Source organism: Acinetobacter sp. ACNIH3, from assembly GCF_002918965.1.
GTDB classification, from domain to species: domain Bacteria; phylum Pseudomonadota; class Gammaproteobacteria; order Pseudomonadales; family Moraxellaceae; genus Acinetobacter; species Acinetobacter schindleri.
Genome location: NZ_PQLP01000027.1, coordinates 1 through 40,539, shown reverse-complemented (window position 1 = coordinate 40,539; position 40,539 = coordinate 1). Strand labels below are relative to the sequence as shown.

Annotated in this window: 34 protein-coding genes and 1 riboswitch; of the genes, 16 read left to right on the top strand and 18 right to left on the bottom strand. The window is 43.1% G+C overall.

What is annotated here, in order from left to right; translation table 11 throughout:
* Window positions 1–142: 142 nt before the first annotated feature.
* The 5 genes from C3420_RS11270 to C3420_RS11250 all read right to left on the bottom strand — a co-directional run bounded on the left by C3420_RS11270 (window position 143) and on the right by C3420_RS11250 (window position 5,458).
* On the bottom strand, window positions 143–817 hold the full coding sequence (locus tag C3420_RS11270; protein ID WP_103801015.1) for a 3-oxoacid CoA-transferase subunit B: 675 nt from the start codon (window positions 815–817) through the stop codon (window positions 143–145).
* Complete coding sequence (locus C3420_RS11265) at window positions 817–1,485, bottom strand: 3-oxoacid CoA-transferase subunit A (protein WP_005222181.1); 669 nt, start codon at window positions 1,483–1,485, stop codon at window positions 817–819. The genes C3420_RS11270 and C3420_RS11265 overlap by 1 nt, the downstream gene beginning before the upstream one ends.
* Window positions 1,486–1,536: 51 nt before the next feature.
* Window positions 1,537–2,817: an MFS transporter gene (locus tag C3420_RS11260; protein WP_103801014.1), complete on the bottom strand. Its 1,281-nt coding sequence runs from the start codon at window positions 2,815–2,817 to the stop codon at window positions 1,537–1,539.
* A 255-nt stretch (window positions 2,818–3,072) separates the two neighbouring features.
* Window positions 3,073–4,272, bottom strand: coding sequence for an acyl-CoA dehydrogenase (locus C3420_RS11255; RefSeq protein WP_005096909.1), 1,200 nt, complete (start codon window positions 4,270–4,272; stop codon window positions 3,073–3,075).
* Window positions 4,273–4,303: 31 nt separating this feature from the next.
* Entirely contained in the window at window positions 4,304–5,458 is a 1,155-nt protein-coding gene (locus C3420_RS11250) for an acyl-CoA dehydrogenase family protein (protein ID WP_004280318.1), read from the bottom strand.
* A 503-nt stretch (window positions 5,459–5,961) separates the two neighbouring features.
* Between C3420_RS11250 and C3420_RS11245 the strand changes: the two genes are divergently transcribed.
* Both C3420_RS11245 and C3420_RS11240 read left to right on the top strand, forming a co-directional pair.
* Window positions 5,962–6,798, top strand: a complete 837-nt coding sequence (locus C3420_RS11245) for an IclR family transcriptional regulator (protein WP_103801013.1) — start codon at window positions 5,962–5,964, stop codon at window positions 6,796–6,798.
* A 226-nt stretch (window positions 6,799–7,024) separates the two neighbouring features.
* Window positions 7,025–8,737, top strand: coding sequence for an electron transfer flavoprotein-ubiquinone oxidoreductase (locus C3420_RS11240; protein WP_103857233.1), 1,713 nt, complete (start codon window positions 7,025–7,027; stop codon window positions 8,735–8,737).
* 348 nt (window positions 8,738–9,085) lie between these two features.
* Here C3420_RS11240 and uca read toward each other — a convergent pair whose 3' ends face one another.
* The 4 genes from uca to C3420_RS11220 all read right to left on the bottom strand — a co-directional run bounded on the left by uca (window position 9,086) and on the right by C3420_RS11220 (window position 15,349).
* On the bottom strand, window positions 9,086–12,691 hold the full coding sequence (uca, locus tag C3420_RS11235) for an urea carboxylase (RefSeq protein ID WP_103800663.1): 3,606 nt from the start codon (window positions 12,689–12,691) through the stop codon (window positions 9,086–9,088).
* Between the two features lie 3 nt (window positions 12,692–12,694).
* Window positions 12,695–13,357 carry an urea amidolyase associated protein UAAP2 gene (locus tag C3420_RS11230; protein ID WP_103800662.1) on the bottom strand — a complete coding sequence of 221 codons (663 nt, stop codon included), beginning with the start codon at window positions 13,355–13,357 and terminating at the stop codon, window positions 12,695–12,697.
* Window positions 13,358–13,372: 15 nt separating this feature from the next.
* On the bottom strand, window positions 13,373–14,110 hold the full coding sequence (locus C3420_RS11225; RefSeq protein WP_103800661.1) for an urea amidolyase associated protein UAAP1: 738 nt from the start codon (window positions 14,108–14,110) through the stop codon (window positions 13,373–13,375).
* A 30-nt stretch (window positions 14,111–14,140) separates the two neighbouring features.
* Window positions 14,141–14,252, bottom strand: a riboswitch (guanidine-I (ykkC/yxkD leader).
* A gap of 203 nt (window positions 14,253–14,455) precedes the next feature.
* The gene (locus tag C3420_RS11220; RefSeq protein WP_004894919.1) at window positions 14,456–15,349 is read right to left on the bottom strand and encodes a LysR family transcriptional regulator; all 894 of its coding nucleotides are present in this window, start codon (window positions 15,347–15,349) and stop codon (window positions 14,456–14,458) included.
* A gap of 281 nt (window positions 15,350–15,630) precedes the next feature.
* On the opposite strand from C3420_RS11220, the gene C3420_RS11215 reads away from it, so the two are divergent.
* Window positions 15,631–16,341, top strand: a complete 711-nt coding sequence (locus tag C3420_RS11215) for an HAD family hydrolase (protein ID WP_103800660.1) — start codon at window positions 15,631–15,633, stop codon at window positions 16,339–16,341.
* A gap of 81 nt (window positions 16,342–16,422) precedes the next feature.
* Here C3420_RS11215 and C3420_RS11210 read toward each other — a convergent pair whose 3' ends face one another.
* From C3420_RS11210 to C3420_RS17400, 5 genes are all read right to left on the bottom strand, one after another.
* Complete coding sequence (locus tag C3420_RS11210; protein ID WP_048881061.1) at window positions 16,423–16,773, bottom strand: hypothetical protein; 351 nt, start codon at window positions 16,771–16,773, stop codon at window positions 16,423–16,425.
* Window positions 16,774–17,162: 389 nt separating this feature from the next.
* Complete coding sequence (locus C3420_RS11205; protein ID WP_103800659.1) at window positions 17,163–18,326, bottom strand: fatty acid desaturase family protein; 1,164 nt, start codon at window positions 18,324–18,326, stop codon at window positions 17,163–17,165.
* 27 nt (window positions 18,327–18,353) lie between these two features.
* The gene (locus C3420_RS11200; protein WP_103800658.1) at window positions 18,354–19,376 is read right to left on the bottom strand and encodes a flavin reductase family protein; all 1,023 of its coding nucleotides are present in this window, start codon (window positions 19,374–19,376) and stop codon (window positions 18,354–18,356) included.
* 317 nt (window positions 19,377–19,693) lie between these two features.
* Window positions 19,694–21,349: a long-chain-fatty-acid--CoA ligase gene (locus C3420_RS11195; RefSeq protein ID WP_103800657.1), complete on the bottom strand. Its 1,656-nt coding sequence runs from the start codon at window positions 21,347–21,349 to the stop codon at window positions 19,694–19,696.
* A gap of 258 nt (window positions 21,350–21,607) precedes the next feature.
* Window positions 21,608–21,775 carry a hypothetical protein gene (locus C3420_RS17400; RefSeq protein WP_004894933.1) on the bottom strand — a complete coding sequence of 56 codons (168 nt, stop codon included), beginning with the start codon at window positions 21,773–21,775 and terminating at the stop codon, window positions 21,608–21,610.
* 186 nt (window positions 21,776–21,961) lie between these two features.
* Here C3420_RS17400 and C3420_RS11190 point away from each other — a divergent pair, with 186 nt between their 5' ends.
* A complete protein-coding gene (locus tag C3420_RS11190) occupies window positions 21,962–23,374 on the top strand; it encodes a PLP-dependent aminotransferase family protein (protein WP_103800656.1) in 1,413 nt (470 codons plus the stop codon).
* A gap of 38 nt (window positions 23,375–23,412) precedes the next feature.
* Here the strand turns inward: C3420_RS11190 and C3420_RS11185 are convergent, their stop codons facing one another.
* The 3 genes from C3420_RS11185 to C3420_RS11175 form a co-directional block, all read right to left on the bottom strand.
* On the bottom strand, window positions 23,413–24,747 hold the full coding sequence (locus C3420_RS11185; protein ID WP_171294471.1) for a DcaP family trimeric outer membrane transporter: 1,335 nt from the start codon (window positions 24,745–24,747) through the stop codon (window positions 23,413–23,415).
* Between the two features lie 111 nt (window positions 24,748–24,858).
* The gene (locus C3420_RS11180; protein ID WP_103800654.1) at window positions 24,859–26,229 is read right to left on the bottom strand and encodes an MFS transporter; all 1,371 of its coding nucleotides are present in this window, start codon (window positions 26,227–26,229) and stop codon (window positions 24,859–24,861) included.
* A gap of 415 nt (window positions 26,230–26,644) precedes the next feature.
* The gene (locus tag C3420_RS11175; protein WP_103800653.1) at window positions 26,645–27,559 is read right to left on the bottom strand and encodes a LysR family transcriptional regulator; all 915 of its coding nucleotides are present in this window, start codon (window positions 27,557–27,559) and stop codon (window positions 26,645–26,647) included.
* A 114-nt stretch (window positions 27,560–27,673) separates the two neighbouring features.
* Here C3420_RS11175 and C3420_RS11170 point away from each other — a divergent pair, with 114 nt between their 5' ends.
* The 12 genes from C3420_RS11170 (at window position 27,674) to pcaD (ending at window position 38,928) form a co-directional block, all read left to right on the top strand.
* Window positions 27,674–28,783, top strand: coding sequence for a muconate/chloromuconate family cycloisomerase (locus C3420_RS11170; protein WP_103800652.1), 1,110 nt, complete (start codon window positions 27,674–27,676; stop codon window positions 28,781–28,783).
* Window positions 28,784–28,806: 23 nt separating this feature from the next.
* Entirely contained in the window at window positions 28,807–29,097 is a 291-nt protein-coding gene (gene catC / locus C3420_RS11165) for a muconolactone Delta-isomerase (protein WP_103800651.1), read from the top strand.
* A gap of 162 nt (window positions 29,098–29,259) precedes the next feature.
* Complete coding sequence (catA, locus tag C3420_RS11160) at window positions 29,260–30,180, top strand: catechol 1,2-dioxygenase (protein WP_103800650.1); 921 nt, start codon at window positions 29,260–29,262, stop codon at window positions 30,178–30,180.
* Window positions 30,181–30,251: 71 nt separating this feature from the next.
* A complete protein-coding gene (benA, locus tag C3420_RS11155; protein ID WP_103800649.1) occupies window positions 30,252–31,640 on the top strand; it encodes a benzoate 1,2-dioxygenase large subunit in 1,389 nt (462 codons plus the stop codon).
* Window positions 31,637–32,128, top strand: coding sequence for a benzoate 1,2-dioxygenase small subunit (benB, locus tag C3420_RS11150; RefSeq protein ID WP_092819601.1), 492 nt, complete (start codon window positions 31,637–31,639; stop codon window positions 32,126–32,128). The genes benA and benB overlap by 4 nt, the downstream gene beginning before the upstream one ends.
* Before the next feature lie 89 nt (window positions 32,129–32,217).
* Window positions 32,218–33,234: a benzoate 1,2-dioxygenase electron transfer component BenC gene (gene benC, locus C3420_RS11145; protein ID WP_103800648.1), complete on the top strand. Its 1,017-nt coding sequence runs from the start codon at window positions 32,218–32,220 to the stop codon at window positions 33,232–33,234.
* Window positions 33,235–33,251: 17 nt separating this feature from the next.
* Entirely contained in the window at window positions 33,252–34,037 is a 786-nt protein-coding gene (gene benD / locus C3420_RS11140) for a benzoate diol dehydrogenase BenD (protein WP_103800647.1), read from the top strand.
* Window positions 34,038–34,095: 58 nt separating this feature from the next.
* A complete protein-coding gene (gene benE, locus C3420_RS11135) occupies window positions 34,096–35,316 on the top strand; it encodes a benzoate/H(+) symporter BenE (protein WP_004894958.1) in 1,221 nt (406 codons plus the stop codon).
* 37 nt (window positions 35,317–35,353) lie between these two features.
* A complete protein-coding gene (locus C3420_RS11130; protein WP_004731110.1) occupies window positions 35,354–36,025 on the top strand; it encodes a 3-oxoacid CoA-transferase subunit A in 672 nt (223 codons plus the stop codon).
* Window positions 36,026–36,044: 19 nt separating this feature from the next.
* Complete coding sequence (locus C3420_RS11125; RefSeq protein ID WP_103800646.1) at window positions 36,045–36,698, top strand: 3-oxoacid CoA-transferase subunit B; 654 nt, start codon at window positions 36,045–36,047, stop codon at window positions 36,696–36,698.
* Between the two features lie 171 nt (window positions 36,699–36,869).
* Window positions 36,870–38,075, top strand: a complete 1,206-nt coding sequence (gene pcaF, locus C3420_RS11120; RefSeq protein WP_103800645.1) for a 3-oxoadipyl-CoA thiolase — start codon at window positions 36,870–36,872, stop codon at window positions 38,073–38,075.
* A gap of 73 nt (window positions 38,076–38,148) precedes the next feature.
* Window positions 38,149–38,928: a 3-oxoadipate enol-lactonase gene (gene pcaD / locus C3420_RS11115; RefSeq protein ID WP_103800644.1), complete on the top strand. Its 780-nt coding sequence runs from the start codon at window positions 38,149–38,151 to the stop codon at window positions 38,926–38,928.
* A gap of 69 nt (window positions 38,929–38,997) precedes the next feature.
* On the opposite strand, the gene C3420_RS11110 is transcribed toward pcaD, so the two are convergent.
* Complete coding sequence (locus tag C3420_RS11110) at window positions 38,998–39,885, bottom strand: DMT family transporter (RefSeq protein WP_071320736.1); 888 nt, start codon at window positions 39,883–39,885, stop codon at window positions 38,998–39,000.
* Window positions 39,886–40,539 lie beyond the last annotated feature (654 nt).

The following is a 40,539-nucleotide window of genomic DNA, read 5'->3' as shown; positions in this document are numbered from 1 at the left end:
TTTGTGCCATTTTTCTTTATACTGTCACTTAGGCAGGCTGGACACTTGATTTCTAGAGTTATTCGCATTTCTCTATTTTATCAAAATCCAACCTGCTTTTTTTCAGCATACTTTTTGAAACACCACCCATTTCTTTAAATTATTAAACTGATAATTTTAAGCTCTCTGTAGCGCGACCATCAAGTAACTTACAACCGGTGTTTTGCTGTAGCTCTTCAAAACTTAGGCCATCGACCATTTCCACTACCCAAGCCTGATTATCTTTTAGCTCAATGATACATAAGTCAGTATAAATTCGGTCTACACAGTTTTTACCAGTAATTGGATAAGTCAGTGCTTCTACAATTCTAGGCTCACCATTTTTAGTGACATGTTCCATACAGACATAGACACAACGTGCGCCCACTGCTAGATCCATCGCCCCGCCAACCGCAGGTACTGCATCTAGTGACCCGGTGTGCCAGTTAGCCAGATCACCATTCACTGCGACCTGAAATGCACCCATAATACAAAAATCCAAATGGCCACCACGCATAATATCGAAAGAATCCGCAGAGTTCATAAAACTGCCGCCATCTAGCATACTCACCAGTTCTTTACCGGCATTAATCAGATCATCATCTGCCAGCTCAGGATCTGTTAAAGCGGTAAAACCCAGAACACCATTTTCAGAATGCAGAATAATATTTTGTTCAGGCTTTAAATAACCGGCAACGCGTGTCGGCAAACCAATACCAAGATTCACATAAGAACTGGTGGGAATATCCTGTGCAACTTTTTCTACAATCTGCTCACGTGTACGTTTTTGAATAGCCATTATTTAATATCTCCTACCTTCACCACATGCTGCACAAAAATACCCGGTGTCACGATAATCTCAGGATCTAGATCGCCAAGTTCAACAATTTCGTGTACTTGGGCAATGGTGGTTTTAGCTGCTTTTGCCATTAAAGGACCAAAGTTTCGCGCTGCTTTACGGTAGGTCAAGTTGCCCCATTGGTCCGCCTGATTGCCATAAATCAAGGCATAATCCGCATAAATTGGATATTCCAGCACATAGTCCTTGCCATTAATATGACGGGTCTCTTTGCCTTCAGCAATTTTGGTTCCAAAACCTGTAGGCGTAAAAATAGCGCCCAGACCTGCACCCGCTGCCTGAATTCGACAAGCTAAATTCCCTTGCGGAACCAGTTCTAGCTCTACTTTTCCAGCTTTATACAGCTCTTCAAATACTTTGGAATTATTGGCACGCGGGAATGAACAGATCATTTTCTTGACCAGCCCAGATAACAACAGATTGGTTAGGCCTCTGTCACCAGAAGCAGCATTATTATTAATGATGGTTAAGTCTTTCGGACCAATATCAATCAGCGCTTCAATCAGCTCGATTGGCTGTCCTGCCAGACCGAAGCCGCTGGTCATAATATGTGCGCCGTCTGGAATCTGCTTGAGTATAGTTTCGATGTCCTGTGTAATTTTATTCATGCAATTGCTTCCTAGCATCTTCCTGTCTTTATAAAATGTTGGATCTATCAATTAATCGGCTTTTTGTGGGTCAAATAAACGGTCTTTAATAAAAAACGCGGGAATCAGACCACAAAGAAAATAGGCAATCCCCATAATCAATAAACCGGTACCAATGGAACCACCTTGAGCAAAATAGCCAATGGTCAAGGGAGCGAAAACAGCACCTAAACGACCAACGTTATAGGCACCGCCCACGGCTGTTCCGCGGATTTTGGTCGAGAAACTTTCTGTCATATAAGTGGCATTAATACCGTAGGGGATGCCATATAGGAAGCCGAAGAACAGCATCAACCAAAGAATGTTATCTGGCGTATTTCCAAAAACAATCACTGGAATGAAAATCGCCGTACCCATGGTGCCGAAAGCAAATACCGCACGACGGCCAATCCGGTCAGCGATAAAACCAGCAATGACTTTCGTACACATCATGATCAGAAAAGTCCCGATCATATACATGGTCATTTCTTTAAACTTGATTCCCAGATCAGTCTCTAAATACGCCGGTAGCCAGTTGCTGACTCCATAATAGCCAAACTGTAAAAATGCGGTACTGAAGGACCAGAGGATAAACATGCGACGGCTAAGTGCATCTTCAAAAATCATTTTAAAAGTATTTTTTGGTTTTTCCTGCAGAATACCACTGGCTTTTGCATCCAGGCGTGCTTTACGCGCATCTAACCAGGCTTTCGGTTCAGGCACCAAGAAGTACATCGCGAAGGCCAGTACAATTGGAATAATGGCAATATAATAGAGGTATCGCCAGCCAAATTCAGGCAATAGCCATCCAGCCAGAACAGTTGCGACCACCGAGCCTAAAGTCCAGCCAGTCATAAGCGTTGCCAATACTGTAGAGCGATATTTGGTGGGTAAATACTCTGCCATGAGTGTGTTACAGGCAATATATAGAGCACCTAGTCCAATTGCAGACGTAAAGCGCAGCCATTTGAACTGATCATAACTTTCCACGAATCCTAACCAGAAAGTTAATGAAGAAAACAATGCGATTGCAATGACGATCACACGAACCCGGCCAAAACGGTCACAAGCCCAGCCACCAAAAAAACCGCCGATAGCCATCCCTGCAAGTGTCCAGCTTCCTAAAGCACCGGCCTGCATATTACTTAATGAAAACTCTTGTTTCAGACTGGTCAGACTGTAGGCTAATAATGCAATATCAGCACCATCAACCAGTAATGCCAAAAATGAGAAGATAAAGGCCAGAATCCAGACTCTTTGCTTGGGTTCGTTTCCACCTTCCACTGGGTGTTGTTGTGAACTGATCGTATCCATAATGCTCTTTCTACTTTTCGGCACTCCTGTGCCTTTTTAAAATGCATATTTCACTTAATTATTTAGGTGAAATATAGAATATTTGCTGATCATTACCACGCTTGAACCAGGTGGTATAAAAATGATTTTCAAAGTTTTTGATAAAGTTGCTCTATAGAAATCACATAGCAATACATTGAAAGATGTGATTAAGCCGCGATTCTTAACCCCGAAAACAATCTAGCCAGCAATGCTGGCTAGAGGTAGATCTCAGGTTTAGTTGCAAAAGGCTGCAATTCCGGTTTGTGCACGACCTAAAATCAGGGCATGTACATCATGGGTACCTTCATAGGTATTTACCACTTCCAGATTAACCAGATGACGGGCTACACCGAATTCATCGCTAATGCCATTTCCACCCATCATGTCACGGGCCAAACGGGCAATATCCAGTGCCTTGCCGCAGTTGTTGCGCTTGATCAGTGATGTACCTTCAACTGAAGCAATGCCTTCATCCTTCATGCGGCCAAAACGTAAAGCCACCTGCAAACCGAGTGCAATTTCAGTTTGCATATCTGCCAGTTTCTTCTGGATCAGCTGATTCGCAGCGAGTGGTCGACCAAACTGTTTACGGTCCATGGTGTATTGATGTGCGGTATGCCAGCAGAACTCTGCAGCTCCCATGGCACCCCAGGCAATCCCGTAACGTGCACTATTCAAGCAGGTAAAAGGCCCTTTTAAACCGCGAACTTCCGGAAATGCATTTTCTTCTGGAACAAAGACGTTATCCATTACAATTTCACCGGTGATCGAGGCACGTAGACCCACTTTACCGTGAATCGCTGGAGCAGAAAGCCCTTCCCAGCCTTTTTCTAGGATAAAGCCACGAATGTCACCGACATTACCTTCGGCAGAAACTTCTTTAGCCCAAACTACAAATACATCAGCAATCGGGCTGTTGGTAATCCACATTTTTGCGCCAGTTAAACGGTAACCACCCTCGACTTTTTTGGCACGGGTAATCATGCTGCCCGGATCCGAACCATGATCCGGCTCGGTCAGGCCGAAGCAACCAATATACTCACCGGTTGCTAATTTTGGTAAATACTTCTGCTTTTGCTCTTCAGAACCAAATTCATTAATTGGCACCATCACCAGAGAGCTTTGTACGCTGGCCATTGAGCGATAACCTGAATCGACACGTTCAACTTCACGGGCAATCAGACCATAACTGACATAATTTAAACCTGCACCACCGTACTGTTCAGGAATAGTTGGGCCTAGCAGACCAAGTTCACCCATCTCACGGAAAATAGCCGGATCGGTTTTTTCATGGCGGAACTGTTCCAGTACACGCGGCATCAGTTTGTCTTGACAGTACGCTGCCGCTGCATCGCGGATCATACGCTCTTCTGACGTCAGTTGCTGTTCGATTAAAAACGGGTCTTGCCAATCAAATCTAATTTTTGTCGTCATTTTAATATTTCCTTATTTTAAAATTATGAGATTAGGCGGTTGCTTGTTTAATCATTTCACGCGCAATAATAATTTGCTGGATTTGTGTGGTTCCTTCATATAAACGGAACAGACGCACATCACGGTAGAAACGTTCAATTGAATATTCACTGATATAACCCGCTCCACCATGAATCTGCAAACAGCGATCAGCTACTCGACCACACATTTCAGTTGCAAACATTTTGGCACAAGAGGCTTCAGTCGTAACATTTTGGCCAGCATCACGCAGACGTGCAGCATCCAGCACCATACATTTGGCTGCATAAATCTCGGCTTTGGAGTCTGCCAACATACCTTGGATCAGCTGGAAATTCGCAATGGGCTGACCAAACTGTTTGCGTTCCACTGCATAGTTAAGTGCGTCTTCCAGCATACGCTCTGCCATGCCCACGCTATAACCGGCAATGTGCAGACGGCCCTTATCCAGAACGCGCATAGCTGTTTTAAAGCCAATTCCTTCTACACCGCCAATCAGCTGATCTTTATGCACTTTACAGTTATCAAAAATCACATCACAGGTATAGGAACCATGCTGGCCCATTTTCTTGTCAATTTTACCTAGGCTTAAACCAGGCGTGCCTGCTTCAACTAAAAATGCTGAAATACCGCTAGCACCTTTAATCTCTTGATTGGTACGTGCCATCACGGTAAATGTCGTGGCACGTGGTGCATTGGTGATGAAGCGTTTAGTTCCGTTTAAAATATAATAATCGCCGTCTTTGACTGCACTGGTTTTTAAAGCAGCAGCGTCTGAGCCGGAATCCGGTTCGGTCAAACAGAATGAACCAATAATTTCGCCCGTTGCATAACGCGGTAAATATTTCTGTTTTTGTTCTTCTGTACCGTCGATAATGATGCCGCTTGAGCCAATGCCGTTGTTAGTACCAATTAAAGAGCGGAATGCAGCTGATGTATGACCTAACTCCATCGCGACCAGAATTTCTTCTTCCATGGTAATGCCTAAACCACCATATTCTTCTGGAATCGTCAGGCCAAACAAGCCCAGCTCTTTCATCTGTTCCACAATATGTTCAGGAATGGCGTTGTTCTCTTCTACTTCATGCTCAAGAGGCACCAGTTCATTTTTTACAAAATCGCGAATCGTTGACAGAAGTTGGTCGAGCATTTCCGGATCACGAATCATATGAATCTCCATGGATATAATTTAGGTAAATTCCTTTACCCTTATTTTTGTTTCGTATTACGAAATAAATAATCATATAAAATCATTTTGAGCAAGTGAAATTATTAAAAATTTTATATTTTAACTAAAAAATGAAATTTTTCTGGTGTTCCAGTTGATTTGTGTTTAATATTTAATTTCACGATACGAAATATTTTGATGAGTGATTATTCTATTTATCAGTTTTTTTGAATAGATAATTAAACCTTTTTTCTTGCTGTAATATTTATCGATCACTGACTCTTTCGGAGAAATCGAAACTTTTTAAATATATTGGCTACGTGTTAAACCTAAAAAACTAGATGATTTTATATTGTCTTCAAAGTTGGGTAACAGGATTCTTTTCGACCACAAATAATTTCGGCACTTTTTCCTATATTTTATCTTTTGTAGAAGTGTTTTATTTTGTATCGTGAAATTATGTTGCTATCATATTCATTAATTTAACTTTAATTGCCCTGACCATGACAAAAAATAAAACTGGTGAAATTCCCAACTTTGATGAAATCCGTTTAGATCCGATTTCACATATTCATAGAGAAAATAATCCTCAATTTATTGCGTCTATTGCGCGTGGATTGGAAATCTTGCGTTGCTTTTCAGCGACTAATCAATTACTTGGCAATCAGGAAATTGCACAATTAACCAACTTACCCAAGCCAACTGTGGCCCGTATTACCAGCACCCTGGTTTCTTTAGGTTATTTAAAACAACTACCGAATACCACGAAATATCTGTTGGATGTTGGCGTATTGGCTTTGGGTTATGCAGCTTTGAGTAATATTTCTGCGCGGACTCAGGCTTATCCGTTTATGGAAGAAATGTCACGCTATTCCCAAGCCCCTGTGGCAATGGCTACCCGTGACCGTTTGAGCATGATTTATCTGGAAGTGGTACATACAGAATCGACGCTAACCATGCGCCGCCCTGTCGGTTCGACTTTACCGATTCATAGCAGTGCCATGGGACGGGCCTGTCTGGCAGCGATGGATGTGAAGGAACGCGAATATTTATTTGATGCCATCAAAAAAAGAAACGAAGATCAGTGGCCAACCATCAAGCGTAATCTGGAACGTGCAATCCGTGATTATCAGGATTATGGCTACTGTCTGTCTTTAGGTGACTGGGCAAAAGATGTAAATTCCGTGGCAGTTCCACTGATTCATCCCAAACATGGAATTTTAACATTTAACTGCGGTGCACCAAGTTATCTGCTCAATCAGGAAAAACTGGAAAATGAAATTGGACCGCGTCTGATTCACATGGTGAATAATATTGCGATGAATCTCAATAACATATAAAAAAATAATTATTAGAGCGACATTAAGTCGCTCTTTTTATTGAATACTCAGTCTACACATCTTCCTACTTTAACTAGAATTTGCAGCAAACCTTTTTAATGCTATGAAATAGATAAGATTTAAAAAATAGATGAAGTCCTATTTCAAATAAAAAGATCAAAAATAAGCTTCATAACCGATTTAGATAATGCTATAAATATCGCATAGCGAAATTGGATTTTATATTATGGAAGATATTACAAGAGAATCGATGGAGTTTGACGTAGTCATCGTAGGCGCAGGCCCTGCGGGTCTTTCTGCTGCGATCAAAATCCGTCAGCTTGCAATTGAAAACAACCTGAATGATCTGTCCGTTTGTGTCGTGGAAAAAGGCTCCGAAGTCGGTGCTCATATTCTTTCTGGTGCTGTACTTGAACCGCGTGCCATGAACGAGCTGTTCCCGAACTGGAAAGAACAAGGTGCACCTTTAAACGTCCCAGTGACTGAAGACAAAACCTTCTTCCTACTCTCTGATGAAAAATCACAAGAAGCTCCGCACTGGATGGTGCCTAAAACCATGCATAACGATGGCAACTATGTCATCTCACTGGGCAACGTGGTGCGCTGGTTAGGCCAGAAAGCAGAAGAACTGGAAGTCTCGATCTTCCCAGGCTTTGCTGCCTCTGAAATCCTTTACCATGAAGATGGTTCAGTCAAAGGTATCCAGACGGGTGACATGGGCATTGGTAAAGATGGCGAACCAACGCATAACTTTACCCCAGGTTATGAACTGCATGCCAAATATACGATTTTTGCAGAAGGTTGCCGTGGTCATTTAGGTAAACGCCTGATCCAGAAATTCAACCTGGATAAAGATGCAGATCCACAGCATTACGGTATCGGCATTAAAGAACTATGGGAAATCGATCCTGCCAAGCACAAACCGGGTCTGGTGATGCACGGTGCTGGCTGGCCATTGAATGAAACCAGCTCGAGTGGTGGCTGGTGGCTCTACCATGCTGAAAACAACCAGGTGACCCTGGGCATGATCGTAGATCTTTCTTATGAAAACCCCCACATGTATCCATTTATGGAAATGCAGCGTTGGAAAACCCATCCGCTAATCAAGCAGTATCTGGAAGGTGGCAAGCGTATTTCCTATGGTGCCCGTGCCGTGACCAAAGGTGGATTTAACTCGCTGCCGAAATTTACTTTCCCGGGCGGTTCTTTAATTGGTGATGACGCAGGCTTCCTGAACTTCGCCAAAATCAAGGGCTCACATACGGCGATGAAATCCGGCATGCTCTGCGGTGAAGCGGTATTTGAAGCGATTGCTCTCGGTGTAGAAAAAGGTGGTGATCTTGCGGTTGCGCGTGTAACTGAAGGCGAAGACTTCTTCGTAAAAGAATTGACTGCTTATACCGACAAGTTCAACCATAGCTGGCTGAAAGAAGAGCTGTACAGCTCGCGTAACTTTGGTCCGGCGATGCACAAGTTCGGTCAATGGATGGGAGGTGCATTCAACTTCATCGACCAGAATGTGTTTAAAGTGCCATTTACCCTGCACGACCTGCTACCCGACTTCAAGGCATTAAAAACTGTCGATGCAGTGAACTTCAAGCCGAACTATCCAAAACCGGATGGCAAGCTGACTTTTGACCGCCTGTCTTCTGTATTTGTATCGAACACGGTCCATGAAGAAAACCAGCCTTCGCATTTGAAACTGACTGACCCGTCCATCCCGGTTGAAGTGAACCTGCCGAAATGGGATGAGCCAGCTCAGCGCTACTGTCCGGCGGGTGTATATGAAATCATGGAAAATAATGACGGTTCCAAGCGCTTCCAGATCAATGCAGCCAACTGTGTGCACTGCAAGACCTGTGACATCAAGGATCCGTCCCAGAACATCACCTGGGTAACACCGGAAGGTGGTGGTGGTCCGAATTATCCTAATATGTAATATTAAGATAATTCTTGCGAAGCCGTGCCTTTCTCCTATCCCAATATGTAATCTGGATAGTTGTGTGAGGCATTGGCTCGCATACCCAAACATGTAGACGTTAGTAATAACTCTTCATTTATTTTTTTAGGTAATCCCAGCTCCCTAGGGAGCTGGGATTAAAAATGAATATTTATTTAAAGCTATTATTTTTAATTGATCATATATTTAACCTGAATACTAATATTCAAAGTATAAAAAACCACCCTTATGGACGGTCTTAATCTTCCCTAACCCTGAGCTATATATAGCGCAAGAATAAAAAGAGGAAATTCCCTCCTTTGAAAAAGGAGGGTTAGGGAGGATTCTTTAAGCTACTGGCGCCAACGTAAATAACACCTGTCCTGTTTTTACCGTTTGCCCTTTTTCAATGGTAATCGCATCCACTCGCATACGCTCAGGTGCGATAATCGGAATCTCAATCTTCATTGCTTCAATCACCGCAAGCGTTGCCCCTTCTTCCACAATATCCCCTGACTGACATTCAATTTTCCAAATTGAACCTGGCATATGCGATTCCACCGCACACCCCCCCTCAGGCACTTCTACACCTTCGCCATCATCTACCGCATCTAGGCTTTCAGACACATATTCTGCAAGTCCTGCTTCATGCCAACGACGGCGCTCTGCATCAAAGTTGGCTTGTTGCACTGCTTTAAAGGCAGTAATCGACTCTTGGTTTTCCGTTAAGAAGTCGTTGTATTCTTTTAAGTTCAATACACCGTCTTCAATACGCAGTTTTAAACGACCTGCTTTAAAGTCCTCACGCATGTGCATGAGTTCAGCTTCAGATACTTCATAAAACTTAATTTGATCAAAGAAGCGTAATAACCACGGCATACCTTGTTCAAAGTCTGGGTTTTTACGGTAACGTGACCACATTTGCGAAGTACGACCGACAAACTGATAGCCACCCGGACCTTCCATCCCGTATACACACATATACGCCCCGCCGATCCCCACGGCATTTTCAGGTGTCCATGTCCGTGCAGGGTTGTATTTGGTCGTGACTAAACGCTGACGCGGATCAAGTGGTGTTGCCACAGGTGCACCTAAATACACATCACCCAAACCCATGACCAAATAATTGGTGCTATACACAATGTCTTTCACGGCTTGTTTAGAGTCTAAACCATTAATACGGCGAATAAACTCCACGTTATCAGGACACCACGGTGCATCATGTCTTACCGTTTGCATATAGCGTTCAGTAGCCAATTGCGTTTGTGAATCTTCCCAAGCCAGTGGTAAATACACGGTACGTGATGGCACTTGCATCTCGGTCACATCAGGCAATTGCTCTTCTGCAACTTGAAGCATCCGCAATAAATCAATCTGATCAAGCTGGGTCGAGTCAACGTGAATTTGCAGGGAACGAATACCCGGTGTTAGATCAATAATGCCTTGAATATTTTGATCTTTGACCCATTGCATCAGTGCATGAATACGGAAACGCAGGTTTAAATCAAGTACCAACTCGCCATATTCCACCAACATATAGTTATTGCCGGCAGGACGATACACCACATCAGGCGCACCATTTTCAGCTTTTAAAGTATCTAAGATGGGTGTTTCTAAAGTATTTTTCTCTGCATAAAAGGCTTCATCAAAGTTTACCAATGCCGTGTTTTCAGCATTCAGCATGGCATGATATTTTTCATTTAAAATGCTGGCTTGATGGTAGCTGACAGGCACAAATTTGACTTTGTCGCCTGCTTTCAACTGACCCACTTTCCACAGTTCTGAGCTGACAATCACCGCCGGACAAACAAATCCACCTAAACTTGGACCATCTGGCCCCAAAATAATTGGCATATCGCCTGTAAAGTCGATGGCACCAATGGCATAAGCATTGTCATGAATATTCGATGGATGTAAACCTGCTTCACCGCCATCGGTACGCGCCCATTCAGGTTTTTCACCAATTAAACGCACACCTGTACGGCTTGAGTTAAAGTGAATTTCAAACTCTTGCGCAAAGAACGAATCAATATCACGTTTGGTAAAGAAGTCAGGTGCGCCATGTGGACCATACATCACCGCAATTTCCCATGTATTTGAGAATGCAGGGATTTGTTCAGGTGCTAATGCTCTAGTTTCAGTCGATGTAAATGCCGTAATTGGAAGCATATCGCCAATGAGTAAATTACGCCCGGCATGACCGCCAAACTGACCTAGGGTAAAGGTTGCTTGTGAGCCTAAATATTCAGGCACATTCAGACCACCTTTAATCCCGATATAGGTACGGCAACCTGTGGCGATCTTGCCACATTTTAGCACCTGACCTTTACGCACATTCACGGTTTGCCACATTGGAACTTGAACGCCATCCAAAGTCGATGGCATATCGCCACCTGCGAGTACAATTTGGCTATCGCAATGGAATTTTAAGCTTGGGCCTTGTAGCGTACATTCCAAACCTGCGGTATTTGGTGCATTGCCTAATAGTTGGTTCGCGACATTTAAAGACAGTGGATCAATCGCACCTGATGGCGGTACACCGACATCCCAATAACCCAAACGTCCTGTGACATCTTGCACGGCGGTTTGAATACCGGCTTGTAGCACTTCAATCTTTTGGGTTTTCCACTCAAAGGTATTCAAAAAGCGTGTGGTTTGCATACCGGCTTTAAATACATCACAGTCGATAATGTTTTGTAGATATTCAAGGTTGGTTTCAATGCCTGCCACTTGGGTTTTAGCGAGTGTGTCGGTCATCGCTTGGATTGCAGATTCACGAGTCTCACTTGTCACAATGATTTTCGCAATCATCGGGTCATAGAAAGACGATACGTTTGAACCTGTTTCTACCCACGTTTCATTACGGGCATTGGTATCAAATTCGACATGCGTTAGAAGCCCTGCACTTGGCTGGAAGTTTTTGATTGGGTCTTCGGCATAGAGACGTACTTGAATTGAATGACCTTTAGATTCCAATTTTTCAGTCGGTGCAACCCAATCGCGACTGCCTAAAGTCACCATCCATTCCACAAGATCGACACCAAAGACTTGTTCAGTCACGCCATGTTCGACTTGTAGACGGGTATTCACTTCCAAGAAATAGAATTCTTGTGTGTCAGTATCCATCACAAATTCAACGGTTCCTGCCGAGCGGTAATTCACCGACTGCATCAGTTGAATCGCGACATTTTGGATATAGGCACGTTGTTCATCATTTAGATGTGGCGCAGGCGTTTCCTCAATCACTTTCTGGTTACGACGTTGCACCGAACAATCACGTTCACCAAGTGCTAACACCAAGCCATTACCATCACCAAAGATTTGCACTTCGATATGACGGGCATTTTGCACGAATTTCTCTAAGTACAAACCTGCATCTTTAAAGTTGGCTTGGGCTAAATAGGAGACGGTTGCATAAGCATCTTTCAGCTCTTCTTCATTCCACACCAAACGCATCCCGATCCCGCCACCGCCTGCGGTACTTTTCAGCATCACTGGATAACCAATACGATTGGCTTCCAATAACGCTTCAGCTTCATCTGCTAAGAGTTGACTACCCGGAAGTAGCGGTACATTGGCTTGAATCGCGAGTTCACGTGCAGTGTGTTTTAAACCAAATGATTTCATTTGCGCTGAATTTGGTCCTAAAAACACAATGCCTTGCGCTTCACATAAGTCACAAAACTCAGCATTTTCAGATAAAAAGCCATAACCTGGGTGAATCGCTTGAGCACCGGTTTGTTTAGCAACTTCTAAAATTTTATCGACATTGAGATAGCTTTGGCTTGCAGGTGCATCGCCAATAAATACGGCTTCATCGGCCAAAGTCACATGCAATGAATCACGGTCGGCTTCTGAATACGCTGCAACCGATTGAATGCCTAATTTTTTTAGGGTACGAATCACACGACAAGCAATTGCACCACGGTTGGCGATAAGAACTTTATTAAACATGGCTTATTCCTCGCCTTCGCGGACAATCAGTTGAATTTTAGTTGGGTTATAGGCATTACATGGGTTATTGAGCTGTGGGCAATTCGAGATCAGCACAATTAAATCCATCTCCGCTTTAATTTCCACATATTTTCCCGGTGCAGAAATCCCATCATCAAATTTCAAGTGACCCTCTGAAGTCACAGGTACATTCATAAAGAAGTTAATGTTTGGACCAATGTGGCGCACGTTTAAGCCATGTTTTTTGGCAATTGGATGTTGTGACAACGCAATCATGAAATTATTACGGCAACTGTGCATTGGGTATTTGTCATGGGTATAACGAACCGTGTTACTTTCACATGAACATGCACCACCTAAAGTGTCGTGGCGACCGCAGTTATCATCGTTGATGGTGGCGATTTTATTGCCAAAGTTTGTGTATAATGTTGTGCCTTTCTCTAAATATATTTGACGATTCATCGCCAAAGTATCGGTCGCGCTATAACGCTCTTCTGGGTTTGATGCGGAAATAAATAAGGTATCTACCGCCTGGTTGCCTTCTAGATCTACAATACGGAAATACTGTCCTTTTTTGACTTCGCACATCCATGCTTCACCAGCAGGACAGACTTCGCTTAACACTGATTTTTCTAAGCTATTTTGTAAATTGGTTAAAGCTGTCATGTTGTATTCCCCCAATTAAGCGATGAGTGCGTAGTAACGATTGTTATTTTGGAATGCTCGCTGATTTTGCGGGCAAGAATCACGACATACGTCTGTTTCACCTAAAGAAAGTGCTTTAAAAAGATTTAATTCAATATCGGCAGGTGCATACACGGCGCTATTGTCTAATGCATGTGGTGCACTAGATAAAAACACCAAACAATCCATTTCAAAGCGTAGTTCAATCACGTGATCCGTATTGTCAGATGCCACATAGCTTAAGTTGCCGTTATCATCAGGTTGAACTTTAGAAAAGAGATTTAAAGTACTGCTGAGGTCGGTTGCAGATAATCCAAATTTGGTCATCTCAAGCAGTAAAGAATCTTTGCCACTGCGGTACATCTCATTACGGGCATCTTGGAAAGTTTGAGTGCCGAATTGTTGTTCAATTTGTCGTGCAGTGCTTGGCGCACAAAAAGTATCATTCCAACCGTGATCATCTTTCACAATCGAGATCATCGCTCGCCCTAAATCAGAAGCTAAAATGTGCCCTGTACTTAAAAATGCCGTGTGTTGCCCTTTTAAGCTGTCTGGCATGTTATAGCGTTCAAGTTTATCTTCGCTATTCACGCAGTACAGCGCGACATTGGCATTTTTGCCTAAAGATTTAAGTTGTAATACTGCGCCACGCTGAATGCGCGCAGACCAGTGATGGCCACCCGGTAAAAGTTCAGTCCACAGTGCGGAATCTTCGTGATAAGTAGTTGTGCTCATAACAGCCTCTGCATCTAACTTGTACGGTTTACCTCCCGGGCTTTTATCCCTCCGTGTAGCGATCAGTGTTTCCTTTCGCCGTGAACTCTCGGTCTCAGACATACATGAATGTTCATGTATCGGAACCCTAGATCACTTTATGATGAGTTTGATAGATGCAAAGGCTATGCCAATTTAGTAATACTGTTTTTCCATTTAGTAATACTTTTTGGGGTTTTAACTGATCAATTCAGGTGCAAGAATCTGTTATAGGCATCAAGATGCACCAAAACACAAAAATCCCAGCATAGGCCGGGATTTTAAAATTTATAGATGAGGACTAAGTCCGGATCTATAGCTATAAGATTATTTACTTAAAATCTCATGCAATATATTGCGTAACCACTGATGACTGGTTTTATGATGACAGGACATGTGCCAATACTGTTTCACAGAATAGGTCGGGAATGCAATCGGCGCATTAAAAATCTTGAGATTGCCACGCGATAGTAATACTTCACTCAAATAATAAGGCACAGTCGCAATTGCATCGGTTTCCTGCACCACCAGTCCTACGCCTAAATAGCTTGGCAAGCGCATCAGAATGTCTCGCTTGAGTTCTAGATTCAGCAATTCGTTTTCAATATGGTAATGTCCCATCCCGGCATCAATATCAATATGCGTTTCACGCAAATACTCTTCAATAGTCAGGCTGTCGCCAACCAGCCGTGGATGGTCTTTGGCTGCAATCACCACATAATACTGTTCAAACAATTTCTGCTGATAGAAACCATTTTCCAGATTCGGCAAAAAACCTAAAGCCAGATCAATTTCTCCATTGGCCATTTGATAGCTGGTTTCTGAAGTAATTGGACGCACATTCAGACGAATATGCGAAGCGTGCTGTTTTAGATATTGTGAAATTTTTGGCAACAGGACCAGATGCGATACATCGGTCATTGCCAAGGTAAAGCGTTGCTGAGAGGTGGTCTGATCGAAATCAATAGTAAAATTATTGATGGTTTCGACTTTACTCAGCGCTTCACTGACCAAAGGAAATAGCTGCTTTGACAGATCCGTCGGCAGCATTTCATTGCCAATACGCAAAAATAAAGGATCATTATAATGCTGACGGATTTTATTGAGCAGATTACTCACCGTCGGTTGGCTCATATCCAGATAATCGGCTGCATGGGAGACGTTCTTAAATTTGTAGACATAATAAAAGATGCTGAGCAATTTACAGTCAAGTTCAAACACAGAAACACATTTCCTTCAATTTTTTAATCATTTTGGCGGATCTATCATCCGCGCAATTTGATCTAGTGCCAATGTCCAAATATAACACTTTGTGACTATCTGTATGATCATTCAGGATGTGTTTTGCAATAAAAATACTGTTTACCCGATCTGTAACTCTGTCAAATACCACTTCATGTAAAATGGATAACCCTTATCTTTTATTTCAGCTGAAACACTTAAGTCGCATGTTATATACTCAGCCGCACAGAATAGATTGTGGAAATTAAGGGAAAAGTGTCATGTTTCAGAACAAAAAATTGGTATGTTTTGACCTAGATGGCACCCTGATTGATTCAGTCGGTATCTGGAACCAAGTTGATGCAGCCCTGATTCATGAACTTTCCGGTATAAAAGCCAATTTAAAATTGATCCAGCAGCAGCGGGATCTACAGTTGACAGCCTTTCGACATTTGCCTGATCCTTATCTGGAATATTGTGGTTATTTAAAAGAACTATACGGTTTTGAACTAAACAAAGAAGACGTTAAAAACCGCCGTTACAGTATTTCACGACATTTTCTGGATCATGTGGTCGAATTAAAACCTCAGGCGGAACTTATAATCCAGGCCCTGAAAAAACAAGAGATTCCACTGGCCTTAACCACAACCACCAGTTTATTCAATGTGCAGCGTTATCAGGACAATAATCAAAATATTAACGCTAAAATCAGCTTTGATGATGATTTTGCCTTAATCCTTACCCGCGAAAATGTCCAGAACATCAAGCCACATCCAGAAATTTATCTGAATGTTCTTGAGCATTTCAAAATTGAAGCCAAAGATTGCCTGATTATTGAAGATTCTTTAATTGGTGTAGAAGCTGCGAATAATGCAGGAATAGAGGTAGTGGCAATTTATGATCAGTATTCTGCTCATGAAATCGAGCTGATTAAAGCCAGAGCAAATTATTTTGTGCAGGGTTTTACCGAATTATTAAGGCATATTGCTTAAATATCTATATAAATAAATGTCATGAATAATTCCATTTCATGACATCTATGTTGTTATTTCTAAACGGATTAGATTAGAGTATTATTTGGCTTTTTGGTAGACTGAACCTGACCCTACAAGGTTGCCAGTTTTCTCATCAATTACAAAATCAACCATTCCCGCCCCTGCATTCAGCTGAAGCATGCCATTTTCATTTACAGCCGCGGGCATCGGGTTCTTTTTCTCTGTTTTACCGGTTTCCTTATCTTTGATGGTATTAGTAATCAGATAATTTTCACCATTTTTAGCAATTACCAGGATATTTTCAAGTTTTGGATTTTCCAGAGTATTCTTCCAGTTGCCCTGATAATCTGGAGCTGGCGCTTCAGTGGTGTTACAAGCAGTTAACAGCAATAATAAGGAGATTCCTGAAAAATATTTAAGATATTTCAAAACTAAAACCTTGAATGTTACGACGTCGCCATTATAAAAATAACTTTCCTAAAGTTTAGCAAGTTGTTGTAGGCAAAGCGTTTCAGCCGTACCAAGTCTGTTTTGCATGAGTGTTTTTTTGAAAAGAATTCTTCACATTTTATCCATAAAATATGATGTATTACTTAATTATTCTAATGAATCAAATATTTTAAAATACTTCAATTTGATAAGGTATTAGTATTTTTTAAGCTTATTGGAACTAATATTACTAGATCCAAGACAATCTACAACCAAGTTGATATGTATAAGAAGCTCAGATAAAAAAATCCTCAATAACCCATCCAAAGTTATTGAGGAGTACCAAACTGGTTAAGAAACATCAATATGATGCTGTTAAAGAAAAGTGATTAAAAGAACTTGGCTTTTACAGCATTCAATATAAATTTTGCGCTTTGCACTTTTTCTGCAATTTGTGCATGCCATTCGTTTGGTACAGAGCATTTTGCAACGCGAACCCAAACGGTCGAAAACTGCTTCATAAAACTGGCTTCGTTATAGTGGATACCATATTCAGCACATAATGCTTTGATTTTTGGTGCCACTTCTGAATAACGGTTCGCTGGCATGTCCGGGAATAAATGGTGCTCAATCTGATGGCTCAAGTTACCACTTAGAATATGCAGCCATTCGGTACCACTGAAATTACTCGAGCCACGGATCTGACGCAGATACCATTCCGCACGGGATTCATTTTCCGTATTGTCCATTTCAAAAGTTTCAGCATCTTCCGTGAAATGACCGTTAAAGATCACAGCGGAAGCCCACAGACTACGAATCACATTGGCCACTGCATTGCCAGTAAATACTGGAATGGCATTTGGACCGGCAATAATCGGGAAGAATACATAATCTTTCAGTACCTGACGGCGCATCTTTTTACGTAGTGGCGCTGCTTCATCCCAAACCTGTTTCCAGGTTTTGGTTTTATAGGCAATTACATCTTCTAGATGCAGGCGCTGTAGACCCACGTACCATTCGAAGAACACCATCAACTGAATTGTTAGTGGAATATTAAATAGAAAACGGGGTTCCCATTTTTGCGATTCACTCACACGAATCAGGCCATAACCCACATCGTGGTCCATGCCGACAATATTGGTATAAGTATGATGAATATAGTTATGGGTATATTTCCAGTCATCACCGGTGGCAATGGTATCCCAGTCATAAGTCGAACCATTCAGACTTGGATCATTCATCCAGTCAAACTGGCCATGCATCACGTTATGACCAAGTTCCATATTTTCTACGATTTTGGAAATACCCAATAAGCCTGTACCGAGTAGCCAGACTGGTGGCAACCAACCGGCCACCATCAGCATGCCCCGGGAAGCAATTTCGCTATAACGGACAAAATTACGGATTTTATAGATGTATTCAGCATCTTTTTCACCTAAATCATCCATCATCTCACGGCGGATCGCATCCACCTTGGCACCAAATTCCTGAATCTGTTCAGGGCTTAAAAATTGGCTCTTACTGTGCCGCTTAAAATCAATTTGCATATTCATGGGAGTACCTTCTTATTTTTCTAGGGATTAAAGATTAATCACCACAGGACTAACGGCCTGGGAGATACACAATTTGATCGGGGTATTGCTCTCGTGATCGATTTCACCAGTCAAGATATTTTTTACTGAGCCACTGACTTTGGTGCAGGAACAGGTATTACAAATTCCCATTCGGCAACCATATGTAGGACGCAAACCTGCCTGTTCAGCACTTTCCAGAATAGTAGAACTGGCCTGAAACTCCTGATGCGATCGCTGGAATTGCACAGGTTGTGCTTTAACTTTTTCATCCACCACGATCTGGAAGTATTCAGAATGGAAACTGGATTTCACGGAAAGCTTTTCAGCAATACGGTGTGCTGTTTTCATCATGGCCGCTGAACCACAGGCATAAATTTCACGTTGTTCAAAATCAGACACCAGCTTGTTGAGTAACCGTAGGCTGAGATGCTGCTTATGCTCCACAGTATTAAAATGATGATATTTCAGATGTGGATGCATCAGTGCCAAGGTTTTAATTTCAGCATGAAACGCATCATCACGGGTGAAGTAGATCAGATCAATCGGATGCTGAAACTGCACTACGGCTTTTTGCAGCAAGGAGTAAATTGCAGTGATGCCGCTGCCTGAGGCCAGCATTAAAATGGGTTTAGGGGAATTCAGCAGGGTGAATTCACCTTGTGGCTGTGAAAGCTCTACCACAGCAGCCAGCTGTGAGGAGCTCAAGGCACGGGATACTTTGCCCTGCTGTTTAACAGCGATAATTACATCACCATTTTTTAGCATTGTAACGACAGAATAATGACGCTGATGCAAAATACCATCCAGCCTTAAAGTCACAGCCACATTCTGTCCTGGTTGAAATTTTTTAGCCTGAAAGTTGAAATTTGGACGTAACTGGATCTTATAAAAATCATTGCCAATAAGCTGGATGCTGATCACTTCTGCCTTCACTTTTTTCAATGCCAAAGTTGGATGAACTTTTTCAGCAATGAAATCAATGAAGTCTTCTCGGATCCAGTGAGGCTTGTAGCTTTGCATACTTGTCATTTTTATTACCTCATACAGAAACAGAATTAATGTACATCTGTCTATTTATTATGCATTCAGAATATAGGCTTTTATGATTCGTTCCATGTCAATTCGGGTCAAATCATGTTTCTGTCAGTAGAATTCCTGTTTTTTGTCGGACAAAATGATGTGCTTTTGATTAAGGTTGGTTTTCGGCATGTAAATCCGAAAGGCATTTCATGCCAGTTCGACTATTTGGATCGAATATTTTTCTATGAGCTTTATGGCTATAAATATGCAAAAGGCTGACCACATTTCTGTAATCAGCCTTGTTATTTTGGAAGAGTTTATAGGTATTATTCTACAGCTGGGCTGAGCTCTGTTTGCTGATCCAGCAATACTGTTCCAAACTTTTCACGCAAGTCTTTTTTCAGCATCTTGCCAGTACCACTCAGTGGAATTGCATCGACAAAAATTACTTTGTCTGGCACCTGCCATTTAGCCACTTTGTCAGCAAAATAATCCAGCAATTCTGGCTCGGTGAGCTGACTGTCAGGTTTTTTAATCGCAATCAGGATTGGACGCTCATCCCATTTCGGATGCTGTGCAGCAATGACAGCTGCCATGGCTATTTGCGGATGACCCATAGCCAGATTTTCCAGTTCCACTGAGGAGATCCATTCTCCGCCCGATTTGATCAGATCCTTGGCACGGTCGCTGATTTTCATAAAGCCATCTTCATTTAAGGTGGCAATATCCCCCGTATCAAACCAGCCATCAGCAGTTAAAGAAGATTCTTCCTTACCAAAATAGTTATTGATGATCCAGTGACCACGAATCTGCAAATTGCCTGTGGTTTCACCATCGCGAGTAATTTCATTCGATCCATTTTCTTCATCAGTCAAACGCAAGTCGACGCCAAATGGTGGACGACCTTGAGAAAGACGAATTTCTAAACGCTCTTCCTCACTCAAATCCAGATGCTTGGCTTTAATCTGATTGGCAGCACCAAGTGGACTGGTTTCCGTCATACCCCAGGCATGGATGGTTTCACAATCAAACTGTTCTTTAAATACTTTTAGCATTGAAGGCGGACATGCCGAACCGCCGACAACATTGCGTTTTAAGCTTTCTAACTTGGAACCCGACTGTTGCGCTGCTGCAATCAAACCTTGCCAGATCGTTGGTACACCTAAGGCAACTGATACTTTATAGCTGTCAATTAAATTGACCAGACTAGCGCCATCCAGCCCTGGGCCTGGCAATATCAAAGTACAGCCGACCATCGCTGCTGCATACGGTGTCCCCCAGGCATTGACATGGAACATCGGTACTACAGGCAGCATGATATCTCGTGCAGATACATTCAGTGAATCCGGCAAACTGATCGCAAAACTATGTAATGTCGTTGAACGGTGACTATATAAAACACCTTTTGGATGACCTGTAGTTCCAGAGGTATAACACAGTGAGCTTGCTGCATTTTCATTGAGAACAGGCCAATCAAAATCATCAGATTGATCGGCAATCAGCTCATCATAGAATTTCACATCTGGAAGAGCTTCAAGGATAGCCTCCTCTTTTGCATCCAGACAGATAAAGTGCTCTACCTTGCTTAGCATCGGTTTGACGGCTTTAATTAAGGGTACAAAGGTTTTATCAAACAGGATTACACGGTCTGATGCATCATTAATAATAAATACCAACTGTTCAGGGAATAAACGCGGGTTAATCGTGTGGCAAACAAATCCACTTCCAGAAATGGCATACCAGGATTCCAGATGACGATGGTTATTCCATGCAATGGTCGCGACACGGTCGCCATGTCGCAGTCCCAGCTGATTCAGCACATTGGCGAAACGTTTGGCATTGCTACGAATTTCGCCCCAGGTCGTATGGGTCATGCTGAGATCAGTATTTTTTGAAATTACCGCAGTATCGGCATGATAGCGTCCTGCATGTTCAATCATGCTGCTGATCAGTAAGGGCTGAAACATCATATTTCCAAGCATGTTGTGCTCCTTTATCCTTGTTATACGTCCATATTGTTGTCGAGATTTTTAAATATTTTTATTTAAGCATGATGCGCAGATTAGCAGACACTGCAAAATAAACTTATCACTTGCTTGAATCTAGCAAGGAAAAATATGAAAGCAAGTAGCAAAATGTGACAAAAACTACGGCGTCTATGAAAATATCAAAAACTATCATTTTTTATAATGGAATAATTATATGAATAAAAATCCCGGTCATTAAACCGGGATTTTTTATTATTTGAGTCCTGAGAAGAACAGGTTATCAGCGTTGACCACTAAAACCACCCCCAGACAAAACAACCCTGCATAAATAGCGAACCAAATAATCATCTTTTTGAAAGCTTCATCAGAAATACTGCTGTCTGCATATTTCGGTGCTTTTTTCTGTTCGTCTGGAGTCATATGCTCACCTGTCGCTGGATTTAGGGACTATCCTTATTTTCAGCCCGATTGCAAAAAATGAGTAGATACAAATACTGCCTAAAAAAATATAACAGATAAATCATAACTGCTCCAACTGTTATATTTAACCTGACTAAATATGCTATATATGCAGGTAAATTTCCATTTTTCTATTTTTCTTGATGTATGTATAAATTTGAAAAACTCGCGCTCAGTATTCGTCATATGATTGAGGACGGCATCTGGAAAGCCCATAACAAACTCCCTTCATTGCGTGAGCAGTCTGAACTTTCCGGTTATAGCCTGATGACAGTGTTAAATGCCTATCAGGAACTTGAGGCACAAGGCTGGCTGTATGCCAAAGATAAATCCGGGTATTACATTGCAGAACGTGCTGGTCTTGCAATAACTTCCATTAAAGAAACATTAGCAGCTCACGAGAAAATACAGATCAATTCGGTAGTATTTAACTATCTAAAAGATACCCAGGCAACAGATATGATCCCGTTAGGATCGGCATTTCCCAATCCGGAACTGCTATTTAATAGCAAATTTATGCAGTTGTTATCCCAGCATTCCAAACGTAAAAACAGCTATCTGAATCATCCAAATATGCCACCGGGTAATCTGGAGCTGCGCCAGATCATTGCCGGACGTTATCAACTACAAGGTATATCATGCCATTCAGATGACATTGTCATTACATCTGGTGCGCTGGATGCTCTAAATTTGTCTTTACAGGCACTCACCCAACCGGGAGATTATATTTTTTTACAGGAAACCGTATTTTATGGGGCCTGGCAAGCTGCTGAAAGACTGGGACTAAATGTCATTACTCTTCCTGATGATCTTGAACGTGGTTTTGATCTGAAAGCTTTTGAAAAAGTCCTGAAACAATATCCGATTAAAGTCTGCTGGCTGATGTTGAACGCACAGAACCCGATTGGCTATACAGTTTCTACAGAAATCAAAGAAAATATTGCACAGTGCTTAGCTCAGTATCAGGTGCATCTGATTGAAGATGACGTTTATCAGGAACTGAACTTTGGCAAGGAAAAACCAGTGCCAGTGAAATATTTTGACCAGGAAAATATGGTGCTGCACTGTGGTTCATTTTCTAAAACACTAGGCATGGGTGCTCGGGTCGGCTGGGTCTTTGCAGGCCCATACTCCAATGCTATTCAACATCTACAGTTGATGAGTACCCTGAGTGTGAGTCCGCTTTTACAGAATACATTGGTAGATTTTGTTGCGCATCATCATTATGAAAAGCATTTGCGTAGTTTGCGCCGTCATTTAAATCAGAACAAAAAACGTTTTTATCAGGAACTCAAAGCCAGATTACCTGAAGACTGTAAGATTCACTATTATCCAACGGGCTACTTTTTATGGGTAGAGCTGCCTGAAGATATGGATTCGCAGCAGCTCTATACGGATTTGCTTGAACAGAAGATTTCCATTGCACCGAGTTTGCTGTTCAGGCCTAAACATGCAGTGCAGAACTTTATTCGATTAAATTGTTCTTTTGAATGGACAGATGAACTTGCTCGAGCTGTAGAACAGATCATCGATCAAATTGAACACAATAAAAAAGCGTGAACTGGGTTCACGCTTTTCAAAATGTAATCCGAGAAATATTAGAAGCTATAGATTGCAACCGCGTTAATCCTGTTGTCTTCACCTTTATTACTGCCATTCGTGGCTGCATCTAATGCTTCACGTTCACCATAGACATATTCCAGGCCAAAACTTAAAGGTTTGGTCGGACTATAGAACACGTTTGCCCAGGCTTGCCAAAGATCCTTGTTAATTGCTGTTGGATTCACGGTAGCAGTAACATATCCATTATCTTGCTCGAAATTCATATAACCATAGCCCAAGGTACCACGTAACTTGTCATTAAACTGCTGGGTTAAACCGACAGTAATCGAGTCGAACTCACTCTGTAAAAGATCCCCGTTCGTCGCTCTAACTACACCAGGATTAGCATAAGACACAAAGCTGCTATCACCTTTAACATGGTAGTAATCGGCTTTTAAAGTAGTACCCGGTACAACTTCATATTTTGCACCCAGACCTACACCCCATGCCATTTCTTCATCTTCATTGACACGCTTTTCATTCCCCATGGCACGGGCACTGACGCTAAGATTATCAGCAAATTTATGGTTTAGGCGTGCGGTTAAGGCAGGCAAACGCTGTTTGATTCCAGTAATAGTGCCATCTTTTGGATCTTCTACTGCAAGGACCAGATTGGTAGCAGGACTAAAGGTACTAGTATGACGAACCTGAGGCGTACGCTTTACTGCACCACCTGCATAAGCCAAAGCATCTACAGTTTCTGGCATATAATCCGGTATAGCAAAGTTTGACCAGGTCTGACCAATCAGCCAGTTGGCATAACTCATATAAGCATGACGGATACGTAAATTATCCAGACCTGCGCCACCCAGGAAATCTACTTCAACTTTAGCACTCAGGGCTTTGTCCCCAGCACCTACAGGAGCTTTAAAGTCCATCCCTAGACGGGTTGCAGAAAGTGTCGATTTAAACTCATCACTGCGCTCGCCTACACCTTTAAGTGGAACAGCATTAATCTGGTTATACATACGTGTAGCTGCACCGCCTTCAGCCTGATAAGAGGCATCGGCACGGACATTTCCGTAAAGATTGAATTCAGCACCACTAGCAAGTTTCATGACCGGTTTGGCTGCTGGTGCTATAGCTGCCGGTGTTGTTGCCTGTGCTGTATATGTAACTTGTCGAGACTGCTGCTGTTCAATCATGGCACGCAAGGCTTTGACTTCCTGACGTAACTGCTCGATTTCATCCTGACTGGATTGAGCTGTGCTTTGCGCTATAGCTGACAGGCTGATACCGCCTATACTTATTACCATCATGCTCATCAAAACTTTACGTTTGAAGGTTGAATTATTGATTGATTGTTGATTAGTGAATTGCGACATGTTCATCCTAAACTCGCTTTTTTATTGTGCAATTTAATTCTAGTAACCGGTCACCACCACTTATGATGGTGACCTATTTCATTGAAATATTTACTTTATTAACTGATATTTTCTTTATTAATTCGCTTCTTTGGCAAGTATCGCTTCGCTCGATTCAGAGATTTCAAGGACCTCACCATCTACAGAAGCTCTCAGGTTCACCAGAAAAATGGCCAGCGCTGCAATCACGCCCGGAATCGCGATGGCAAAGAAGTTCATTTGGTGTGGTAGTTCCATTGTCAGCAATGCACCTGTCAAAACGGGTCCAACGATGGCACCAATACGACCAATTCCCGATGCCCAACCCATTCCGGTAGAACGCACAGTAGATGGGTAATATTGTGCAACAAAGGTATATAACAAGATCTGTGAACCGATCGTTGCAGCACCAGCGATTGCAATCAGGGTATAAAGTACAAACTGCGGGCTGTTAAAACCAAGCAGAATTAAGGCAGATGCACCACACAGGAACATAATGGTCAGCACTTTTTTGATATGGAATTTATCAGCCAGATAACCCCCACCAATTGCACCGACCATACCGCCAATATTCAGCGCGAACAGGAACAGCATACTTGCACCGAGTGAATAACCGGCCTGAATCATCAGTTTTGGTAACCAGCTGCCTAATGCATAAACCATTAACAGGCACATGAAGAACGCAACCCAGAACATTAAGGTACTGAAAGTACGGCCTTGCTGGAACAGTGCGCGTAATGGAGCTTCATCACCCTTTTTCACTTCGTTCAGGACAAATTGAGAATTTTCTGTAACATCTTGAGCAGGTGAAATCTTTTTAATGATGTTTCGTGCTTCTACAGTCTGATTTTTGACGGTTAGATACATCAACGATTCAGGCAGGAATTTCCAGATTAACGGTAAAGCCAATAAAGGAACACCGGCAATATAGAACATGATCTGCCAGCCAAACTGTGGTACCAGCCATGCACCTAAAAGTGCAGACGTCATACCGCCAATCGCATAACCACTAAACATCAGGGCAACCAAGGTGCTACGGATACGTTTTGGCGCATATTCGGTCATTAGCGCTACAACGTTTGGCATAACTCCGCCAATGCCGAGACCAGCCAGAAAACGTAAAACTCCAAACTCTACCGGTGAGCTGGCGAATGGCCCCAGGAAGGTAAATCCGCTAAAAATTGCCACACAGAGCATAATCGTTTTCTTACGCCCGATTTTGTCGGACAGCGTGCCGAAACTCATGGCACCAAACATCATCCCGAACAAGGCAGTACTGGCTAACATGCCTGCCTGTACCGCTGTTAAAGACCATTCCTGCATTAATAATGGTAAGGCTACTCCATAAATCACCAGGTCATAGCCATCAAAAATAATAATGATCAAACACCAGATCAGAACACCCCAGTGAAATGGTGTAAATTTCGCTTCATCAATTAATGTATTGATATTGACTTTGGTTGCTTCCATCTTTGCCTCCTGCAAATGCAACGTTCCAATTAATGGAGCAACAATGCAGCATGGCTGGATAAATGTCCAAAACCGAATATATCTATATCTATACCTTCAAAGTTGTTTACAGGCAGAATCGACCTTCCAGGACCGATGTTTTCATCATAAATCGGGTTTGCTGGCTGAAATACCTGGTTTTTATATAGGTTTAGGGTATGAAAGAACCTAAAAGGTTGAATATCAGAGCACTTTGATCAGCAATCAAACAAAATAGGTATAAAAGGAAGATTTAAAATTTTCTTCTTTATCAAAATTTCCCGATTGCACTAAAGTCGTAGATCGCTGCATACTTTTTTTAGAGGGTAAGGAGAAAACTCCGCCCAAGCCTTAAACTTAAGTCTAAGGCGCGGTATAGTCAGGGATAAATACATATCTAAAAACTGTTTCTATCATATTTAATTGCTTCCAAATCATACACTTGGTAAATACAATCAAATAAGGACATGATGTCTTCACTCTCGTCCATATTGCGCATAGTCAGAAAAACCGGGCTGACTGCACTCTCGTCTAGAATCGGGATATAGTTAAGGTGAGCTAACTGAATCGAATGAGCACTTTCCGGTACAATACATACACCCTCACCCGCTGCGACCAGCCCCAGCGCCAGCTGAATTTCCCTTACAATCCGGACATGTTGTGGTTCCAGATTATATTCTGAAAATAATCCCTGTACCTGGGTGGCGAAACTTGGAGAGGTATGATTAGGATAGAGAAATAATTTTTCATCAACAATATCAGCAAGATATATCCCTTTATTATGGGAAGATAAAGGATGGCTGGAATGTACACCGAGTACCAGACGTTCTTCACGCAACAGCACCCGCTTTAATGCCGGATCAGAAATACGTAAACGCCCAAAGCCAACATCTATACGCCCTTCTTTCAGTGCCTTAACCTGTTCCATGGTGGTCATTTCCACCAGTTCAATTTTCAGGTGTGGCTGTTGCTGCCTATATAAGTAGACAATACGCGAAAGCAATCCATAAAGCAGAGATCCAACAAAACCCATGGTAACCGTGCGTTCTACCATACCAATACGCTTGGTCATGGATTTCACTTCTTCAGCATTGGCCAGAATTTTTACCGCATGCTGGTAGAAAAAATACCCAGCCTGAGTGGTTTTAAGTGGTCGACTGCCACGCTCAAATAACGCAATACCAAGTTCTGCCTCAAGATTTTGAATCTGGCGGCTTAATGGGGGCTGGGCAATAAAAAGTTTCTCTGCAGCTTTAGTAAAACTTTGCTCTTCAACTACTGCTACAAAATACCTTAAATGTCTGAGCTCCATAACGTGCATACCTTTTAAATATAATAAAATGCAAAAATGGTCTTCGACAGCCATTTATGATTCTTTTAAGGTATATCAAGTCAAAGCATTAAAGCAAGAATGTGAACCCGTATTATGTATAAGTCAGTTGAAACCTTGCTGGTAGAAATTCCAACCATTCGTCCTCACAAGATGGCAGTGGCGACGATGCAAACCCAGACCCTGGTATTGGTCAAAATCACCACTGAAGATGGTTACATCGGTTGGGGTGAAGCAACAACGATCGGTGGCTTAGGTTATGGTGATGAAAGCCCTGAAAGTGTCAAAGTAAATATTGATACTTATTTTGTACCGCTTTTAAAAACATTATCAGGCTTAAATGTTGCACAGACATTACAAGCAATCAAAAAAAATATTAATGGCAACCGTTTTGCGAAATGTGCCATTCAAACTGCCCTGCTGGATATTGAGGCGCAGCGTTTAGGTTTACCACTTTCTGAACTTCTAGGCGGTCGTTTACGTGATGGCGTACCGGTCCTCTGGGTACTGGCTTCTGGTGATACTGAAAAAGACATTGCTGAAGCACAAAAGATGCTGGCTGCAAAACGCCATAACTTCTTCAAGCTAAAAATCGGTTCACGTCCAGTAGAAGCAGATGTTGAACATGTTCTGGCAATTAAAAAAGCCTTAGGCAATGACGTTTCTATTCGTGTAGATGTAAACCGTGCCTGGTCAGAGCTAGATGCGATTAAGGGCATTACTCTACTACAGGAAGGTGGCGTTGACCTGATTGAACAGCCTTGTGCTATTGACAATATTGATGCCATGCAACGTCTGACCCGTCGCTTTGATATTGCCATTATGGCCGATGAATCACTGATGGGGCCAAGCACTGCCTATAAGCTGGCTCGTACTAATGCAGCTTCTGTATTTGCAGTTAAAGTGGCGCAATCAGGTGGCTTACTGGAAGGCCGTGATGTCGCAACAGTGGCTAACCTTGCAGGGATTGACCTGTATGGTGGCACCATGCTGGAAGGTTCAGTAGGAACAATTGCATCCGCTCACCTGTTCTCGACCTTTGAGAATCTGGCCTATGGTACTGAACTGTTCGGCCCACTACTGCTGACGGAAGAAATTCTGAAAACACCACTGCAATACCAGAATTTTGAGCTGCATCTGCCGCAAGGTGCCGGGCTGGGTATTCAGCTGAATGAAGACAAGATCGACAATTTGCGCCGTAAATAAGCAATTAGATTGAGGAGTGAGACATGCTGTTTCATGTACGTATGGATGTAAATATCCCGCTGGATATGCCTGCCGAGAAGGCCAACGAAATCAAGGCTGTTGAAAAAGCCTATTCACAGGATTTACAGCGCCAAGGTAAATGGCGCCATATCTGGCGCATCACAGGCCAGTATTCAAACATCAGTATTTTTGATGTGCAAAGTAACGAAGAGCTGCACAACATTTTGCAGGGCTTACCACTGTATCCATATATGGATATCGAAATCATGGCACTAAACCGCCACCCTTCTTCAATCTGGGAAGATGACACCTGATCACAATGACCGAGACCTGGAATATGCCAGGTCGGTCAAATCTGAACACATCCGATGAGAGTATTCAGAGGGTAATTAACAAAGGACTGTGGCAGCCAAGTTTCAGCCATAAGGATTGAAACAACAGCCACCAATAAACAGACATACTTAAGGAGCAATAGTATGAACCGTCAACAAATTGATGCATTAGTTAAACAAATGAACGTGGATACAGCCACAGGTCCTGTAGACGAGCGTGTCCAGCAAATCGTTGTGCGCCTGCTAGGTGACCTTTTCCAGGCGATCGAAGATCTTGATATTTCTCAGTCAGAACTCTGGAAAGGTCTGGAATACTTTACCGATGCCGGTCAAGCCAATGAATTGGGCCTACTGGCTGCAGGCTTGGGTCTGGAACACTACTTAGACTTACGTGCTGATGAAGCAGATGCTAAAGCAGGTATTACGGGCGGTACGCCACGTACAATTGAAGGTCCGTTATATGTGGCGGGTGCTCCTGAATCTGTCGGCTTTGCCCGTATGGATGATGGCTCTGAAGAAGGCAAAATTCCGACACTGATCATTGAAGGTACAGTTAAAGATACTGACGGCAATATCATTGAAGGTGCCAAAGTTGAAGTTTGGCATGCCAACAGTTTGGGTAACTACTCATTCTTTGACAAGTCACAGTCTGACTTTAACCTGCGCCGTTCTATTTTCAGCGACCAGGATGGTAAATATGTGGCTTTAACCACTATGCCAGTAGGTTATGGCTGTCCTCCAGAAGGCACGACTCAATTCGTACTGGACAAGCTAGGCCGTCACGGTAACCGTCCATCGCACGTACATTACTTCGTATCTGCACCGGGTTACCGCAAGCTGACTACTCAATTCAACATTGAAGGCGACCAATACCTGTGGGATGACTTTGCATTCGCTACTCGTGAAGGTCTGGTTGCAACTGCGGTTGACGTGACTGATGAAGCTGAAATTGCAAAACGTGGTCTGAAAGGTCCTTTCAAACACATTCAATTTGATATTGAACTTGTGAAAGAGAAAGAAGACGCACCTTCTACTGAAGTTGATCGTCGCCGCGCTAGCGCTTAATACATTAAGAAGCGGGATATGCCTTGAGATATATCCCGCTGACTTCCCCCTTGGAAAGTCGGAGAAAGGACATGCCTCGTATTCCCGTAATTAACACCAGCCATTTAGACCGCATTGACGAATTACTGGTTGATGATTATGAATCTGGTGAATTTAAACTACACCGTTCAGTATTTACAGACCAGGCCCTGTTTGACCTTGAGATGAAATACATCTTTGAAGGCAACTGGGTTTATCTAGCACATGAAAGCCAGATTCCAAACAATAACGACTTCTATACTACCTATATGGGTCGTCAGCCGATCATCATTGCACGTAACCGTCAAGGTGAACTGAATGCCATGATCAATGCCTGTTCGCATCGCGGTGCACAATTGTGCCGTAACAAGAAAGGCAATAAAGCAACTTATACTTGCCCATTCCATGGCTGGACTTTCAATAACTCAGGTAAGTTATTAAAAGTTAAAGATCCGGCTGAAGCGGGTTATTCAGACTGCTTTAACAAAGACGGTTCACATGACCTGAAAAAGGTTGCCCGTTTTGAAAACTATAAAGGTTTCCTGTTCGGCAGCTTAAATCCGGATGTTCCTTCTCTGGAAGAATACCTGGGCGAAGCGACCAAAATCATTGACATGATCGTGGATCAGTCTGAACAAGGTCTGGAAGTTTTACGTGGTTCTTCGACTTATACCTATGAAGGTAACTGGAAGTTGACTGCTGAAAACGGTGCTGATGGTTATCATGTGTCTGCTGTACACTGGAACTATGCTGCAACGACTCAGCAACGTAAAGAAAAAGAGGCTGGCGACAACATCCGTGCGATGAGCGCAGGTGCATGGGGCAAACAAGGCGGTGGTTCTTACGGCTTTGAACACGGTCACATGCTGCTTTGGACGCAATGGGCTAACCCGGAAGACCGTCCTAACTTTGCCAAAAAAGATGAATACACCGAGCAATACGGTGAAGCTATGGCGAAATGGATGATCGAACGTTCACGTAACCTGTGCCTCTATCCAAACGTATATTTCATGGACCAGTTCGGTTCACAAATTCGCGTATTACGTCCACTTTCTGTCGATAAGACTGAAGTGACCATTTACTGTATCGCGCCTAAAGGTGAAGAGCCAGAAGCACGTGCACGCCGTATCCGCCAGTACGAAGACTTCTTTAATGCTTCAGGTATGGCTACTCCAGACGACCTGGAAGAATTCCGTGCCTGTCAGGCGGGTTACGCAGGTATCGCGCTTGAGTGGAACGACATGTGCCGTGGTTCTAAACACTGGATCCAAGGTCCGGATGATGCTGCCAACGAAATCGGTTTAAAACCAAAACTTTCTGGTATTAAAACGGAAGACGAAGGTTTGTATCTGGCTCAGCACCAATACTGGTTAGAACTGATCAAGAAAGGCATTGCGACTGAGAAAGAAATTGCGGCATCTACTGAAGGAGAAAACGCATGAGCGACATCACTTTAGAAAATATTGCTCAATTTCTCTATCAGGAAGCTCGCTTTCTAGATGATGAGCAATGGGATGACTGGTTACAGTGCTATGCCCCTACCGCTTCTTTCTGGATGCCGGCTTGGGATGATGATGACAAACTGACCACAGATCCGCAGTCTGAAATCTCTTTGATTTATTACCCGGACCGTCAAGGTTTGGAGGACCGCGTGTTCCGTATCAAGACTGAACGCTCGTCTGCAACCATGCCGGATACCCGTACCAGCCACAACATCAACAATATTGAAATTGTTGAGCGTGATGGTGACAAAGTAACGGTTCGTTTTAACTGGAATACCTTGAGTTTCCGTTACAAAACCAACTACAGCTACTTCGGTATGTCACGTTATGTGATCGATTTTTCTGGCGACAAACCACAAATTTTAAGCAAGTACGTGGTGCTGAAAAACGATTATATCAACCAAGTCATTGATATTTATCACCTCTAAGACTGTTCTACAGCAAGGTAAAACCTTTCAGCCATATGGAAATTTGGCTGAAAGGTCTAGTTTTAAAGATTTATATAGGATATTCAGCCATGTCAAACCACAATGTTGCACTTCAATTTGAAGATGGCGTTACACGTTTTATTTCTGTTGCACAAGGTGAAACCCTGTCAGATGCAGCTTACCGTCAAAAGATCAATATTCCTTTGGACTGCCGTGACGGTGCATGTGGAACGTGTCGTGCGTTTTGTGAATCAGGTTCGTATGACATGCCTGAAGAAACTTATATTGAAGATGCACTGACTCCTGAAGAAGCAGCTGAAGGCTACATTCTTGCATGTCAATGTAAACCGACTTCTGACGCCGTATTCCAGATTCAAGCTTCTTCTGAAGTATGTAAAACTGAAATTCATGAATTCCAGGGTACTTTGGCTCGCGTCGAAAACCTGTCTGACTCGACCATTACTTTTGACATTCAGCTCGATGAAGGTCAGCCGGACATTCACTTCCTGGCCGGTCAATATGTGAACGTGGGTATTCCAGGTACAACTGAAACCCGTTCTTATTCGTTCAGCTCTAAACCAGGCAACCGTCTAACCGGCTTTGTGGTACGTAACGTGCCAAATGGTAAAATGAGTGAGTTCTTGAGTGCCAATGCCCAAGCTGGCGACAAAATGACCTTTACTGGTCCATTTGGTAGCTTCTACCTGCGCCCTGTGACCCGTCCTGTCTTGATGCTGGCGGGTGGTACAGGTATTGCACCATTCATGTCGATGCTGCAAGTGCTGGAAGAAAAAGGTTCAGAACATCCAGTGCGTTTAGTATTTGGTGTGACCAATGATTTCGACTTGGTTGCCATTGAAAAACTGAACGAACTGCAAGAAAAATTCCCGTGGTTCGAATACCGTACAGTGGTTGCTAACCCGGAATCGGCACATGAGCGTAAAGGCTATGTGACCGGTCATATCGAAAACGAATGGCTAAATGGCGGTGATGTAGATGTCTACCTGTGTGGCCCTGTACCAATGGTTGAAGCGGTTCGCAGCTGGCTGGATGCTGAAGGCGTAAAACCTGCAAGCTTCCTGTTTGAAAAATTCTCTGCCAACTAATAGAGGGAATTTGTTCAATGTCTAATCGTCAAAGATTTGAAAATAAAGTTGTGATCGTGACGGGTGCCGCTCAAGGCATCGGTCGCGGTGTCGCGCTGCAAGTGGCGAGCGAAGGCGCTCAAGTCGTCATGGCTGACCTTTCCTCTTATGTGGAAGAAGTTCTGGCTGAAATTGAAGCGACTGGCGGTGATGCGATTACCGTCAAAGCCAATCTGGAAACGTTTTCCGGTGCTCAATCAGTCGTTGAAAAAGCGCTAGAAACCTATGGCCGTATCGACGCCCTGATCAATAACGTCGGTGGCGCGATCTGGATGAAACCTTTCGAGGAATTTTCTGAAGAGGAAATTATAAAGGAAGTGAACCGTTCATTGTTCCCGACCTTGTGGTGCTGCCGTGCAGTACTTCCAGAAATGATTAAAAATCAGAAAGGTACCATTGTAAACGTATCTTCCATTGCAACACGCGGCATTAACCGTGTGCCATATTCAGCATCCAAAGGTGGTGTGAACGGCCTGACCGCTTCCCTTGCATTTGAACATGCCAAAGACGGCATCCGTGTCAATGCAATCGCGACGGGTGGTACAGAAGCACCGCCACGTAAAGTACCGCGCAATGCCAATCCACTAACTGAGTCTGAAAAGGAATGGATGCAGCAAGTGGTTGATCAGACCATTGACCGTACGTTTATGGGTCGCTACGGTACGATTCAGGAGCAAGTGAATGCAATTGTATTCCTGGCTTCCGATGAATCATCTTATATGACAGGTACAGTGGTACCGGTCGGTGGTGGTGATCAGGGCTAATCCTGATCATCACGATTTTTAACAGGCTCATGGTTCGACGCAAGGAGGCACATCACCAATGAATACCCTGTTTCAGACATTAAAAAATGATTGGTCAATTTCAGCGACTGTTGCAGGATTTTTAGCAGTGCTAATTTCCTATTCAGGGCCACTGATCATTTTTTTCCAGGCGGCACAGCAAGCCCAGGTTTCCCCAGACATGATGATTTCATGGATTTGGGGAATTTCTATTGGTGCTGCACTCGCAGGTATCTTTTTATCGATTAAATACAAAATACCTGTTGTCACCGCCTGGTCTGCGCCCGGAACGGCTTTATTAGTCACGCTGTTTCCCGATATTTCGCTCAATGAAGCGGTTGCTGCCTATATCACCTCTGCCGTGGTGATTTTTTTCATTGGGATCACCGGTTATTTCGACAAATTGCTGTCCTGGATTCCTCAGGAAGTCGCTGCCGGAATGATGGCGGGGATTTTACTGCAGTTTGGTTTAGGGTTGTTTACCGCGACCGATACCATGCCCTATATCGTCTTTGGCATGCTGGCGGTATTTTTGCTGGCCAAGCGTTTCAGTCCACGCTATGCGATGGTCTGGGTACTGGTTGCCGGTGTGGTTTTAAGTATGTTACTGGGCAAGATTAACCCGGTCACGGCAGATTTTAGTCTGGCAATTCCGCAATTTATTGCACCAGAATGGACCTGGAGTTCAACCCTGAATCTGGCCCTCCCGCTCATTCTGGTCAGCCTGTCTGGTCAGTTTTTACCGGGAATGGCCATTATCAAACTCAGTGGTTATGACATGCCAGCCAAGCCGATTATTAGTGCGACCAGTATTGCCTCGCTTGCAGTGGCCTGTGTAGGTGGTATCACGATTGTCTTGGCCTCGATCACAGCTGCTTTGTGTCTGGGGAAAGATGCCCACGAGCTGAAAGAAAAGCGTTATATCGCTGGTGTGGCGAATGGGCTTTTTTACATTTTAGGCGGCTTATTTGCCGGCAGCATTGTCATGCTTTTTAGCCTGATGCCCAAAGAATTAATTGCGGCTTTGGCAGGACTGGCATTACTGGGTGCGATTGCCACCAACATTTCCGTGGCCATGGGCAAAGAGTCGCAACGTGATGCAGCGCTGATCACCTTTTTAGCGACTGCTTCCGGCATGCATTTCTTGGGACTGAGTTCAGTCTTTTGGGGAATTTGCATTGGCCTGGTCGCGCATTTTCTGCTGTCACAGAAAAACCGTAACGCAGTTCCGGTTACAGCATCAGATTCAAAACGAGTTTAAAGACATCCATCAGTTTAGGATATGTAAGGACCAGATTATGATAGATAAAAGTTCATTATCATTGAAAGAAGCACTCTCCCAGATCAAGGACGGTTCTACCATTATGATCGGTGGTTTCGGTACAGCGGGTCAGCCTGCTGAACTGATTGATGGTCTGATCGAGTTGGGCATTAAAGACCTGATTATTGTCAACAACAATGCCGGTAATGGCGATTATGGTTTAGCAAAACTGCTTAAAGCTGGCGCTGTTCGTAAAATCATTTGTTCTTTCCCGCGTCAGTCTGACTCGTGGGTATTTGACGAATTATATCGTGCAGGCAAGATTGAACTGGAACTGGTACCGCAAGGTAATCTGGCTTGCCGTATTCAGGCAGCAGGTATGGGCTTAGGTCCAATCTATACCCCTACCGGTTTTGGTACTTTGCTGGCTGAAGGCAAACCGACCATGAACTACGAAGGTAAAGACTACGTTTTAGAAAATCCAATTAAAGCCGACTTTGCCTTGATTAAAGCTTCTAAAGGTGACCGTTGGGGCAATCTAGTCTACCGAAAATCTGCGCGTAACTTCGGCCCGATCATGGCAATGGCAGCAGATGTGACCATCGCTCAAGTTTCTGAAGTGGTTGAACTCGGTGCACTGGATCCAGAGCACATCATCACCCCGGGAATTTTTGTTCAACACGTTGTTCAAGTTAAACCTGCACAATAATTGGCATCGGAGAGAAATAATGAGCTATAGCAAACTGACCCGTGACCAGATCGCTGAACGTGTGGCACAAGACATTCCTGATGGTGCCTATGTAAACCTCGGTATTGGTTTACCGACCAAGATTTCCAACTACCTGCCAAGCGATAAAGACGTCTTCCTGCATTCTGAAAATGGCCTGTTAGCATTCGGTCCTCCTCCTGCTGAAGAAGACCGCGATCCTGAGTTGATCAATGCTGGTAAAGAATTCGTAACTTTACTTGAAGGTGGTTCTTTCTTCCATCATGGTGACTCTTTCGCAATGATGCGTGGCGGTCATTTAGGCATCGCCGTACTGGGCGCGTTCCAGGTCGCTGAAAATGGTGACTTGGCTAACTGGCATACTGGTGCTCCAGATGCAATTCCAGCAGTCGGCGGTGCAATGGATCTGGCTGTGGGTGCCAAGAAAGTCTTTATTACCACAGATCACGTGACCAAAAAAGGAGAGCCAAAAATTGTGGCTGAGCTTTCCTATCCGGCTACAGGCCTGAAATGTGTCGACCGTATCTATACCGACCTGTGCGTGATTGATGTCACCCCTGAAGGCATGAAAGTGATTGAGAAAGTTGAAGGTCTGTCATTTGAAGAATTGCAGTCATTAACTGGTGCCAAACTGATTGATGCGACTCAAGGTTAATACACTTTAAAGAAATTTAAAATCCCCCTCATCCTCCTGAGTAAAACTTAAGCATTACTTTAAGTTGATGCGCAAGAAAGGGAGACTTTATATCGAAACTCAAAGCTTTTTGAGTCCGGGCAAGTCTCCCTCCTTTCAGGAGGGATTAAGGGAGGTAAAAGGATTCAATAAATGAAAAACGCATATATCGTTGATGCCATCCGTACCCCATTCGGCCGTTATGCCGGTGGCCTCGCACCTGTCCGTGCAGATGACTTAGGTGCTGTACCAATCAAAGCTTTGATTGAACGTAATCCATCGGTGAACTGGGAACAGGTCGATGACGTGATCTATGGCTGTGCCAATCAGGCCGGTGAAGATAACCGTAACGTCGGTCGTATGTCATCCCTGCTTGCAGGTTTGCCTTATCAGGTGCCGGCAACGACCGTAAACCGCCTGTGTGGTTCATCGATGGATGCAATCGCAATGGCAGCACGGGCGATTAAAGCCGGTGAAGCTAATCTGATTATTGCCGGCGGTGTAGAAAGCATGTCGCGTGCCCCATTCGTGATGGGCAAGTCAGAAACAGCGTATGGCCGTAGCCAGAAGATTGAAGACACCACCATGGGCTGGCGTTTTATCAATCCGAAACTAAAAGAAATGTACGGCGTGGAAACCATGCCGCAAACGGCTGAAAATCTGGCGGAACAGTTCAACATCAACCGTGCAGATCAGGACAAATTCGCCCTGACCAGCCAGCAACGTACCGCAGCAGCGCACGCCAAAGGTTTCTATAAAAACGAAATCATTCCGGTGGTGATTCCACAACGTAAAGGCGATCCGGTGGTCGTGGATAAAGATGAACATCCACGTGCGTCTACCACTGCAGAAGCGTTGGCGAAACTGAAACCTGTGGTAAAAGCAGACGGTACAGTCACAGCAGGTAATGCATCAGGCATTAACGATGGTGCAGCAGCACTGTTGATTGCATCCGATGACGCCATTGCACAATACGGCTTAAAACCGCGTGCCAAAATCCTTGGCTCAACCGTTGTCGGTGTTGAACCGCGCATCATGGGCTTTGGTCCTGCGCCTGCCATCAAAAAGCTGCTTGCGCAAACCGGCTTAACGCTAGAGCAAATGGATGTCATCGAGCTGAATGAAGCTTTTGCTGCCCAAGCACTGGCATGTACCCGTGACCTAGGTATTGAAGATGGCTCAGAGAAAGTTAATCCTAATGGTGGTGCAATTGCTTTGGGTCACCCATTAGGTGCATCTGGTGCGCGTTTGGTAACAACAGCACTGAGCCAACTTGAACAAACTGGCGGTAAATACGGTTTATGTTCAATGTGTATTGGTGTTGGTCAAGGTATTGCTTTGATCATTGAACGTGTTTAATCCTCATTAAAAGTCCCCCCTATCATAACGGGGGATTTAAGATGGATTTATAAGATTAAGGATTTTAAAAAAAATGCCAACATTTACATCAAATGATGCGCAAATCAACTACCAAACTTTTGGAGATGCTGCAAAACCTGCACTAATTTTTTCAAACTCGCTTGGTACAAACTTCAAAATGTGGCAAGCACAGATTGATTTTTTCCAGCAGGATTTTTTTGTCATTTGCTACGACACACGTGGTCACGGTGCATCATCGGCGCCGCAAGGCCCATATAGCATTGATCAATTGGGTCAAGATGTTGTAAATCTACTCGATCATTTGAATGTTGAAAAAGCTACATTCTGTGGTATTTCTATGGGTGGTTTAACAGGTCAATGGTTAGCGATTCATCGCCCTGAACGTTTTAATCAGGTGGTGGTATGTAATACTTCAGCAAAAATTGGTCAAGAACAGGCTTGGAATGACCGTGCCGCATTGGTACGCGAACAAGGTTTACAGCCGATTGCTTCGACAGCAGCATCACGCTGGTTTACTGAACCCTTTATCCAAAGCAACGCGACAGTGGTCAATAATCTTCAAAACGACTTGGCAGCTGGCAGCGCCGAAGGTTATGCGAGCTGTTGCGAAGCTTTGGCTAAAGCGGATGTACGCGAACAACTGAAAGACATTACTGTGCCAGTTTTAGTGGTTGCAGGTCAGCAAGACCCTGTAACGACTGTGGCTGATGGTCAGTATATGGTAGATCGTATTGCCAACAGCCAACTATTTGAAATCAATGCTTCGCATATTTCAAATATTGAACAACCTGAAGCTTTTAATCAGGCAGTGCAAGAATTTATTGCAGCTTAAAAAGCGCATCGCAATAGTAGAAAAGCCACTGTTCGTCAGTGGCTTTTTCTGGATCAAATTAAATAAGAATTAAGCCCAAATCACTAAAATTGCCGCAATCACCACCAGCACCAGTCCCCAATGTTCAGCCTTGGCCAGTTTATCTTTAAAGAAATACGCCGAGATCAGCATACTAAATAAAATCTCGATCTGACCTAAGGTTTTCACCACCGGTACACTCATCATGCTCATGGCAGTAAACCAACCAAGGGATGCTGTGAAACTACAAAAGCCTACTTTCATAGTCAGTCCCATACGTTCGCGCATAGCGACGAGTGTTTTACGGCTAAATAGGCTTAGGTAAATGAGCATACTGATGCATTGGAAGCCAATGACTGAAATCAACACCCAAGATGCACGGTGTAATACAGGCAAATTAGTTAGTTCTAGACTGGCTTCTCGAACTAAAAGTGACGTAATGGCAAAACAAAGTCCGCTACCCACCCCGATCATCAACGTTTTAGCAGAAAGTCCACTCAGTTGGTTGCCTTTACTTAGTAAAAATACTGCATACCCCCCAATGAGTACGCCAATCCAGGCTAAGAACGATAAATGATCTGATAGAAAAGCCACGCCAATAATCGCGGCTAAGATGGCTTCACTTTTGGCTAAACCAACACCAATAGCATAATTTTTTTGTTTAAACAGTTGCACCATCAGTACAGTGGCAAGAATTTGGCTCACTCCTGCAATGAAAATATATATCCAATACTTTGCAGTAAAATGAACTACTTCTATGACTGGGTAAAAATGGTACAGCAGTTGGATATAGATAAATGCAAGTGGAAAACCAAACAAGAAACGCGCAAGCGTTACGCCCCAAACGTCGACAGTTGAACTCAGTTGTTTTTGAAATGCATTACGCCATGCCTGCATGAATGCAGCCATTAAGGTAAAGAAGATCCAACTGATTGCCATGTCTCATCTGCTGTTAGGTTAAAAGTGAAATAATTTTAAGCCTTTGCAGATGAGATGACTAATTAAAAAAGGGTTTGAAGTTGATAGCGGAAAGTTTGGATTGTAATTTGTTAACAGGACTAAACTAAAATTTTAATATCCAAAAAATCAGTTTAATATTTAACGTTAGCCATCCTTGCTTTTAATGATATTTACAACACTTGACAATTGATCTAAATCTTCAAAAAATATAAGGAATTTTATCATCGGAAGTAACAAGTGGTGAAAAAATTATAGATTCAAACTTATCAAATCCATCAGGATGTTTCTTTTTTAATTCAGATGCTGAATCAGCATAACCTTGAATAAATCGACATAAAGTTAATCGCAAATCAAGCTGTAATAACTTTGATTAAATTGAACGCATTGTTTGCAAAACAATTTTAAAAAAATGTAGAAGTAAAAATATCAATAAAGTAAAAGGTACAGTCAATAGATCTCTTTCATAAATCAAAAAACGATCTTCTTTTTGGTTAATATTTGCACTCCGGATTTCTTGGCATTCGTGCATAATCTGCGGATGAAATACATCGATTCAAACAAGCTTTCTGATCCTCAGTTCAAGCGATACACAGGCATCTCATGGTCAACTTTCTATTTGATGGTTGAGCAATT

Bases quoted from the DNA above. Each gene is read 5' to 3' on its own strand.
- C3420_RS11170 (WP_103800652.1), top strand. From the start codon at position 27,674: ATGTATAAGTCAGTTGAAACCTTGCTGGTAGAAATTCCAACCATTCGT.
- C3420_RS11180 (WP_103800654.1), bottom strand. From the start codon at position 26,229: ATGGAAGCAACCAAAGTCAATATCAATACATTAATTGATGAAGCGAAA.
- C3420_RS11215 (WP_103800660.1), top strand. From the start codon at position 15,631: ATGTTTCAGAACAAAAAATTGGTATGTTTTGACCTAGATGGCACCCTG.
- C3420_RS11240 (WP_103857233.1), top strand. From the start codon at position 7,025: ATGGAAGATATTACAAGAGAATCGATGGAGTTTGACGTAGTCATCGTA.
- pcaF (WP_103800645.1), top strand. From the start codon at position 36,870: ATGAAAAACGCATATATCGTTGATGCCATCCGTACCCCATTCGGCCGT.
- C3420_RS11125 (WP_103800646.1), top strand. From the start codon at position 36,045: ATGAGCTATAGCAAACTGACCCGTGACCAGATCGCTGAACGTGTGGCA.
- C3420_RS11270 (WP_103801015.1), bottom strand. From the start codon at position 817: ATGGCTATTCAAAAACGTACACGTGAGCAGATTGTAGAAAAAGTTGCA.
- C3420_RS11185 (WP_171294471.1), bottom strand. From the start codon at position 24,747: ATGAACATGTCGCAATTCACTAATCAACAATCAATCAATAATTCAACC.
- C3420_RS11175 (WP_103800653.1), bottom strand. From the start codon at position 27,559: ATGGAGCTCAGACATTTAAGGTATTTTGTAGCAGTAGTTGAAGAGCAA.
- C3420_RS11225 (WP_103800661.1), bottom strand. From the start codon at position 14,110: ATGAGCACAACTACTTATCACGAAGATTCCGCACTGTGGACTGAACTT.
- catA (WP_103800650.1), top strand. From the start codon at position 29,260: ATGAACCGTCAACAAATTGATGCATTAGTTAAACAAATGAACGTGGAT.
- C3420_RS11130 (WP_004731110.1), top strand. From the start codon at position 35,354: ATGATAGATAAAAGTTCATTATCATTGAAAGAAGCACTCTCCCAGATC.
- benC (WP_103800648.1), top strand. From the start codon at position 32,218: ATGTCAAACCACAATGTTGCACTTCAATTTGAAGATGGCGTTACACGT.
- C3420_RS11230 (WP_103800662.1), bottom strand. From the start codon at position 13,357: ATGACAGCTTTAACCAATTTACAAAATAGCTTAGAAAAATCAGTGTTA.
- C3420_RS11260 (WP_103801014.1), bottom strand. From the start codon at position 2,817: ATGGATACGATCAGTTCACAACAACACCCAGTGGAAGGTGGAAACGAA.
- C3420_RS11265 (WP_005222181.1), bottom strand. From the start codon at position 1,485: ATGAATAAAATTACACAGGACATCGAAACTATACTCAAGCAGATTCCA.
- benA (WP_103800649.1), top strand. From the start codon at position 30,252: ATGCCTCGTATTCCCGTAATTAACACCAGCCATTTAGACCGCATTGAC.
- C3420_RS11190 (WP_103800656.1), top strand. From the start codon at position 21,962: ATGTATAAATTTGAAAAACTCGCGCTCAGTATTCGTCATATGATTGAG.
- C3420_RS11250 (WP_004280318.1), bottom strand. From the start codon at position 5,458: ATGATTCGTGATCCGGAAATGCTCGACCAACTTCTGTCAACGATTCGC.
- benD (WP_103800647.1), top strand. From the start codon at position 33,252: ATGTCTAATCGTCAAAGATTTGAAAATAAAGTTGTGATCGTGACGGGT.
- C3420_RS11255 (WP_005096909.1), bottom strand. From the start codon at position 4,272: ATGACGACAAAAATTAGATTTGATTGGCAAGACCCGTTTTTAATCGAA.
- uca (WP_103800663.1), bottom strand. From the start codon at position 12,691: ATGTTTAATAAAGTTCTTATCGCCAACCGTGGTGCAATTGCTTGTCGT.
- benE (WP_004894958.1), top strand. From the start codon at position 34,096: ATGAATACCCTGTTTCAGACATTAAAAAATGATTGGTCAATTTCAGCG.
- C3420_RS17400 (WP_004894933.1), bottom strand. From the start codon at position 21,775: ATGACTCCAGACGAACAGAAAAAAGCACCGAAATATGCAGACAGCAGT.
- C3420_RS11200 (WP_103800658.1), bottom strand. From the start codon at position 19,376: ATGACAAGTATGCAAAGCTACAAGCCTCACTGGATCCGAGAAGACTTC.
- C3420_RS11245 (WP_103801013.1), top strand. From the start codon at position 5,962: ATGACAAAAAATAAAACTGGTGAAATTCCCAACTTTGATGAAATCCGT.
- C3420_RS11205 (WP_103800659.1), bottom strand. From the start codon at position 18,326: ATGAATATGCAAATTGATTTTAAGCGGCACAGTAAGAGCCAATTTTTA.
- catC (WP_103800651.1), top strand. From the start codon at position 28,807: ATGCTGTTTCATGTACGTATGGATGTAAATATCCCGCTGGATATGCCT.
- benB (WP_092819601.1), top strand. From the start codon at position 31,637: ATGAGCGACATCACTTTAGAAAATATTGCTCAATTTCTCTATCAGGAA.
- C3420_RS11110 (WP_071320736.1), bottom strand. From the start codon at position 39,885: ATGGCAATCAGTTGGATCTTCTTTACCTTAATGGCTGCATTCATGCAG.
- C3420_RS11195 (WP_103800657.1), bottom strand. From the start codon at position 21,349: ATGCTTGGAAATATGATGTTTCAGCCCTTACTGATCAGCAGCATGATT.
- pcaD (WP_103800644.1), top strand. From the start codon at position 38,149: ATGCCAACATTTACATCAAATGATGCGCAAATCAACTACCAAACTTTT.